Here is a 57,671-nt window from a genome sequence, read left to right on the forward strand (position 1 = left end):
TCGGCGAGCTTCTTCTGCTCCATCAGATAGCTGATGCCGTTGATCGCCTCGATCTCGTACGGCGATCCGACGAGCGGGGCGGTAGGGATCTTCAGACCCCGACACCCGGCAGGCCGGGGCCACCCCATCACCACCAGTCGAACCGGAGCAGACCACGCATGCGTACGCTCATCGCCCGCATCCTGATGTGGGCCCTGGAACGGGTGTTACCCGCCCACGGACGGCACAGCGACACAGACGGCCCCTGCCCGGCAGGGCCATGGAGCCGGGCCTGGACCACCCCAACCCCAGACCATGTCATCGAACGCCGCACCCCACTGCGCGGCGAGGACTCCCGGCCGGTCCGGCCCTACGCACCCCTCGACGACACCCTCCGGCTCCGGGCAGTGCGACAAGTCCGGCCCACAAGACGCCGAGTCCTCCTCTACACAGCCGAAGGGCTGAACCTTCCGAGGCTGACGCCCACCGGGGCAGGCCGATGACCGTCGACGGACTCACCGCCCCCGTACCCGAACCCCTCACCGCCGACTGCACCCACTGCCACCGCCCCACCCACGCACCCATCCCCATCCGCTGGACAGAACACTCACTCCACTACGCGTGCCCCCAGTGCGCACCCCACCTCACCCCAGGCCCCACCCCCGACGAACAGCCCCTCCTCAAGGCAGGACCGGTCAGGGCGCTCCGCACTGGGTGAGCATCGTCTTCTTGTCGGGGGCGGTGACGGGCAGGTCGTACTCCGTGGCGACCTGCGCGAACCGCACGGCGTACGCGCACCGCACCTTCTTGTCGGGCGGGAGCCAGGACGCGGGGCCCGAGTCGCTCTTCCGGCCGTTCGTCGGGCCGTCCACGGGCAGCAGGTTGAGAGGGTCGTTCGCGATCCGGCGGCGCTTCTCCTCGCTCCAGCGGGCCGCGCCCATCTGCCAGCTGTAGGAGAGCGGTACGACGTGGTCTATCTGGACGGCCGACGCCTTCTGCTTCCGCCATTCGATGACGGTGCCGGTGTACGGGTCGTTCAGGGTCATGGCGACGACGACGCAGTCCGAGCCCTTGCGGTACGTCAGCTCCTTGCCGTCGCGGGCGAGCAAGTCGTTCCGCGTGTCGCAGCCGTTCCGCGCCAGCGGAACCCCGTCCGCCGTGTCCAGCCACGCGCTCCCGAAACGTTCCCTCTCGTAACCCGTCCTGGGGCCCCGGCCCTTGGTCTCCAGCTTCTCGATGAGCCGCCGGGCGTCCGCCCTCGCCGCGTCGCCGGAGATCACGCCGAGGCCGGGTTTGGTGCCGTCCGGGTTGGCGAGGGGGCTGACCGCGTTCGTGTCCGCGCCTCTGAGGTCCGTGCCTCTCGGGCCGCCGTCGCCGGAGCCGGAGGGCGATCCGCCGTCCTCGCATCCGGCGAGCAGCACGGTGACGGCGAGGAGAGCGGCGCACGAGGTGGGGACCCTGAGTCTGTTCACCCACGCAGGTTACTGATCAAAGGCTCAGGACCGGTGTGGAGACCCGTGGTTCCGGCGGAGTCCCGTGGTTCCGGCGGTCGTGGTCCGGCCGCCGACCCCTCGATGTCAGTGGCGGGTGCCACGATTCAGTGGACCCGAAGAAGGAGATCACCATGGGCACCTGGGACATCGGCCCCTTTGACAACGACACCGCCGCGGACTTCTCCGGCCACGTGGACGACGCTCCGCCGGGCGAGCGGGCGGATGTTCTGCGCGGTGCGCTGGTCAGCGTCATCGAGGCCGGGGAGTACGTGGAGAGTTATGAGGGGGCGCGAGCGATCGCCGCGGCGGCGCTGATCGCCTCGCAGGCCCCCGGCGGCGAGCCGGTCGTCACCAGTTACGGGCCCAAGCTGCCGCTGCCGGACCTCCCCGTCGAGTTGCGCGGGCTCGCCGTGGACGCGCTCAGACGCGTACTCGGGAAGGAGTCCGAACTGGTCGAGTTGTGGGAGGAGACCGCCGACAAGGGGCCGTGGGGTCAGGGCGTCGACCGGCTGCTGAAGATACTCTCCGCGGCGGCCGGGCCGGTGTCCGAGCCCGCGTCGCCGTCCACGGGCTGAGGGCCACCGCTCAGGGCCGTACGGAGCCGAAGCGCCGAGCCGGAGCACCGGACCCAGCCGAAATGCCGGGCCGGAGGAGCAGGCCGGGCCCGCCCACCGGCCAGGCCCGGCGGCCCCTGTGGGTCTCACCCGAGGATCGTCGTCAGGAACTCGCCCGTCCACGCCAGCAGTTCCCGTCCCACCACCGGCTTCCCGCCGATCTTGCCGGAGGTCGGACGGGGCACGAGGATCTGGTGGACGGCGGGCTTGACGACCGTACGCGGGTAGAGGCGCTTCAGCCGCAGTTCCTGGGACTCCCGCAACTCCACGGGAGCGAAGCGGATATTGCTCCCCTGGAGGACGATCTCGGCGACGCCGCAGGCGCGGGCCAGCATCCGCAGGCCCGCGACCAGGAGGAGGTTCTCGACCGGCTCGGGGAGCTTGCCGTAGCGGTCGGTCAGCTCCTCGCGTACCGCCTTGATGTCGTCCTCCGAGTTGACGGAGGCGATCGCGCGGTACGCCTGGAGGCGCAGGCGCTCGCCCGGCGCGTAGTCGTGGGGGACGTGCGCGTCGACGGGCAGCTCGATCTTGACCTCCAGCGGGGGCTCCTCCTGCACACCGCCCTCCAGGGAGGCCCGGTAGTCGGCCACGGCCTCGCCGACCATGCGGACGTACAGATCGAAGCCCACACCGGCGATATGGCCGGACTGCTCGCCGCCGAGGAGGTTGCCCGCGCCGCGGATCTCCAGGTCCTTCATGGCCACGTACATGCCCGCGCCCATCTCGGTGTGCTGGGCGATGGTGGCCAGGCGCTCGTGCGCGGTCTCGGTGAGGGGCTTCTCCGGCGGGTAGAGGAAGTAGGCGTAACCGCGCTCGCGGCCACGGCCCACCCGGCCGCGCAGCTGGTGCAGCTGCGAGAGGCCGAAGTTGTCGCCGCGCTCCACGATGAGGGTGTTGGCGTTGGAGATGTCGATGCCCGATTCCACGATCGTCGTGGAGACGAGGACGTCGAACTTCTTCTCCCAGAAGTCGACCACGACCTGTTCGAGGGTGCTCTCGGCCATCTGCCCGTGGGCGGTGGCGATCCGGGCCTCGGGGACGATGTTCCGCAGCCGGGCCGCCGCGCGGTCGATCGACTCGACCCGGTTGTGGATGTAGAAGACCTGGCCCTCGCGGAGCAGTTCACGGCGGATCGCCGCGCCGATCTGCCGCTCCTCGTAAGGGCCGACGAAGGTCAGGACCGGGTGCCGTTCCTCGGGCGGGGTGGTGATCGTGGACATCTCCCGGATGCCGGTGACCGCCATCTCCAGGGTCCGCGGGATGGGTGTCGCGGACATGGTCAGTACGTCGACGTTGGCGCGGAGCTTCTTCAGCTGCTCCTTGTGCTCGACGCCGAAGCGCTGCTCCTCGTCGACGACGACGAGTCCCAGGTCCTTGAACTTGGTCTCGCTGGAGAAGAGCCGGTGGGTGCCGATGACGATGTCGACCGCGCCGTCCTTCAGGCCCTCCAGCGTCGCCTTCGCCTCGATGTCGGACTGGAAGCGGGACAGCGCGCGGACGTTGACGGGGAACTGGGAGTAGCGCTCGGAGAAGGTCCCGAAGTGCTGCTGCACCAGCAGCGTGGTCGGTACGAGGACGGCGACCTGCTTGCCGTCCTGGACCGCTTTGAAGGCCGCGCGCACGGCGATCTCGGTCTTGCCGTAACCGACGTCGCCGCAGATCAGCCGGTCCATGGGGACCGTCTTCTCCATGTCCTCCTTGACCTCGGCGATGGTGGAGAGCTGGTCGGGGGTCTCGGCGTACGGGAACGCGTCCTCCAGCTCGCGCTGCCAGGGCGTGTCCGGACCGAAGGCATGGCCGGGCGCGGCCATGCGGGCCGAGTAGAGCCTGATGAGGTCCGCGGCGATCTCCTTGACGGCCTTCTTCGCGCGTGCCTTCGTCTTCGTCCAGTCCGCGCCGCCGAGGCGGTGGAGGGTCGGGGCCTCGCCGCCCACGTACTTGGTGATCTGCTCCAGCTGGTCGGTGGGGATGTAGAGCCGGTCGCCGGGCTGGCCGCGTTTGGCGGGGGCGTACTCCACGACGAGGTACTCGCGGGTCGCGGCCTGCACGGTCCGCTGGACCATCTCGATGTAGCGGCCGACGCCGTGCTGTTCGTGGACGATGTAGTCGCCGGTCTCCAGGGTGAGCGGGTCGATCGTCTTACGGCGGCGGGTGGGCATCCGCTGGCCGTCCTTGCCGGCCGCCTTCTGCCCGGAGAGGTCGGTCTCGGTGAGGACCGCGAGCCGCAGGGCCGGGTCGATGAAGCCGTAGTCGATGGAGCCGCACGCCACATGCACCAGGGCGGGCGGGATGTCGGCGAGGTCGGTGGCCAGCCGGGCGGGGATGCCTTCGCCGCCGAGGACCTCGACCGTACGGGCCGCGGGGCCGTGGGCCTCGGTCACATAGACCGTCTGCCAGCCGTCGGCGAGCCAGCTCTTGGTGTCGGCGAGGGCCCGGGCGGTGTCGCCCCTGTAGGACTCCGGGGCGTGCATGCCCAGCTTGAGGGTGTCATCGGACAGTTCGTCGCCGTCCACGCCGAATCCCGGACCGCCGAGCGCCCGGTCGGAGGGGCCGCCGAGCGCCCTGTCCGAGGGCCCGCCGACCTCCGTCGCGCCGGAGGCGAACGGGGAGATGGACCACCACATCATGCCGAGTTCGCGCGCCCGGTTCCGCACATCCGCGATGCCCCAGAGCGAGGCCGCGCCGACGTCGATGGGCGCCTCGCCGCCGCCCGCCGTGGCCGCCCAGGAGGCGTGCAGGAACTCCTGGCTGGTCGCCACCAGGTCCGCCGCCCTCGTACGGACGCGCTCGGGGTCGCAGACCACCGCCATCGAGCCCTCGGGGAGCACGTCGATGAGGAGTTCCATGTCGTCCACGAGGACCGGCGCGAGGGATTCCATGCCTTCGACGGCGATGCCCTCGGCGATCTTGCCGAGGAGTTCGCCCAGTTCGGGGTGGGCCTCGGCGAGGACGGCGGCCCGCTCCCGCACCTGCGGGGTCAGCAGCAGCTCGCGGCAGGGCGGGGCCCACAGCCCGTGCTCGGCGACTTCCAGGGACCGCTGGTCCGCGATCTTGAAGTAGCGGATCTCCTCGATGTCGTCGCCCCAGAACTCCACCCGCAAGGGGTGCTCCTCGGTCGGCGGGAAGACGTCGAGGATGCCGCCGCGCACCGCGAACTCGCCGCGCTTCTCCACCAGCTCTACGCGTGCGTACGCGGCGGCGGCGAGGGCGTCCACGACCTCGTTCAGATCGGCCTGCCGGCCGGTGCGCAGGGAGACGGGCTCCAGTGAGCCGAGCCCCTTGACCTGGGGCTGGAGTACGGAACGGATCGGCGCGACCACCACGGAGACGGGGCCCGCGGCGGGGTCGTCCGGGGAGGGGTGGGTCAGTCGGCGCAGTACAGCGAGCCTGCGGCCCACGGTGTCGGAGCGCGGCGAGAGCCGCTCGTGCGGCAGGGTCTCCCAGGAGGGGTACTCGACGATGCCCTCCTCGGGCAGCAGCGAGCGCAGGGCCGCCGCCAGGTCCTCCGCCTCCCGGCCGGTCGCCGTGACGGCGAGCACCGGACGCCCCGCGTCACGTGCCAGAGCGGCCACCGCGAAGGGGCGGGCCGCGGGTGGTCCGACCAGATCCACATGCATACGGCCCGCGCCACGGGCGGCTTCGACCGCTTCGGCGAGCGCCGGGTCACGTACGACGGCATCGAGCAGACCGTGCAGGCTCATGAAAACGGTTCCATCCCAGGGAGGCGAGGCAGCGGGGCAACGCGAAGGGCCCGACACGTTCAACGGGCCGGGGGTCTCCAGCGTACGCCCGCCCCCGCACGGGCCGCGCGCGGAGCCCCCCGGCCTCGCGCACCCTCCCGACGGCCGCCGACGCCGACTGCCGAGGCCCCTGCCGGACGCGCTGACCGGCGCTCGGACGGGCGCGGAGGGCGGCCTCGGGCACCGGGGGCCTCCCTGTCCGTGCCGTGGGCACACACCACACGAAAGAGAACGCCGGAGCGGGAGCTGTGCCCCGGCGGCCGGACGGTGCGCGGGGCCGGGCGGGGCTGGGCGGCCGAGGGGGTGCCGTATCCATTCCGGCTGAAGCAACCTTCGCGAGCACCAGGCAGTCCTGCCGGTTACCGAGGCCGACGCGGCACCCTTACCGAAGCGTCGGACGATGGACAGAAGACGACCTGCCGTATGCCTGGGTGAGGGCGGAGATGAAGCATCTGAACAGCGTGGTGACGTGGGTTGACGCACGGGAACGGCTGCCTCGCAGCGGTTTTCCGGTGGCAGCGGCGATCACGGGCCGGTATCCGGCTGACGGCGCCACTGAGCCCGATACCGCGTTGGGTGAGGAATTCTGGCTGGTGAGGCCGATGTACTTCACGAATCTGCACTTAAGTGAGGACGGAACAGAGCACAGAGACTGCTTCGTCGACTCCGACGGGGTCGTCCGTCTGCCCTACGGCGGTACCAGTGCCGAAACCGTGACTCACTGGGCCGAGCTGCCCACCCTGCCGGGCGGGACGACGCACATCGTTCTCGGGGAAGACGTGCAGCCGGCTCTCCGGAACGCCTGGGGCGCTCGTCCCGTCACCTGACCCGGGTAGGCGGTTCGGATCCGGACGGTGCGCGCGTACGGACGGTCCGTACGCGCGCAACGGACCGCGCGGGCCTCGGACGGACGGTCCGGGCGCGCGCGGCGGGCGTCAGGCGAGCTTCGTGCCGTACACGTGGTCGACGGTGATCGTCACCAGCACTCTCCGGTCGGACACCATGGCCGACCGGTACTCGTCCCAGTCCGGGTGCTCGCCCGCGGCGGCGCGGTAGTAGTCCACCAGCGCCTGGACCTCGGGACCGTCCGGATCGGTGCCCGGCCCGGTGAGTGTGGCCGTGCCCTCGGCGGTCGCCCATGCCCGGCCGTCCGGGCTGGTCACCTCCAGCGCGGTCCGCGGGTCCCGGCGGAGATTGGCGACCTTGGCGGTCCCCTCGGTGGTCGAGACCCGGATGACGCCGGCGGCCCGGTCGTAGGACGGCATCACAGGCGAGAGCTGGGGGCGGCCGTCGGATTTGATCGTCGCGAGCACACCGAGCCGGCTCTGCGCGAGTAGCCCGTGCGTATCGAAGAGCGTGTCTGCCATACACGGGCGAACCCGCGACCGCGTCCCACGTATTCCGGCGCGATGAGGCCGGTTCGGCGGGGGATGTATGCGGAACGGGAGCAATCGGGCCTCGCGCACTTGTAATGTGGCGGTTGTGTCAGAGCGGACGCCAGCGTTACCGGAAGCACCGTCGCCACCTCCCCCGCCGTTACCATCGCGCCGCCACAGGATCGCTCTGTGGTGGGCCCGCAGACATGGGTTGGGGCAGTTTCCGTACTGGCTGATCACCCGAGCCGCGGTCGTGTTCGTTCTGTGCGCCGTGCTCTACCTGCTGAGTGGTTTCCTGACGGGCTGGGGCGACGCCTACGAGGTGCTGGCGGGCATAGATTCGCCGGCCGACGCGGACCATCAATGGGTCGCGTGGCCGCTGGCGTTGATGGGCTGGGCGGCGATTCCCGCGCTCATCGGCGGTCTGGCCGGATACCTCATCACGGTGCAGATCCAGAACCATCAGTCCAGGGAACTGGCTGAGGTCTTGGACGAGCTTCGAGGGCGGATGCGGCCCCCCAGCGATCCGGAGAGCGGCACTTGATCACCCTTCACGAACTCCATGGACGCGGTGAAGATGTCACTGCCGCAGTCCTGGCCTTCGGTGTTCTGCACTCGGAAGGAAGTACCGAACCGGATTGGAAGGTCGCGGAGGAGTGCTTCCTGGAACTGCAGGCGCACATTCTCCGTCATTCCTTCGCAGTCAGCGGTACCCGGGCCCGGGAACGTGAACGAAGGGCAGAGAACGCGGCCACCGACCTCCTTCTCGCACTGAAGCAGGCCGGCCCCGGGGTCCGTTGCCCGGTTCCCTCGACTCGCTGCCCCGAACGAAGTGTCGAGCCGCCCTACTCTGGAGGTCGTGGTGTCCGACGCTGAGATCGAAAGCCAGGCAAATGTTCTCCGCGGCCTGCTGTACGTCGCCTGTCCTGACGCTCCGAACAGCGCGATCGATCGGACCGCTCAGGCGATCGCACGCCGTTCCCGAGCCCAAGGCCCGCCTGTGCACGCCGTGCCCGGAGCCCACCGACTCGCGCTGACACGTGCTGACGACGAACCTCGTGCACTGACTCGTGCGAACGTCAGTGGCGCGAAGTTGAACAGGGCGAAGCTGAAGTGGGCGGACCTGACCGGCGCGGACCTCACCGCCGCGGACTTGACCGCCGCGGACCTGACCGGCGCGAACTTGGCCGGCGCGGACCTGACGGGCGCGGACCTGACCGGCGCACACATGGGCTTCGCGGATCTGAGGGAAGCCACTCTCAGGGAAACCGATCTGAAGGAAGCGGACCTGACCGGCGCGGATCTGCACGGTGCGCATCTGACCAACGCGCATGTGATGCGCGGGAAGCTCATCGCAGCGGACTTGGACGGCGCGGACCTGACCGCCGCGTACTTGGGCTTCGCGGATCTGAGGGAAGCCACTCTCAGGGAAACCGATCTGAGGGAAGCGGACCTGACCGCCGCGCACTTGGGCGGCGCGGACTTGACGGGCGCGAACCTGGATGGCGCGAACTTGGACGGCGCGGACCTGACCGGCGCGAAGCTGACCCGTGCGAACCTGACGATCGCGCTCCTGATGCGCGGAAAGCTGACTGACGCGCACCTGATGCACGGGAAGCTGATCGGCGCGGACCTGACCGGCGCGAACCTGGACGGCGCGGACCTCACCTCCGCGGACCTGACCGGCGCGAATCTGGACGGCGCGGACCTCACCTCCGCGAAGCTGACGGGCGCGATGCTGACCGGGGCGAAGCTGACAGGCGCGAACCTGACGGAAGCGGACCTGACCGGTGCCGACCTGTCCGGCACGGACCTCAGCAGTGCCTGGCTGGACCAGGAATCGGTACTCGTGCAGGGGCTTTCCTGGAGCTTGAAGACGCTTTGGCCGGGTGAGGGTTTCCGTGAGGCTGTGGAGGCCGCATCGGAGAGAGTCGCTCCGGGCATCTACAGGATCCGCGCTCGCGAAATCCGGGATCGAAGCGGTGCGTCGCTGTGACATGGTTACCGCGCGAGCGGGGTCCGGCGGTTGCGCGACGGGTACGAGTGCGTACCCGTCTTCCGAGAGTGTGGGAAGGAACACGAAGATGACCGACGCCAACGTTCGCATCCCCCAGGAAGTCCATGACCGGCTCGCCGCCGTGGCCGCTGCGGAGGGGCTGTCGCTGCGGGCATATCTGGCGCGTCTCTCGCAGACCTTGCTGACGCCGGCCGAGCGGGCGGAGAAGGCCCGGACCGCGCTGAAAGAGTGGAACGGCTACGCCCCCACCGGTGCCGAGGAGCAGGATCTCGACGGCGAACTGGACCGGCGCCTGGCCCGGGTGACCGCCCGGTGAGCGATGCCGTGCACATCGTCCTGGACGGCACCGCGATGGCCGCGCCCGACCAGGGCAACGTTCTTGCCTCCCGCCTCATCCACCGCGCCATGCCGAGGCCGACTGGTTCGATGGGCGACAGCGGGCGTCCGCGCTCAGAGTGAGGAATCCCGTCGATCAACTCCCGGCGATCCCACCGCGAGCCACAACGTCCGTTGCTGACCGGTGGGAACGGCCCCAGCCGAGCCCACTCGGCATCCGTGAGATCACCCCGCCCATGCTCCGAACAACGAGCAGCCCGGATAGGGAACACCGGCGTCTACGCTCCGGTGATGGATCGTGACGAGAAAGAAGCGCATCCGGAGTGGTGGGCCAACCAATCAACCTGCCTGGTTCGAATCCCGGTCAGAGTGACGGACACCGCCAATACAGGTGAGTGGGAGGCCGTGATCTCGCCCCCTCTCAACCACGACGCTCGCGAAGACCTGAAACTGCTCCTCGACGCGGATCCGTGCCTCACCCTTCGCTTCGACGCCTCAGCCGTCGAAGTGCAGGTAGAGGGCTTCGAGGATCTCGATCACCTTCGGCTGGTCGTCATCCCTGGGCAGTAACCGCCGAGCAGCCCGACACAATCGGCCGAACGAACCGTAGCAGCGGAACGACGGCGTGCGACGAGGCTCATGCGGGGGGCACTCGACGTACTGCCCGGCCCGGTCGGATCACCACCGGCATCGGCCGCACCCGCTGCGGCCCCGCCGGTGCCACGCTTACCGCCCTCGCGCACGTCCTCGGCGTGGCGGACGGAGTGATCGAGATGCCCGCGCCCTGGCACGGGGCGGCGTACCTGGGAATCCCGTTGCACTACACCGCCGGGCGGCGCGGCGGCGCGTACCGCAGCCAACGGTCCACCGCGTCCTCGATCAGGACGACAGGGCGCGGTCGACGATGCGCTGGAGCCCGGCGTCGAACGTCTCCTGCCCGTCGGGGTCGAGCGTCGCCAGAGCGACGAGCGCCGTGACGGCGACGTCCACCAGTTCCTTCCGTACGTCCTCCCAGGTATGCGACCGGCCCTTCCTCGGGTTGGTGCCCAGCACGCCGTGCAGGGCCTCGGAGACCTCGCCGAACTCCTCGCCGATCTTGAGGACGCGCAGAAGCCCACGCTCCTGCTCCGTCTGCTCACCGGTGTTGTCGTCCAGCCACTCTCGCAGCTGGTTGATTTGGTCCCAGGTCTTCGCGTCCATCAGGGTTCTCCCACAGGTCGTACGGTGCGTCGGAACAGGGCGGGCGCGGGGTCCTCTGCCCGCGTGGGATCGGTCACCGGCAGCGGTGCTGCGGCGGTGAGGGCAAGCCGCACGGCCAGCGCGGAGTGGTCGGTCAGCCGGGCCGCGCGGGTGCGCGGCTCGTTCACGTACAGGCAGTCGCGCAGCGCGCTGCCCAGGCCGGCCGAGACGTGTGCGTGGTCGTACCGGTAGCCGTCGCCGGTCTTGCCGACCCAGGAGTATTCGAGCGCGGTCGGGTGCAGGGCACGGAACGCGTCCACGTACCCCGCCTCGCCGAACGCCTCGTAGAAGCCGTACTCGAAGGCCGCGAAGAACCGGTAGCGCGGTGTGTGGCCGGGTTCCAGGACGTTGAAGTCACCCAGCACGATCCGGGCACCAGTCCGGCCGTCGGGGAGCGCCGCGGCGCACTCCTTCAACCAGCGCCGCTTCCGCTCCTTCTTCTCGGGCGACGCGTCGCGGGAGGGCACGTACAGGCCGATCACGTCGAGCGGTCCTTCGTCGGTGTCGATCGTGACGGCGGCCGCACGGTGCGGCAAGTACCCGATCGCGAATGGTGCAGGGCGCGTGGCGAGGCGGCTGACGATCATCACGCCGCGCTCGCCGCGCTGCTCGGGCCTGGGGAACGCCACCGCGTACCCGGCCGCGGTGAAGCGCTCTGCGAGGAATGTGCACCCGGCGCTGTCCGCGGTCTCCGTCAGGACGAGGACCGACTCCGGCCGCGCCACGAGGTAGGCGAGCTGACGCTCGGCCCGCTGGCGGCTCGGGTTGTTGAGATTGAACGTCAGCACGTCGCACGTGCCCGGCCTGCTCATGAACTGCCTTTCGACCACGATTCCTTGACGGCCGCCACGACAGCACGGGCGACCTCTTCCGGGCCTTCGGTGCTCGCGTCGAGCTGAAGGACGCGGACGCCGGCGGCCATGAGGAACCTAGCGGCCTCACGGAAGGCCGCGCATTCCCGCTCGGTGCTACCGGGCTGGCGCTCGTACCGGCTGTGCGCTCCACGGCCGGCGAGCCGCTTTTCGATCACGTCCGCGCGGGCGTTGAGAATGACCGCGAGATCGGGCATGTCGGCGTGCCGGTTCAGCTCCCAGACCACGTCCCGACCGACGCCATCGAGGACCTGGAGCACGAGCGAGGAGGCGACGTACCGATCGCAGACGACCATCGCGCCCCGGGCGAGCGCTGGCCGGATCTCGTGTTCCAGGTGTGCGTACCGGTCGGCGGCTATCAGACACGCCATCGACATCCCGAGATAGTCGTCGGTGCCGTTGCGGGCGAGCCGCCCGAGCGCGGTGTCGCTCGGCTCCCGGGTCCGGCACACAGGTGGGCAGTCGTCCTGGAGCAACCCGGCGACCGCAGCCGTGACCGTCGACTTCCCCACGCCGCCGGGACCGTCGATCGTGATGAACCTCCCGGTCATACGACACTCACCACGGGCAGCACACGTGTCTGCTTCGGTACCACCGGGCACTGCTCGGTGTCGACGGCGCCGATCCGCTCACCGGCAGCGACCACGGCGGCCGGGCAGCCCTTCCCGCACGAGTCCGACATCGAGCAGCCGCCGCAGGTCGGGTTCGCGCCCAGGGCCCACCGGTCGCTGAACCGACCGTAGTCATCGAGCCGTTCCGCGATGTCGCTGTGCTCCCAGACGTTGCCGACGAGGAAGTCCGTGTCGGGGTGCAGGGAGATCTTCGTCCGCGCGGCGAACACGAGGTACGGGCAGATCGCCACGCCACCATCGGTGAACACGTAGATGATGGTCCCGGCCTCACAGCCCGCGAGTGGCTTGGAGTCGTTCGGGAACCGAATGAGGGTGAGGTCCAGGTCGTCGTCGGCGAACGGCATCGCCAGGTCCCGGAGGTGTCGCATATGGTCGTCGGTCCGACGGAGCTTCTGAGAGCCGTGGGACGCTCCGCGCCCCATCGGGCCCAGCGGGTTCATCAGTACGTACTTGGCACCCTGCTCCTTGGCGAACGCGCAGAGCTGCCCGTACTCCTCGTCTTGGGCGAGGTTGTTCGGCGTGCACAGCAGTCCTTGGAGGATGCCCGCCTTCGCGAACTCCTTGACGTTGTCCACGGTCTCCTGGAACCCCTCGCGGCGGCCCCGGAACACTCCGTGCGACTCCGCCGAGAAGCCGTCGAGCGAGACGTTCATGTGGGCGTCGAGTTCGGCCAGGCGCTCGATCTGGTGGGGTGTCACCATCGTCGCATTGGTGCAGACGCCGACGCGCATCCCGGCCGCCTGGAACTCGCCGGTGATCTGGATGAGGTCGGCGTGCATGAACGGCTCACCGCCGGTGAGCGTAACCCGGTTCACGCAGGCGGCCGCGAGTTGCGGGATGAGCTGGTCCCGGACCGAGTTCAACGGCATGTACCGGCCGCGCTTCGTCGCCGAGACGAAGCAGTGCTTGCAGGTCTCGTTGCACGGCTCACAGATCTGGATCAGGGCCTTGCGGTGCGGGTGGTCGACCGTCGTGCGGAAATAGCAGGACGTGGCCTGTTCTCCGGTGGTGATCGGGCGTGCGGTCACGTGGACCTCCACGGGTAGTGGGTGTGATTGGTCCGCCCCCGGCCTGTATGCACGAGGCAGCACGGTCCGGGGCGGGGGTTCGTCAGGCCGAGGCGACGCCACGGCGGTTGTGTGTTTCACCGGCGCTTCGAGACGCCGGTTGCAGGGCTCGCGGCGCCTGCGTCGATGGCCGTCATGTCCCGGCCTCCTCGCCCGCCGCATCCTGGATCGCTGCCAGGGCTCGCGCCACCGGTCTGGGCAGCATCACCAGGTCGGGCCAGTCCGATGGCACCGGGCAGCGCCGCAGGGGCAACCGTCCAGGCTCGACCCCTCGCCGGTCCGGCGGGAAGTCGGCGGGGACAGCGGACGCGGAGAGAGTGATCACTTGCCGCTCCGATCGATCCCGAGCGCGCACCAGGCACGTGTACGGGAGCCGTCCGCCGCAATCCCCCAGGAATCCGCGTATGCGGCGACCAGCAGCAGCCCACGGCCACTCTCCTCGGTCGGATCGGCCGATCCCGGGCACGGCTGGGCACAGGCACCGTCACTGATCACCTCGATGTGGAGCTGGCTGCTCGTACGCCACATGCGCACGCCGATGTCGCCCTGCCCGTGCTCGACGGCGTTCGCGACCAGCTCGGAAAGGCACAGGTCGACGGCGTCCCCGCAGGCCGCAAGCCCCCACCGGACGAGGTGAGCCCGGCCGGAACGGCGTACCTGCCCCGGCCTCAGCCTGTCCTCGGCGGTCATCGGCTCGCCGGGCCTGGTGACACGGCGCAGACTTATGTCAAGGCCGGGCCCGGTTGGCGGTCGGGAGGCAGCATCAGGGCGCTGCGTATTCTGGCTGGCCGTCAAGGGTGACATGAGGGTGTCTCCATCGGGTTCGGCGACGGTGCCGCCGAGGCTTGGGACGACTGGCTGCCCATCCGTCCGCTTGTGTGATGCACTGCTCACCCTCAGTTGACCGTCCACGCGAAGCTCACGGTCGGCGAGCGACCGGACGTTTAGGCGGACTTTTCTTCACGACGTCCCGGCCAGGTCACTACGGTTGAGAAAACGGTGGCGAGTGCGAGGGAATGGGCATGACGGGGGAAGACCGTGACGGACTGTCGCAACTACGCAAGGCGGCTGGATACACGCAGGGATCCTTCGTCACCGCGTTCACCAAGGAGGCCGCCCGCTTGGGAATCTCGGCCTCGGTCGGTGTCCGGCAGTTACGTCGGTGGGAGAGTGAGAATCCGCCTCCGTTGCCACACCCGAACCAACAGGTAGTCCTGGAAGCCATCTTCGGCATCCCGCTCAACGAGATGGGATTCACAGTCCCGTCACACCGGGGAGTTCTTTCCGAGCGAATCGAGGACGATGGAGAGGTGAAGCGTCGAACCTTTGTCCACCATTCGGGAGTGATCGCAGGAGCGTCGATCCTCCCTGACAAGCGTGGGCCCCGTATTGGTGTGAGTGAGGCCGCAGCGCTCCGTGCGCGCCTGGACAATCTCTACAAGGTTGACCACTCCTCTGGCGGAATTCCCGCCAGAGCGCGTGCCGAACAGATGGAACAGCAGATCATGCAGATCCTGACCGACAGCGTCTATACGGGCAGAGTCGGCCGTGACCTTCAGACGATCCTCTGCGAGATCCGCTGCCATCGCGCCTGGTTCGGCTACGACGGCGGTCCTCCCGCCGATGCGCGTGCCGCGTGCATGGAGGCCATGACTGCCGCGCAGCTCGTCGACAACCCGCTGCTGCAAGTACGTGCCCTGAACACGCTCTCCCTCCTCTCCGTCGACGCGGGCCGCACCTGGGAAGCCGCCTCGGCGGTGGAGAACGCACACAGCCTGGCGAAACGGGCAGGTGCCGGCCCGACTGTTCACCTGGTCGTCGCCCTGCGCGAGGCGAACGCCGCGACAAGCGCCGGCGACCTGGCCGGCGCCCGCCGCGCACTGAGCCGAGCCATGTTCCACCAAGGGCGCACAGACACAGGCACGGACGTGCCTCAGTGGGCTCGGTTCGCCGGCCCCGTCGAAGTGGACTACGCGACGGCTGCGTACTACACGCGGGCAAGGCTGCCCGCGCGGGCCGTGTCCTTCCTGCGCGCCGCGGTAGCCGGTCTTGGCGGCGGCTACACCCGCAACACCGCCTGGTACCGCGCTCGCCTGGCTCAGACCCTGCTCGACATGAACGAGGTCGAGGAAGCGTGCCACGAACTGACAGGCGTACTCAGCGGATGCCGCAACGTGTCCTCGGCACGCCTCGATCGGCGCCTGCGCGCCTTCGAGCACGCCGTCGGAACCTTCGACAATCCCACCGCGCGAGAAATGGCCGACCTCATCCGGGAGACAAGGGCGAGCTCAGCGTGAACGCACAGGAGAGCATCCTCGTTCAGAGCATGGCCGGTGCGGAAGCGGCGTCGGCCGAGACCGCATTCACGCTGGTCTATGCCGAGGCATTCGCCGAACGCCCCTACAGCAAAACGCGAGCAGACGTTGACGCGAACTTTCTCCGGTTTCGCTCACAGATCCGCAAGGCAACGTTCCGCGGTGCCCTCGCCCGCACCGCGGACGGCGAACCGGTCGGCATCGCCTACGGATACGCGCTGAGCCCCCACACCGGTTGGTGGAACCGGCTCACCACACCGGTGACCGACGAAATGCGCCGAGAGGACGGATACCGGACCTTCGGGCTGATCGAGCTGGCCGTACGGACATCATGGCGGCGTCTCGGTGTGGCCCGGAGACTGCATCAGGCGGTCCTCGCCGGGGCTACCGAGCGACGTGTCCTGCTCAACGCGCGACCGGATGTCGAGGCCGCGCAGGCCGCGTACCGATCGTGGGGGTACCGCAAGGTGGGTGAAGCCCACCCATGGGACGGAGCCGCCCTGCACGACGTGATGATTCTCGATCTGCGACGTACAGCCGAGTAGCGAAGCCGAGGCCCGCCTTCGTCTTCCGGGCGGTGCGCGGATCGCGGTCAACCGGCGCGGTCAAGTCGCGGGCGACGGGCGGCGAGGCCAGCGGTGCCCGGCGCGGTCCGGCCGTGGGCGGGTGAGCGGCGCGCGGCCCCCGGGGTGCGGTTCCTCCGCGCACCCCGGGGGCCGGTTCCCCCGTCACCCCGTCGGTGGGGTCACTCCGTGGCGATGGCGTTCAGGACGTTCATCCTGCCCGCGCGGAACGCGGGCACCAGCGCGGCGAGGAGGCCGACGAAGGCGGAGGCGATGAAGACCGTCACGATCGTGGGCCAGGGGATCTCCAGGACCTTCAGGCCCTCCAGTTCCAGCAGCTTCTGGGCCGCGGTGCCCCAGGCCATGCCCAGGCCGAGGCCGAGGAGGGCGCCGAAGAGGGCGATGACGACCGATTCGAGGCGGATCATGCGGCGGAGCTGGCGGCGGGAGAGGCCGATGGCGCGCATCAGGCCGATCTCGCGGGTGCGCTCGACCACCGAGAGGGCGAGGGTGTTCACCACTCCGAGGACGGCCACGATGATGGCGAGCGCCAGCAGGCCGTAGACGATGTTCAGGAGCTGGCCGATCTGGTTCTGGAGGTCCTTCTTGTAGTCGGCCTGGTTCTTCACCTGGTACTGGGGGTAGGGCTCCATGGCCTTCTTGAGCGCCTCGTACGTCTGCTTCTCCTGGCCGTCCTTCGCGGAGGCGAGGATCATGGTGTTGCCGGGCAGGCGGTCGGCCGGGAGGTACCGCGCGGCGGTGGCGGTGGCGATGTACTTCGCGCCCTGGTCGAGGCTGGCGTCGTCGGAGGTGATCGCCCGGACCGTCAGCTGGGCCGCCTCACCGCCGGTGAACGCGACGGTGAGCTTGTCGCCGACCTTCACTCCGTGCTTGTCCGCGTAGGTCTCCCCGACGGAGATGGAGTCCTTGCCGTACGCGGCGGACAGGTCGCCGGCGACCGTCTCGCGGCGCAGGTCCTGAGCGTAGGTCGGGTCGGCGGCGACGACGGATTCCTTGGCGACGTAGCCGTCCGCGGTGGTGATCTTGGCGCGGACGTTCCTGTACTGGGTGAGGTGGTCGACGCCGGGCACCTTCGCCATGGCCTGCTGTGCCTGCGGCACGATCGGCTGGAAGGTGGAGGGCACGACGATGAAGTCCGCGCCGACCGACTTGTCGAGTTCGTCGTTGGCGGAGGCGACCATGGAGGAGCCGACCACCGACAGTCCGGCGACCAGGGCGAGACCGATCATCAGGGCGGCGGCGGTCGCTCCCGTGCGCCGCGGGTTGCGCAGTGCGTTGCGCTCGGCCATGCGGCCGACGGGGCCGAACATCCGCAGGGTCGGCGCGCTGATGATCCGTACCATCGCGCCCGACAGCAGCGGGCCGATGACGATGAAGCCGATCAGGCTGAGGAAGACCCCGAGGCCGAGGAGCATCGCTCCGTCGCCCGCCTTGTCGGCGCGGGTGGCCGCCACGAGGGCGGCCGCGCCGCCGCCGGTGAGGAGCAGCCCGAGCAGGGCGCGGATCCGGCCGGACTTGGCGTCGCCGGGGGTGCCGGCGTCGCGGAGGGCGGCCATCGGGGAGACCTTGCCCGCGCGGCGGGCGGGGACGTACGCGGCGACGATGGTGACGACGATGCCGAGGGTGAGCCCGACGACGGGGGTGGTCACCTTGACCGTCAGATCGCCCGTGGACAGGTTCATGCCCATGGCGCCCATCAGCTTCATCAGACCGACGGCGAGCCCGACTCCGGCCCCGACGCCCGCGATGGATCCGACGATGCCGAGCAGCAGCGCCTCGATCAGCACCGAACGGTTGACCTGTTTGCGGCTGGAGCCGATGGCCCGCATCAGCCCGATCTCGCGGGTGCGCTGGGCGACCAGCATGGAGAAGGTGTTGACGATGAGGAAGATGCCGACGAGGAAGGCGATTCCGGCGAAGCCGAGCATGGCGTACTTGATGACGTCCAGGAACTCGCCGACGTCCTCGCGGCTCGCGTCGGCGCTCTCGGCGGCGGTGCGCAGTTCGTAGCCGCCGCCGAGGGCCGCGGCGACGTTCGCCTTGACCTGCTTGTCGCTCACACCGTCCTTCGCGGTCACCAGGATCTGGGTGTACGCGTCCGGCTTGCCGAGGAGTTCACGCTGGGCGGTGGCGGTGTCGAAGTGGACGACGGCGGCACCGGGGTTGGTGACCTTGAAGGTGGCGATACCGGAGACCCTGGCCGTGAAGTCGCCGGTGGCGGAGATGGTGCGCAGTTCGTCGCCGAGCTTCAGGTCGTGCTTGTCGGCGGTGTCGGCGTCGACCATCACATCGGTGGGCCCCCTGGGCGCGTGCCCGGAGGTGATCTCGAACATCTTGAGGTCGTTCCGGCCCCAGTTGGACGCGATGGTGGGCGCGCCGGTGGTGGCTCCCACGTTCTTGTTCTTCGCGTTGACGACCGTCACGGCACTGCTGATGGCGGTGCCCTCCACCGACTCGACGCCCTCGACCGCCTCGACCTTCTTCGCCAGGGAGGCGGGCAGCGTCTCGGGCCGGCCGGACGTCTGGTTCTCGTCCCCGTCCACCTCCTTGGGCATGACGGAGACGTCGGCCGCGGTGACGGCGAAGAGTTTGTCGAAGGTCGTGTTCATCGTGTCGGTGAACACCAGGGTGCCCGAGACGAACGCGACGGACAGCAGCACCGCCACGGCCGAGAGCGCCATGCGCCCCTTGTGCGCGAGGAAGTTGCGCAGGGAGGTCTTGAACACGGTCACGACGTACGCCCCCGGGCGTCGAAGTCCTTCATGCGGTCGAGTACGGCGTCGGCGGTGGGCCGGAACATCTCGTCGACGATCCGGCCGTCGGCGAGGTAGAGGACGCGGTCGGAGTAGGCGGCGGCCACCGGGTCATGGGTGACGATCACGATGGTCTGGGCCAGCTCGTCCACGGATCGGCGGAGGAAGTCCAGCACCTCGGCGCCCGCGCGGGAGTCGAGGTTCCCGGTCGGCTCGTCGCCGAAGATGATCTCGGGCTGGGCGGCGAGGGCGCGGGCCACGGCGACGCGCTGCTGCTGGCCGCCGGAGAGCTGGGTGGGCCGGTGCTTGAGCCGGTCGGAGAGGCCGACCGTCTCGACGATCCGGTTGAGCCAGGCGGCGTCGGGCTTGCGGCCGGCGATGTCCATGGGGAGCGTGATGTTCTCCAGGGCGTTGAGCGTCGGCAGCAGATTGAACGCCTGGAAGATAAAGCCGATCCGGTCCCTGCGGAGCTGGGTGAGCTTCTTGTCCTTGAGGCCGGTGATCTCGGTGTCGTCGAGATAGATGTTCCCCGAGGTGACGGTGTCGAGTCCGGCGAGGCAGTGCATCAGCGTGGACTTGCCGGAGCCCGACGGGCCCATGATCGCGGTGAACTGTCCGCGGGCGATGTCCACGTCGACGTGGTCGAGCGCGACGACGCGGGTCTCCCCGGAGCCGTACGCCTTGACGACCTGCCGTCCGCGTGCGGCGACGGCTGTGGGGCCCCCAGTGGCCCCGTAGGGCGGAATGGTCATGGCCGTGGTCACGGTGGTGTCTCCTCGATCGGTTCAAGTGATGCGGTGTAGCCGGTCTCGCCGCGTGCTCTTCGAGTCTGTCCACGGAGGTGGGCCCACGCGCTGGTGCGGGTCACCGTCTTGGTGCGGGGGTTTACCCCACCCCCCGGTGGTGCTGCCCCCAGTGCCCCGCGCGGGACGCCTGGTCACGCCCCGCGCGGGCCCGTACCGCCCCCGAGTCCCCTGAGTCCGTACGCCCCCGAGGTCGTACGCCCCCGAGGCCCCGGCCGCCAGGCAGGCGGGCCCGTACTCCTTCGAGCGCCGTGCCGCCCCGAGTGCGTAAGAACAAGCTAAGGAAAACGGCCCGCCGTCTCGTCGTCCCCCGGAACGAACGTCCCCCTGCCGTAAGTAGGGAGACGCCCCTAGGGGTCTCCACCCACAGGCGGAGGCCCCGCCGCAGAGCCTGCCCCCTCCCGCAGCGTCAACCTCAAGTGGGATGCTGTCGGGGAAAAAATTAGATGCATGAGGAAAGGACTTACGGTGTCGCCGAGACGCGAACTGTCCGCGCCCGGATACGGGGCCCTGCCCTCCGAAGCCCCCCGAGGGCGCGGCGCGGTCGTCGCCGCGCTGATGATGGGGGTGTCCCTCGCCGCACTCGACGTCACCGTCATCTCCACGGCCGTCCCGCAGATCGTCGGCGACCTCGGCGGGTTCTCCGCCTTCTCCTGGATCTTCTCCGGCTATCTGCTCGCCGTCACGGTCACCCTCCCCGTCTACGGCAAGCTCTCCGACACCTTCGGCCGCAAACCGGTCCTGATCACGGGCATCCTCCTCTTCCTCCTCGGCTCACTGCTCTCCGCGAGCGCCTGGAACATGGCCTCGCTGATCGCCTTCCGCGTGGTCCAGGGGCTCGGCGGCGGCGCGCTCCAGGGCACGGTCCAGACGATCGCCGCCGATCTCTTCCCGCTGAAGGAACGCCCCAGGATCCAGGCCCGTCTGTCGACGGTATGGGCCGCGTCAGCGGTGGCCGGACCCGCGATCGGCGGCCTTCTCGCCACATACGCCCACTGGCGCTGGATCTTTCTGATCAACCTCCCCGTGGGGGCGGTCGCGCTCTGGCTGATCATCCGACATCTGCGGGAACCGCCCAGGGAAGTACGGCAGAAGGCCGCCGCCCGCGCCCGTGTCGACTGGCCGGGCGCGCTCACCGTCTTCGGCGCGGGCGCGCTGCTGCTCACCGCGCTCGTCCAGGGCGGCGTCGCCTGGCCCTGGCTCTCCGCTCCCTCGCTGGCGTTGCTCGGCGGCGGCGCGGCCCTCGTGGCCGCGACGGTCGTCGTCGAACGACGAGCCGCGGAACCGATGATTCCGGGCTGGGTGTGGCGGCGGCGCACCATCGCGGCGGTCAATCTGGCCATGGGCGCGCTCGGGCTCCTGATGATCGCGCCGCATGTCTTCATCCCGATGTACGCGCAGTCCGTCCTCGGGCTCGGCCCGACCCAGGCGGGCTTCGTGCTCACGGTGATGATCGTCAGCTGGCCCATCAGCTCGGCCCTGTCCAGCAGGCTCTACACTCGTATCGGCTTCCGTCTGACGGCCGTCATCGGCATCTCGCTGACCTGTCTGATCCTGCTCGCCTTCCCCTTCCTCCCCTATCCCGGCGAGCCCTGGCACCCGGCCCTGATGATGGTCCTGCTCGGCGGGGCGCTCGGCCTGTTCCAACTCCCCCTGATCATCGGTGTGCAGGCCACCGTCGAGCGTTCCGAGCGCGGCACGGCGACGGCCTCGGTCCTCTTCCACCGCCAGATAGGCCAGACCCTGGGCGCGGCCCTCTTCGGCGCGGTGGCCAACGGCGTCCTCGCGTCCCGCCTCGGCGGCGAGGGCACCGCGGACTCGGTCACCCACGCGCTCACCGACCCCGGAGCCCTCACGGCCGAGGCCGCCGACCGGGCCCGCCGCGCGGTGGACGCGGCGGTCGAACACGTCTTCCTCGGCGCGGCAGCGGCGGCGGGGGTGGCGTTGCTGGTGCTGCTTTTTGTGGCCCCGAGGCGCTTCCCGGTGCTCGACGAGGAGAGCGAACGGCCGGAGGCCGGGTCAGAGACGGGCGCGGGTACGGACTCGGGTACGGACACGGGTGCGAGTGCAGGTACGGGTGCGAGTGCGGACGCGAGTACGGACGCGAGTACGGGTGCAGGTACGGGTGCGAGTGCGGACGCGGGTACGGGTGCCGGAGCCACCGTCGGTCCGGGCGTCGGGGCAGAGCCTGCCGTACCGACGGAACCGGACACCGGACAGGGACCGGACACCGCGCGGGCACCGCGCTTCCGTAAGGAACCGGAGATCAGGTAGAGACCGGGCCAAGGTGCTCAGCACTGTGACCGGAGACGTTCACCGGCCCGCGACGCCCCGCACAGCCCTAACCGTCCGCGGGCGCGCGGCCCGTCAGCGCCGACAGGCTGTCACGTACATGGTCCATATGCGCCTGCATCTCATCGCGGGACTTCTCCAGCTCCCGCTGCAGCCGCTCCGTCTCGCGGACGGTCCGGTCCTCGGCGGTACGGGCCTGGGCGAGCAGTTCCTCGGCGCGGGCCTCCGCGTCCTCCTGGGCGTGCCGCGCGTCCTCCTCCGCCTCGGCCAGGATGCGCTTGGCCTCGGCGAGCACCGATTCGGCGCGGGCGTCGAGTTCGGCGTGCCCGGCCTCCGCCACCGCGACCCGGTCGGCGATCTCACGCTCCACCGACTCCCAGCGCTCGGCCTGCTCGGACTCCAGCCCGGAGAGCATGTCCTCGGCGCGGTCGCGCATGTCCTGCCAGCCGGCCATCGCCTCGGCCTGGCGCTCCTCAGCCTCCTGACGGGCCGCCCCCAGGGTCTCGTCCGCGTCGGCACGGGCCTGAGAGAGCACGGCCTGCGCCCGCTCCTCCACCACGGCGAGCATCGCGTCGGCCTCCTTGCGCGCCGTGCCGACGGTCGCCCGGCGCGCCTCCTCCGCGGCGTCCACCATGGCCTGAGCGTCGTCGCGGGCGTTGACGCGTACCGCCTCGCCCTCCTCCTCGGTCAGCGTCAGCAACTCCTGGGCCCGGCCGCCCAGCGACTCGTACGTCGGCGGGGCGATCGCCACGACGGCCTCGCGCAGACGGACCGCCTCCGCCTCCATCTCCTTGGCGAGGACGGTGAGACGCGCCGCGCGCTCCCAGGCCGCGTCCCGCTCCTCGGAGAGGGAGGTGGCGTAGGCGTCCGCCTCCTCCGGGTGGTAGCCACGGCGTACGACGTCGAAGCCGTGAGGCGACACCGATGCGTTACTCATCCTTCGAGCCCCTTCCGATACGACGACGTACGACGACACACAACACACATAGAGGCACGTCATGTCGCGATAGTGCGCATATCATCCAGGATGGAAGCTAAACGTTCAAAACACGACACCCTGTGATCTGGGATGACGCTCGAAAAAAGGGCGCCCGGACCGAGGTTCGGTCCGGGCGCCCTGGTGCGCTGACGCGGCTTCAGCGGGCCGTCACAGCAAGCCGTCCCACATCTGCTCGAGCAGGACCGACCACCAGCTCTCGGGTGACGCGAGAGCCGCCGGGTCGAGGGCCGCCAGATACGTCTGGAAGTCGACCGTCCAGCGGCCCGCCTGCTCCGGGTTGAGGCTGTAGCGCAGCCGCCACATCTGGCCGAGCAGCGCCATGGAGCGGACGAACTCGGGCAGCCCGGTGTTGACGAACTGCGGTGCCGTCGGCTGACCGCCGGGACCGGCCTCGACCGGGACCGCCACGATGTTCGCCGTGCCGTACTGGACGCAGATCGCCCGGCCGAAGTCATTGCCGACGACCAGGTACGAGGCCGCGTCCGGGGCGGCCGCCACCTGGCGCTGCGCCGCCAGTTCGGCGAGGGTCGGAATGACCGGCTGGGCGGGCTGCGCCCAGAAGAACGGGTTGAAGTCGCCCGGCAGTCCGGCGAAGACCAGGGTCGCCGCCACGACGTCGGGCACCCCCTGCCGCGACACAGCCCGCTGGTCGAACCGGCAGATGCCCTGCGGCCCGAAGGCGTTGAGCAGCTCCTGGGCGACCCCTTGCGGCGGGACAGGCGGAGCGGGCTGCACCTGCGACAGCGGCGCCCGTACCGGCGCGGGCCGCGCCGGGCCGTCCGCGACCTGGTGCAACTCGCCCTGGTGGGTGATCAGCTGGCGCATGCCCTGCTGCCGGCTGGCGTGGTCCCTGCCGTACGGGGCGATGCTGGTGATCCTCGCCTGCGGCCAGGTCTCCCGGATCATCCGGGCGCAGTAGCCGCCGGGCAGCTCACACGACTCCAGCTCCGTGTGCAGTTCGAGCACCTGCTGCGGCGGCACGTTCATGGCGCGCAGCTCGTGCAGGATCTGCCACTCGGGGTGCGGGGTGCCGGGGGCCGAGCGCCGGATGATCTGGGCCTCGGATCCGTCGGGCGCGCGGTATCGCAGGACGGCCTGATAGCCGGGGCCGACGGTCGGGGTTCCGGTGGGCTGCTGGGGATAGCCGTACGCCGCCGGGCCGCCGCCCTGCGAGGGCTGGGACACGCCCGGAGGCGGACCGGGAGGTCCGGGCCGGCCGGGCGTGCCCGGCGTGCCCGGCGGGGCAGGAGGTCCGGGAGGAGGCGCGCCGGGGCCGACCGGGTTGGGGCCGGCCAGCATCGTCGCCGCGTGGTGCACATCGCCGCGGGGCGGCTGGGGCGGGCCGGGGGTGCCCGGAGCGCCGGGAGCGGGGGGAGGGGCACCGGGGCCGACCGGGTTGGGGCCGGCCAGCATCGTCGCCGCGTGGTGCACGGGGTCGCCGGGCGGTGGCGTCGATCCGGGAGGGCCGGGGGGACCGGGGGGTCCCGGCGGGCCGGGAGGGCCTGGGGGAACGGACTGGCCGGAAGGACCGGACTGGCTGGACTGACCCGGGGTTCCGGGAGGGCCGGGAGGCCCAGGCGGTCCGGGGCGGGGCGGCGTGGAGCCGGACTGCTTGCCCTGCCCACCGGGAGCACCGGGAGCACCAGGAGGGCCGGGCGGTCCCGGAGGGCCGGGCGGTCCCGGAGGTCCGGGCGGCTGTGAGCCGTCGGCCCCGAGCTGCGAACTCAGCTGGGTCGGCAGATAGCCCGCCGCGGGCGCGCCGGGAGCCCCCGGCCCCGAGGGCGGCGGGGTCTGCGCGGGCCGTGCTCCCGGCGTACCGGGCGTACCGGGCGGCGGCGGGGTCGCCGAACCGCCGCCGCGCGGGCCCTGGGCTCCACGCGACAACGACGGCGCCCTGCTCGTCGCCGCGTCCGCGATGTCGGCGGCTCCGGGGGCCGCCGACGACGGCGCGGGACCGCCGGAAGCGGATCCGCCCGAGGCGGGGCTGCCGGAGACAGGACTGCCGGATCCGGGGCCACCGGCCGCCGGCCCCTGTCCGGGGCGGTGCCCGAGCGAGGGGGAGATGGCCGTCGGCGGCAGCCCGCTGCCGCCCGACATCAGCGCCGTCGGGGCGTCCGCGCCCACCGTGGGCGGTGTGTCCTCCCGGTCCGAACCGGAGATCGGCGGCGCGAACACCGTGTCGGGCAGCGGTACGGACGCGTCGTCCGGCGTCGCCGCGCTGGTGTCGTTCCAGGGCGTACGGTCCGCGGGTGTACGGCCTGCGGGCGTACGGTCCGCGGGAGCCGAGGCGGACGACCCGGCGTCGGGCCACGCCGAACCGCCGGAGGAGGAGCCTCCCAAGGACGAGTCATCCGAAGACGGGCTGACCGAGGACGAACCGCCCGACAGTGAACCGCCCAGCGACGAACCGCCCAAGGACGGACTGCCCGAGGAGGGGCCGCCCGACGAACCGGCCCCTGCCTGCGAGGCGTCGGCCACCGGAACTCCCCCGACGGGAACACCCCCGACAGGCGCACCCCCGGCCTGGACGCCGTCGGCCGGAACCCTGTCGGCCGGAACAGCGTCGGCCGGGGCGCCCGCCGGGCCGGGGGGTGTGTCCGGTCCGGAGTCCGAGGACGGCGGCCGGTCCGCGGTGCCCGCCCGGTCCGCCGCCTCTTGAAGCCACTCGGGCGGCGTGATGAGGAATGACGTCTGGTTGAGATCGATCCGCTTGGGCGGCTCGGGCGCGGCGGGGGCGGGGGCGTCCACGGTGCCGTACTCCTCCTCGTACCTCCGGATCACCTCCCCCACGGGCAGTCCGGGCCAGAGCGTCGCCTCGCCGCTGTCGCGGGCGATCACCAGCCGCTGCGCGCCGCCGTCCGAGCGGGAGCCGCCCTCGCGGTCCTCCGCCCAGACGACGAAGCCGAGGTCGAACTCCCGCACCCGCACCTCGCGGTGCTGATAGCCGGGCACATCGCCGTTGACCCACTCTTCCGCGCGCTCCTGCGCCTGTGCGAAGGTCACCATCGGAACGTCACCCCTCGTCCGAAACAGGGACGGAGCGGGCGAAGCCGCCGTCCACCATCAGCCTCGCCACCGTCTCCAGCTCGGGCGGATTGCCCGCGAGCCGCTGGAGGAAGGCGTCGAAGTCGTCGCCGCACGGCAGCAACAGCCGTTCCACGCGGTCCTGTACCGGCCACCCGTCCCGGTCGCGCGCGTCGTCGTACGCGCAGAACCAGACCGAGCCGGGCCGCTGCCCTCTGACCTGGACGGCGAGGATGCCGCCCTGAACGAACGCGATGCCCAGATAGTCCTTGGTCAGATGGTCCCGCAGGCACTTGTTGACGTACACGAGGTCGTTGACCCCCGCCTCGTCCCTGACGGTGAAGAACGGCTGGTCCACCAGGAGCCCCAGCTCCGCGTCGAGGGCCACCCCGACCGGGGCGCAGCCACCCGCGGCCTTGAGGAAGGTGCGGTACGCGCCGGGGAGCCGGTACCCCAGGTCCTCCTCCACGCCGAGGAGTTGCTGCTCGCTGACGGAGACGGCGCTCTTGGGCAGCCCGAAGTGGGCGGGCCGGGTCTCCTGGAGGGGGCGGGTGCCTCGTTTGGACTGGTCGACGGCGGTGGTCGCGAGTCCGCCGTGGTGTCTGAGCAGCGCCTTCACCTCGACCGGGACCAGTTCGACGCGGCGGGTGCCGCGGACGTGGTGCCAGGTCCAGCCGTGCGGAGTGGCGACGGCGGGGATGGTGTCCCACAGTTCGTGGCCCACGGCGTGCAGCGCCGCGTTCGCGGACACATAGTCCGTGAGGCGGAGTTCGTCGATGCCGAAGCCCGCCGGAGGGTCGGCGATCTCCGCCACGGCGCGCGCGTACGGCGAGAAATCCGGGTAGCCGTCGGCGTCCACCCGCACCCCTCTGGGGTGGCGGGAGGACCGTACGGGGTCCGGGAAGTTCACGACCTGACCGGCGTAGGCCGCGTTCGGCGGCGCGGCCTGTCCCCGGGGGCCGGGTGGTGCCCCCAGCCCTTGCCGACCTGACGTCATGGCTATCTGCCCCCTGCTGGCTTCTGGCTGTTCGGGACAGCCTAAGCGGTGCGGCAAGAGCGGGAGTCCGCCCTTCCGCGGCCCCTTCCGGCCCCGAACGCGCCCCTGCCCCGCACCCCGCCGCCTCCGCCGTCCCATGCCCCCTTTCCGTCCCCTTCCCACCCCCCTTTTCCGCCCTCTGTCCCTTCCTTGCCGGTCCCTGGCGGTCCCTGCCGATCCCTGCCGGTCCTTGCCGTTCCCCGGCGGTCCCTGCCGGTTTCCGCTCCCCTGCCCCCTCCGAAACCGTCCCGGCCGTCACGAACCGTCACAGCCGAGTGACCGAACGCCGACGGACGGGCACGTTTCAGCGCCCCAGCTTCCACACCCTGCACAGCATTTGGCAGGCTGTTCGCAACTCGGGGGGAGTGCACTGGAGGGGACGACAGCACCATGCACACAGCGCAACCAAGCACACAGAGCGACACGGGTGATCCTCGTCTCAGCTGGAGTGGCGACGATGAGACGCCTCCGCCCGCGCTGAACCACCGGCGGGACGGCATCCTGCCCGCCGTCGCGGCGGCCCTCTCCGTCCGCGGTGAGACGCTCACGTCCACCGCCGGGAAGGGCGACCAGCCGCCCGCGCTGCACCCGCTCGTTCAGGACTTCCTCGACACGCTCACCAGCGGCCAGCGTGAGCGTTTCACCGGCCGCTGCCCGGAGGCGATCCTGCTGTCGCGCCATCTCACGGCGGCGGACGGCAAGCGCTCGAAGCGGGCGCGGCGGAAGCCGCTGACGTACAGCGAGGCGAAACGCGCGCTGAAGCAGGCCAAGCTGACGGCGCGCAGAATCCGCGAGGACGGCGACCCGCTGCACGGCAGTTACGCCCCGCCCTGCCGTTCCTGTACGGCGATGCTCGACCACTTCGGGGTACGAGCCGTGGACCCCACCGCCTCCGAGAACGGCTGAACCTTCCTTGTCAGAGAACCTGAGTACGACCCGTTTCCCGGTCACCGTCGACGCCGCGCTGCGCGAGGCGGGCTGGCAGCCGGGCCGCTGGGACATCAAGCTGGCCGAGCAGTGGGCCGACGCGCTGCGTGCGTACGAGTCCCCGGCGGGGCACCGGCATACGGTCTTCCCCGCGGCGGTGGAGGCATGGGCGGAGTTCGGCGGTCTCCGGATCGCCTCCCTCGGCCCCGGCCGGCAGACGGCTCCGCCGCTCGTCCGCGTCGATCCGCTCGCGGGCCTCCATCTGGCACGCACCCTCGCGGACCTCGGGCGGGCTCTGGAGACGGAGGTCTCGCCCCTCGGGATGGAGGGCGAGGACCAGGCGGTCCTCGCGATCGACCTCGACGGCCGGGTCTACAGCGTGGACCACACGGGTGACTGGTACCTGGGCGCGGACATCGACCAGGCCCTGACGCTGCTCCTCCTCGGCCTCCAGCCGAAGCGACTGAGCCTGAGCTGACCCACCCACGAAGGGCCGCCGGGGTCTCGCGTTCGGTTCAGGGAGCGGGGCCGCGGTGGAGCCACCTAAGAAAGCGGCCTCGCGGGCAGGACCGCCGAGACGCGGAAGCCGCCCGTGTCCGTGGGGCCCGAGACGAAGACGCCCCCGAGCGCCAGGACGCGTTCCCGCATGCCCAGCAGCCCGTTGCCCCCGCTCGGCAGATCCGCGCCCCGCGCGTCCCCGGCGGCGTCCGGCGCACCGTTCTCGACCTGCATGGCGATCTCGGCGGCGCGATGCGCGAGGCGGATCATGACTTTGGCCCCGGCGGCATGCTTGTGGACGTTGGTGAGGGCCTCCTGGACCACGCGGTAGGCGGTCTGCTCGACCTCGGGCGCGTACGCCCGCGCCTCGCCCTGGACGGCCATTTCCACGACCGTTCCGGCCTGCCGGGACTGGTCGACGAGGTCGCCGACGTCGGCGATGGACGGCCCGTCGTCCGCTGCCGCCGCGGCGGCTGCCGCGGCCGCCGCGCCCACCGCGGCGAGGGGCACCGGCGCGGCCCGTTTCGCTTCGCTCTCACCCTCGCGCAGGACGCCGAGCATCTCGCGCAGTTCGGTGAGCGCCTGCCGGCCCATGTCCCCCACCAGCGCCGCGTTCTTCACCGCTTTCTGCGGGTCCTTCAGCGCGACCGCCTGGAGCGCGGCCGCGTGAACGACCATCAGGCTCACCCGGTGGGCCACGACGTCGTGCATCTCGCGGGCGATCCGGGTCCGTTCCTCCGTACGCGCCCACTGGGCCCGCTCTTCGGCCCGGTCGGCGAGGAGGGAGAGTTCCTGTTCCAGGCTGTCGGCACGCTCCCGCAGGCTCTCCATCAGCCGGCGCCTGGCGCCTATGTAGAGGCCGAAGAGAACCGGCGGCAGGGCCATGCCGATGGCGACGAAGCTGGCCAGCAGGGGTACGTACCAGTCGCCGGGCTCCTGGAAACCGGAGTTCCGTACGTCCTGGCGGACCTGGACGCCGACGGCGATGAACACGGCCACCAGCGACATGCCCGTCAGCGTCCCGATGATGCGGCGCGGCACCTCGGACGCTGCCAGCGTGTACAGCCCGACGAACCCCATCAGATAGCCCATCTCCGCGGGCGCGACCGCGATCGAGACGAGGACCACGGCTATCGGCCACCGCCGCCGCAGAACGAGGACGGATCCGGCGATCAGCCCCAACAGCACCCCGAGCGGTCCGGGAAACCCCGCCCCGTCCGCGAATCTCGCGCCCTCCAGGGCGCACTCGAAGGCGGAGACGAGGCCGAGCCCCACATCCAGCGCGGCGCTCCGCCGCCGTCCCCACCACAGCCAGGCACGGGTGGGTGTGCCCGTGGCGTCCTGCTGTGCCCCCGTTGTGGTCATGTACTCCACCCTACGGGCGGGTGCCACCGAATATCCCGTCGGTTTTTCTCGGAGTGGGGTGAGAGCGGGAGCGCGCCGGGGGCGGCCGGAGCCGGCACCGCCCCCCGATGGAAGACTCGCGGAAGACTCGTGGAAGGCGCATCGAAACGCATCGAGACGCACCGTCGAGTAACGGCAAGTACGGGCAGGCACCGGCAAGTACCGGAAAGCACCGTCGCGGCAGAGGCGCGTGGTACGGCATAGTAGGGGCTGCCCCGGTGATGCCGACCACGGAAAACTGGACATAATCACCTATAAGCGGGCGTGCCTTCCCAGGTCGTCTAATGGCAGGACAAATGGTTTTGGTCCATTGAATGAGGGTTCGATTCCTTCCCTGGGAGCGTTCAAGGGCGGGTCCTGACCGGTGACGGTCGGGACCCGTCCTCATTTCGTCGGCGAAACCCACCGGTATCCTTCGGGTGTCCACCACCTGAAGCCGAAGGGCATACCCGTGAGCGCCAATCGCCCGGCCGCCGTCGTCGTCCTCGCAGCGGGTGAGGGCACCCGCATGAAGTCGAAGACTCCCAAGGTCCTGCATGAAATCTGCGGGCGATCACTCGTCGGACATGTCGTCAGCGCCGCTCGCGAACTGGACCCCGAGCAGCTCGTCGTCGTCGTCGGCCACGCGAGCGAGCGGGTCAAGGCACATCTGGCCGAGCAGTACGCGGGAACCCGCACCGCCCACCAGGCCGAGCAGAACGGCACCGGACACGCCGTCCGCATGGGCCTCGAAGAACTGACGCAGGACGGCATGCTCACCGGCACGGTCGTCGTCGTCTGCGGCGACACACCGCTGCTCTCGGGCGAGACCCTGACCGCCCTGGCGGCCACCCACGCCGGCGACGGCAACGCGGTCACCGTGCTGACCGCCGAGGTGCCCGACTCGACGGGGTACGGCCGGATCGTGCGGGACGCGGCCACGGGCGCGGTCACCGCGATCGTGGAGCACAAGGACGCCGACGACGAGCAGCGGGCGATCCGGGAGATCAACTCCGGGGTCTTCGCCTTCGACGGGGAGCTTCTCGCGGACGCGCTCGGCAAGGTGCGCACGGACAACAGCCAGGGCGAGGAGTACCTCACCGACGTGCTCGGCATCCTGCGCGCGGCCGGTCACCGGGTCGGCGCGGCCGTCGCGGCCGACCACCGCGAGATCGTGGGCATCAACAACCGCGTCCAGCTCGCCGAGGCGCGCAGGCTCCTCAACGAGCGGCTGCTGGAGCGGGCGATGCTGGCCGGGGTCACCGTGGTCGATCCGGCGTCGGTTTTCGTCGATGTCACCGTCACTTTCGAGCCAGACTCGATCATTCACCCGGGCACCCAGCTGCTCGGAGTCACCCATCTCGGCGAAGGCGCCGAGGTCGGTCCCAACACCCGGCTGCAGGACACCGTCGTCGGAGCCGGGGCGCGGGTGGACAACGCGGTCGCCGAGTCCGCCGAGGTCGGCGAGGGAGCGTCCGTGGGCCCGTTCGCCTATCTCCGCCCCGGTACCCGGCTCGGGGTGAAGTCCAAGGCCGGCACGTATGTGGAGATGAAGAACGCGACGATCGGCGAGGGCACCAAGGTCCCTCATCTGTCGTACGTCGGGGACGCGACGATCGGCGAGTACTCGAACATCGGCGCCGCCAGCGTCTTCGTGAACTACGACGGCGAGGCCAAGCACCACACGACGATCGGCTCACACTGCAAGACGGGTTCGGACAACATGTTTGTGGCACCCGTCACGGTGGGGGACGGCGCCTACACCGCCGCCGGGTCCGTCATCACCAAGGACGTACCGGCCGGTTCATTGGCCGTCGCACGTGGCCAGCAGCGGAATATCGAGGGTTGGGTGGCCCGGAAGCGGCCCGGAAGCGCGGCCGCGCAAGCAGCTGCCGCGGCCACTGACAAGGCCATCGACGAGAACTGACCGGAAACAGGTGCGCCGAACTCGGCGTACCGTGATACGTGCACACAAATTCGGCTGGCTCGCGTCCGCACGCCCTGTGCTGCCCCGCGCGGCCAGAGATCACCTCTGAGGAGACAATCCTGTGACCGGGTTCAAGACGACCGGCGAGAAGAAACTGATGCTCTTCTCCGGCCGCGCACACCCCGAGCTGGCCGAGGAAGTCGCACATCAACTCGGTGTCGGTCTGGTGCCGACCAAGGCGTTCGACTTCGCCAACGGTGAGATCTACGTCCGCTTCCAGGAGTCCGCCCGCGGGGCGGACTGTTTTCTGATGCAGAGCCACACGGCTCCGATCAATAAGTGGATCATGGAGCAGTTGATCATGATCGACGCTCTGAAGCGGGCTTCCGCCCGGAGCATCACCGTGATCGTGCCCTTCTACGGCTACGCCCGTCAGGACAAGAAGCACCGCGGCCGTGAGCCGATCTCCGCCCGGCTGGTCGCCGATCTGATGAAGACGGCCGGAGCGGACCGGATCCTCACGGTGGATCTGCACACCGACCAGATCCAGGGCTTCTTCGACGGCCCGGTCGACCACCTCTTCGCGCTGCCGATCCTCGCGGACTACGTGGCGGCGAAGGTGGACCGCAGCAAGCTCACGGTCGTCTCCCCGGACGCCGGCCGTGTCCGGGTCGCCGACCGCTGGTGCGACCGGCTGGGCGCACCGCTGGCGATCGTCCACAAGCGCCGCGACAAGGACGTCGCCAACCAGGTGACCGTCCACGAGGTCGTCGGCAATGTCTCGGGCCGGATCTGCGTCCTGGTCGACGACATGATCGACACCGGTGGCACGATCTGCGCCGCCGCCGACGCGCTCTTCGCCAATGGCGCGGAGGACGTCATCGTGACGGCCACGCACGGCGTGCTCTCCGGGCCTGCCGCCGACCGCCTGAAGAACTCCAAGGTCAGCGAGTTCGTCTTCACCAACACGCTGCCCGACCCGAGCGATCTGGAGCTGGACAAGATCACGGTCCTGTCGATGGCCCCGACGATCGCCCGCGCGGTGCGCGAGGTCTTCGAGGACGGTTCGGTGACGAGCCTCTTCGAGGAAGAGGCGTGACGGCACGGGCCTGACAGGCCAGGCGGGCCAGGCGTTACGGGCCGGACTTGGACGACACCGCCCGCCGGTGAGCAGCACCGGCGGGCGGTGTCGTCTGTCCGGGGAGTGTCGGTACGGCTCCCGGATCCGGGCACGGAGCGCTGCCTTCCGGCCCGCCCGTGATCGATTGGGCCGACCGGGGCGGCCATGCGTAGACTGTCCGGGTTGCTCGGCGAGGGAGGCCGCACACAGGTGCGGCGGTCCGTTATCGACGCGCTCTTCGCAGCAGGCGTAGCAGGCCATTCATGGCCGGGTGACCATCCGATTCCGTCTGTTGTACGAGGAGTGCACATGTCCGAGGTGAAGCTTGCCGCCGACATCCGGAGCGAGTTCGGCAAGGGAGCGTCCCGCCGCGTCCGCCGTGCCAACCGGGTTCCCGCCGTTCTGTACGGCCACGGCACCGACCCGGTCCACATCACCCTGCCGGGCCACGAGCTGCTGCTCGCGCTCCGTACCCCGAACGTCCTGATCTCGCTGGACATCGAAGGCCGCAGCGAGCTGGCCATCCCGAAGGCCGTGCAGCGCGACCCGCTGAAGGGCTTCCTGGAGCACGTCGACCTGCTCCTGGTGAAGCGCGGCGAGAAGGTCACCGTCGAGATCCCGGTCCAGGCCGAGGGCGACCTGGCCCCGGGCAACTTCCTGCTGGAGCACGTGCTCAACACGCTGACGGTCGAGGCCGAGGCCACCCGCATCCCCGAGTCGGTCACGGTCTCCGTCGCCGGTCTCGAGGCCGGTGCGTCCGTGCTCGCCAAGGACATCCCGCTGCCGTCCGGTGCGACGCTGGCCGTCGACGGGGAGACCGTCGTCCTCCAGGTCCTGGCCGCGCAGGCCGAGGAGCCGGCCGCCGAGGGCGAAGCGGCCGAGGGCGAGACCGCCGAGGCGTGATCCCTCCGGGGAGGTCGGCGGTTCTCGTAGCGAACCGGCCCTCGCGGGCCGAGACGTCACCCCGCCGGGGGTCGGCGGCCCTCGGAACGAACCGGCCCTCGCGGGCCGAGACGTAACCCGGCCGGGAAGACCGACCGTCACAGTCCTCCCGGACGACCGGCGAACCCGTCCTCGGGAGCCGAGGTGCTGCGGGCCCGGCCCACGGAGACCCGGCCCGCGGATGTCCCGGCCCGCGGAGTCCTGATCCTTTCGGAGGGCGGGACCTCGGGGTCGGCCCCGACGGAGGTCCGTGGATCCGACCGGGGCCTCCCCCGGCCCGGACTTCCGGGCTCGGGAGCCGGGCCCGAGGGTCAGCCCCCGGGAACCCGGCCGGGCCGGGTTCTCCGGGCCGGGCCCGCGAGCCGGCTGACCCGCGTTCCCGGCCGCGGTGCAGCATGTTCCTCCCGCCGGGTCCGCGAGCCCGCGCCCGCGGGCGCACGGCCCGCTTTCCGGATTCCCGATGGAGACGCGCAGATGACGACCGACGCGAACGCCCCCTGGCTGATCGTGGGCCTCGGCAACCCCGGACCCGGCTATGCCGCGAACCGGCACAATGTGGGCTTCATGGTCGCCGACCTGCTCGCCGAGCGCATCGGTGGCAATTTCAAGCGGGCGCAGAAGGCGCAGGCGCAGGTCGTCGAGGGGCGCATCGGTCCGCCCGGCCCGGCGAACCGGCGGGTGGTGCTCGCCAAGCCGATGTCGTACATGAACCTCTCCGGCGGGCCGGTGACCGGACTCCGCGACTTCTACAAGGTCCCGACCGCGAACATCGTGGCGATCCACGACGAGCTGGACATCGACTACGGCACGCTTCGGCTGAAGCTCGGCGGCGGTGACAACGGTCACAACGGTCTGAAGTCGATGACCAAGGCGATGGGCCCGGACTACCACCGGGTACGGTTCGGCATCGGCCGCCCACCCGGTCGGATGCAGGTCGCCGACTTCGTGCTCAAGGATTTCTCGGCCACCGAGCGCAAGGAACTGGACTACTTCGTCGACCGTGCCGCGGACGCCGTGGAGTCTCTGGTGACGGAGGGCCTGGAGCGCGCCCAGAGTACGTACAACTCCTGACAAGTCCCCCCTTGCCCTTGGTTGACTGACCGCGGTCATATACCCAAGGATCGCGCTCCATGACGCGCCCCAAGAAGCGGAACCGCTCACACCGCGCCCTGGCCCATGGTCGCCATGCCGTGGTGGGCGCTCTCACCGTACTGCTGCTGGCGGCCGGTTTCCGGGCGTCGTGGGGCACGGCGCAGCATGTGATGCTCGCCAAGGGACGGGAGCACGGCACACTCACCGTCTCCGGCTGCGGGGAGACGACCTGTACGGGCCCGTACGACCCCGAGGGCACACCGTTGCCGCTCTCCGGCATGACGATCGAGAAGTCGGTCGCGGTGAAGAAGGGGGCGGTGCTCCCGGTCGTCGTGAAGCCCGGCACCCGTGAAGTGGTCCGCGACGACAGGGGCGGCGCGTTCCATGCCTGGATGCCCCTCGGCGGGGCCATGCTGCTGGCATCCCTGCTCATCGGCGGCGGCCTCCGCCTCACGCGGTTCGCCTGGGCGACGGCGGCGCTGGGCGGCGCGCTCCTGGTGGCCGCGTTCGTCACGCTCTGAACGTCCTCCGAGACGCCCCCGGTCGGTCGGCAGCGGTGTCCCCTGACGGGGACGGAGTATCCGGACACGGCGCTGCCCGGCACGCAGGAGCGTGCCGGGCAGCGCCGCGTCGGTACAGGCCCGAGGCGGGGGCGCGCTGGGGCGCGGGGGCCCCGGGAGGCGCGAGGGCCCGCAGGCCCAAGGGCCCGGGGGCGCAGGCCCTGCGGCCCAAGGGCCGGGGCCCGTTCGCCGTGGCGTGCCGCACGCCCGGCCTCCCCTGTGCCTCGGAGTCCGGGCGGCGCGAGCGCCCACCCCGGAGAGCCCGACTCCAGAAAGCCCCGGCCCGCAAGGCCCAGCCCCGCAAGCCCCGGCCCGCAAGGCCCGGCCCCGCAAAGCCCAGCTCCAGAAGCCCCGGCCCGGAGGGCCCCGCCCCCGCTCAGCCCGTGTTGCGCAGGCCCGCCGCGACGCCGTTCACCGTCAGCAGCAGCGCCCGCGACAGCAGGGGGTCCGCTTCCTCTCCGCGCTCGGCCGCACCGCGCTGGCGGGCCAGCAGCGAGACCTGGAGGTAGGAGATCGGGTCGAGATAGGCGTCCCGGATCGCGAAGGTCTGCTGGAGCACCGGGTTGGAGTCGAGGAGCCGCTCACCGCCGGTGACCTTCAGGACCTCGCTGACCGTCAGCGCGTGTTCGGCCTCGATCGTGGCGAAGACGTGCTTCAGCTCCTCCGGGACCAGGGTGTCCACATAGTGCCGCGCGATCCTCAGATCCGTCTTGGCGAGGGTCATCTCGACATTGGCCAGGAAGTTCCGGAAGAAGTGCCAGTGCTCGTGCATCTCGTCCAGCACCGTGTCCAGACCGGCTTCCCGCAGCGCCTTGAGGCCGGAGCCGACCCCGAACCACCCCGGCACGATCTGCCGGGACTGCGTCCAGCCGAAGACCCACGGGATCGCCCGCAGCCCGTCGAGCCCGGCCCCGGAGTCCGGGCGGCGCGAGGGCCGGGAGCCCAGGTGGAGTTCGGCGAGCTGGTCCACCGGCGTGGAGGCGAAGAAGTACGCGGGCAGATCCGGGTCCTCCACCAGGCGGCGGTAGGCGCCGTGGGCCGCGTCGGAGACCGTGTCCATCGCCGCGTCCCAGCGCGCCAGCGCCTCGTCCGACTGGCGGGGCGCGGTGTGCAGGGCGGACGCCTGGAGCGTGGCCGCGACGGTCAGCTCCAGGTTCTCCCTGGCCAGCGACGGGATCAGATACTTGTCGGAGATGACCTCGCCCTGCTCGGTCACCTTGATCTCGCCCTCCAGCGTGCCCCACGGCTGCGCGAGGATCGCGTCCGCCGACGGGCCGCCGCCACGGCCGACGGTGCCGCCGCGGCCGTGGAAGAGCCGCAGCCGTACGCCGTGGCGGTGCGCGACGTCGCGCAGCCGCCGCTGCGCCCGGTGGATCTCCCACTGCGAGGTGGTGATGCCGCCGAACTTGGAGGAGTCCGAGTAGCCGAGCATGACCTCCTGCACATCGCCGCGGAGCGAGACGAGCCGGCGGTAGGACGGATCGGAGAGCATCTCGTCGAGGATGACGTCCGCCGCGCGCAGCTCGTCCGTGGTCTCCAGCAGCGGCACGATGCCGATCTTCGCCCAGCCCCCGTGAAGGTCGAGCAGTCCGGCCTCGCGCGCCAGCACGGCCGCCGCGAAGACGTCGTCGGCGCCCTGGCACATGGAGATGATGTACGACTCGATGACCTCGGGCCCGAAGCGTTCGAACGCCTCCTTGACCGTGTGGAAGACGCCGAGGGTCTTCTCCCCGGCCGCGTCCAGCGGGGCCGGGGTCGGCGCGAGCGGCCTGCGGGAGCGCAGCTCCTTCGCGAGCAGCTTCTGCCGGTACTCGCGCGGCATGTCCGCGTACCGCCAGGACTCCTCGCCCAGCCGGTCGAAGAGCTGGCCGAGCGCGTGGTGGTGGGCGTCCGCGTGCTCGCGTACGTCCATGGTGGCGAGCTGGAGCCCGAAGGCCGCGAGCGTACGGATCGTCCGGTCCATGCGGCCGTCGGCGAAGAGCCCGCCCCGGTAGGCGCGCAGCGAGGTCTGGATCAGGGTGAGGTCGGCGATCAGCTCGGTGGTGCCGAGGTAGTCGCGGCCCGGCTCATGGGGGGTGCCCTTGGCGAGGCGCTCGCGGGTGTGGACGAGCTTCTGCTGAATGCAGGTGGCCTTGAGCCGGTAGGGCTCCTCCGCGTTGAGCCGCTTGTAGCGGGGGCTGATCTCCGGCAGCAGCTCCAGGTCGGTCTGGAGGGATTCGAGGAGTTCCTCGGTCGCCCCGGCGTAGCGGATGGAGTTGGAGAGCAGCCCGCGCAGGGAGTCGACGAGTTCGAGCGCGTCGGTGATGCCGTGCTCGTGCTGGAGGATCAGCACCTCCCAGGTCACGGCGGGCGTGACGTTGGGGTTGCCGTCGCGGTCGCCGCCGATCCAGGTGCCGAAGGTCAGGGGGCGAGTGCCGGCGGGCAGTTCGACGCCGATGCGCTCCAGCTCGGCGGCGAGGTCCTCCAGGACGTCGCCGACGGCGCCCACGTGCAGCTCGTCGAGGTAGTAGATGGCGTTCCGCGCCTCGTCGGCGGGCTCGGGGCGCGCGACCCGGAGCTCGTCGGTCTGCCAGATCAGGTCGATGTTCTCGGCCAGCCGGAGATCGAGGCGGCGGCGGTCGGCCGGGCCCGCGTCCGTCTCCAGCAGCTCGGCGATACGGCGCAGCTTGTTCAGCACCGACCTGCGGGCCGCCTCGGTGGGGTGGGCGGTGAACACCGGCCGTACGTTCAGATTGCCGACCGTCTCACGCAGATGCTCGGGATCGGCGTCCTTGAGCAGATCCGCGGTACGGGCCAGCAGCCCGCCCTCGGCGGCACGCCGTTCGCGCATCTCATGGCCGCGGTGCACCTGCTCGGTGACATTGGCCAGATGGAAGTACGTGGAGAACGCGCGGACGAGCTTGGCCGCGGTCTCCAGGTCGGTGTCGCCCAGTAGCTGTGCTGCTGCCTCGCCGTCGCTGCGGGTCAGGGCCCGTACCCGCTCGACGAGGTCGAGCAGGTCATGGCCTTCCTGGCGCACGATCGTCTCGCCGAGGAGGTCGCCCAGTCGGCGGATGTCGGCCCTGAGTTCGGCGCTGGCGGTAGGGGTCTGGTCGGCACTGCTCACAGGTGCGGCTCCTTGCAGTGTTTGAGCACGTCTGGAGGGGTACTGGAGGCTGCGGACCGCGCTGTCCGACACGACCAGGATAGGTGTCCGTCGCCTGACGTCGTCCCCAGGGGCTCTTGCCGCCACGCCGCGCACTGCCATACTTACGTTGCCGTAGGTTACGGAACCGTAGCCAGGCCCGAATGCGCGTCTATCGCCTCATTCTCCCGGCCCATCCCTCACCCGACAAGGGACCTCCATGACGACAAGCCCCGATCTGCTCGACGACGTCTCCGGGACACCCGTCGATTCCGAGAAGGCCGCCGCCCTCCCTTCCGCGACCCTCGGAGGCGACAACAAGCGGTCGATCGAGCAGATCACCCTGCTGCTGTTCATCACGGTTCCCTTCCTCGCCGTGGTCGCGGCCGTGCCGCTGGCCTGGGGCTGGGGGGTGAGCTGGCTCGACCTGGGTCTGATGACCGCGATGTACTTCATCGGCTGCCACGGCATCACGATCGGCTTCCACCGCTACTTCACCCATGGCTCCTTCAAAGCGAAGCGCCCACTGCGGATCGCGCTGGCGATCGCGGGCTCGCTCGCGGTCGAGGGGCCGCTGGTGCGCTGGGTCGCCGACCACCGCAAGCACCACAAGTTCTCGGACGCCGAGGGCGATCCGCACTCCCCGTGGCGGTTCGGCGAGACCGTGCCCGCGCTGATGAAGGGCTTGTGGTGGGCGCACATTGGCTGGATGTTCGACGAGGAACAGACCCCGCAGCACAAGTACGCACCGGATCTGATCAAGGATCCGGCCATCCGCCGCATCTCGCGCCACTTCGTCCTCTACACGCTCGTCTCGCTGGCGATCCCGCCGCTCGTCGGCGGGCTGGTGACGATGTCGTGGTGGGGCGCGTTCACCGCGTTCTTCTGGGGTTCGCTGATCCGTGTCGCGCTGCTCCACCATGTGACCTGGTCGATCAATTCGATCTGCCACGCGGTCGGGAAGCGGCCCTTCAAGTCCCGTGACCGCTCCGGCAATGTGTGGTGGCTCGCGGTGCTGTCCTGCGGGGAGTCCTGGCACAACCTCCACCACGCGGACCCGACCTCCGCCCGCCATGGCGTCCTGCGGGGCCAGGTGGACTCCAGCGCGCGGCTGATCCGCTGGTTCGAAAAGGCGGGGTGGGCGTACGACGTCCGCTGGCCCAGCGCCTCCCGTATCGACTCCCGAAGGCACGCCGAGGCGTCCGACACGGCATGATGGACGACGTGGCGACCGACGGCAGCAGTGGTACGGACAGGAACCGGTCATCGGGACGGCGCGCGCGCCGGGTCCGGATGACCGGTGCGGAACGCCGGGAACAGCTGCTGGACATCGGCCGCGCCCTCTTCGCCGACAAGGGGTTCGAGGGCACCTCGGTCGAGGAGATCGCCGCGAAGGCGGGCGTCTCCAAGCCGGTGGTGTACGAGCACTTCGGCGGCAAGGAGGGGCTGTACGCGGTGGTGGTCGACCGCGAGACGCGCCGGCTGCTGGACATGGTCACGGGCGCGCTGACGGCCGGGCACCCGCGTGAGCTGCTGGAACAGGCCGCGTTCGCGCTGCTCGACTACATCGAGACGTACACGGACGGCTTCCGGATCCTGGTGCGGGACTCTCCCGTGGCGCAGTCGACGGGCACCTTCGCCTCGCTGATCAGCGATATCGCGACCCAGGTCGAGGACATCCTCGGCATGGAGTTCAAGAACCGCGGCTTCGATCCCAAGCTCGCGCCGGTGTACGCCCAGGCCCTGGTGGGGATGGTCGCGCTGACCGGTCAGTGGTGGGTGGACGCGCGCCGTCCGAAGAAGGCGGAGGTCGCGGCGCATCTGGTGAATCTGGCGTGGCACGGTCTGGACGGGCTGGAGCCGAAACCGCGTCTGATAGGCCACCGGAAGAACTGATCCGCACGCCCGGAGCGGATCCGCACGCCCGGAACTGACTCGTACGCCCGGAGTAGATCCGCACGCCCGGAACTGACTCGTACGCCCGGAGCTGATCGCCCCTGGCGCCTGATAGGGCACGGGAGCGGATCCGTACGTCATGGATGCCCGCCCCGGCCGTCGGCCGGGGCGGGCATCTCTGTGAGCGCCGTGGCGCACTCCGGCGATCCGGGCGCCAGCCCGTCGCGGGGACCGACGGCTGCCTCGGGGGCGGTCACCCAGGGGCGGTCACAACGGCTTCCTCGCGACGGCGAACAGCCGACGGAAGGGGAAGACCGTGCCGTGCGGCCCCGGCGGATACGCCTCCCGCAGCAGGTCGCTGTACTCGCGGAGAAACTCCTCCCGTGCGCGCTCGTCGTCGGCCAGCTCGGTGAGGATCGGCCGCAGAGTCGTGCCCTTGATCCAGTCGAGGACCGGATCGTCGCCGTGGAGAAGCTGGAGATAGGTCGTCTCCCAGACGTCCGTCTCACAGCCGAGACCGGTCAGGCGCGCGAGATAGTCGGCCGGCTCCAGAACGGAGGCGGCGGGCTCCCCCGGCTCCCCGAGGCGCTCGCGCCACCGCGGCCGGGCGCGCAGCTCGGCGAGGAGAACATGGCTGGGCGAGGTGAAGTTGCCGGGCACCTGGAACGCGAAGACGCCGCCGGGGGTGAGGCCGTCGATCCAGCGGGCGAAGGACTCGGCGTGGTCGGGCACCCAGTGCAGCGCCGCGTTGGAGACGATCAGTTCGTACGGGTCCTCGGGCGTCCAGTGCGCCGCGTCCGCGAGCCGAAAGTCGAGCCGGCCGCCGCCGGGCGTGTCGCCCGCGTGCTCCTTCTCGGCGCGGGCGAGCATCTCCGGCGAGTTGTCGAAGCCGGTGATGTACGCCTCGGGCCACCGCAGCGCGAGCAGCGAGGTGACATTGCCCGCACCGCAGCCGATGTCGGCGATCCGGACGGGCCCGCCCGGATCGCCGGTGCGGGCCGGCGGGTCCGGGATCCGGGCGAGGAGATCCAGGAACGGGCGGGTGCGGTGTTCCGCGTGGCGGAGGTACTGCGCTGGATCCCAGATGGGTGCGGAATGCATGGTCGAGCCCCTCGCTGGAACGGATGGCCGGAAGGGAACGGGGCCACGGCCCCGCGCGGGCTCCACCGTCCAACAGGATGTATCTTGATGTCAAGAGACTTCATGTCGACAGACCCTTTACACTGATCGTCATGGAGGACGAGGTCGATCGACTGGTCGCAGCGTGGCGTCGCGAGCGCCCCGACCTCGACGTGGAACCACTTGAGGTGCTGAGCCGCGTCTCGCGGCTGGCGCGCCATCTCGACCGGGCGCGGCGGCTCGCGTTCTCCGAGCACAGCCTCGAACCGTGGGAGTTCGACGTCCTGACGTCGCTGCGGCGCGCGGGCGCTCCGTATCAGCTCTCCCCCGGCCAGCTGCTCACCCAGACGCTGGTGACCTCCGGCACGATGACCAACCGCATCGACCGGCTGGCCAAAAGGAATCTGGTGGAGCGGCTTCCCGACCCCAGCGACCGGCGCGGTGTACTGGTGCGGCTGACGCCCGAGGGCCGGGACCGCGCGGACCAGGCGCTCGCCGGACTGCTCGCCCAGGAGCGCTCGATCCTCGCCGAGCTGTCGCGGGCCCAGCGGGCGGAGCTGGCGGCGCTGCTACGCCAGCTGACCGCCCCGTTCGACAACATCCCCGGCTAGCTCCGCCGGGCCCACGCCCGCCCGGCGCGCGAGGGCGACCGCGGCGAGGGTGGAGTGGACTCCGAGCTTCCCCAGGACGTTCTGCATATGCGTACGGACCGTGTGGGGCGACAGGAAGAGGCGCTCGGCGACGGCCTTCCGCCCGAGCCCCGCGACCATGCACCGCAGCACTTCCCGCTCGCGCGGAGTGAGCGACTCGACCAGCCGCTCGCTCTCGGTGCGGTGCTTGCGGGCGGCGGTCAGTTCGCGCAGTACGCCCGTGAGCAGCGCGGGCGGCAGATGCGTCTCGTCCCGCAGCACGCCCCGGATCACGGCGAGCAGCCGCTGGAGCGAGCAGTCCTTGGCGACCCAGCCGGAGGCCCCGGCCTGGAGCGCGAGGGCGGCGCGACGGGGGTCGTCCTTCTCCGCGAGCACGACCGTCCTGACGGCGGGGTGGCCCGAACGCACCCCCGCGACCAGGGAAATCCCGTCAACGACTCCGCCGAGACCGCCCAGGCCGTCGTCTCCGTCGTCGGAGACGGCGCGGGCGACCGGAGCGCGGCCGACCGGGGCGCGCGCCCCCTGAGCCTGGTTCAAGCCCGCAGCGCCGGGCCCCAGGCCCTGGCCCGCGTGCACGGCCGCGTTCGTGCCCGTGCTCGTGCCCATGCTCGTGCTCGCACTCGCGCTCGCGCCGAGATCGGCGTCGACGAGCATGACGTCGAAGCCACGGCCCTCCGCCAGCGCCCGCTCCAGACACCGCAGCGCGGCCGGACCACTGCCGGCCGCCAGAACGTCGACGTCGGGCTCGGCCGCGAGAGCGGCAGCGAGCGACTCGGCGAAGATTCGGTGGTCGTCCACCACCAGGACCCGGATACGGACCACAGACACCCCCTGTGTCGGAGGACGGCTCGGCGTGGATACGCCGCCCGGAGAGGTGCTTCAGCGGTCGCCCGGCCGCCGCCGTGCTCTGACTGATACCCCAACCTGGGCTTCATACCCGGCTGTCTCGCCCCCTGATCAACACCGGCCCCCACCGGCGCTGAGCATCAGAGTACGGCCGGGCGGCGGCAGCGGAAGGCTCTTTGCAGAACTGTTGCCGCCGCCGCGTTCCCGCTGTGCCGGGTGGGACACCTGGTGAAACACGGACTTCAGGGCCCATGCGGTGGTCCCTGCGGGCGGGTCCGGTGATCTCTCCGGGCCGGTTCGGTGGGTTCTCCGGGGCCTGTGCCGTGGCCCCTCCGGTCCCGGTGCGTCCCGGTTCGGGGTCGGCGGTTCGGCGGGCGGCGGGCGGCGGGCGGCGGGCGGCGGCGACTCCGCCACGGGCACGGGTGGGTGTGCGCCCGGACCGCCCGTCGCACGACGCTCGCGCCCGTCGGCTCCCGCGCTCATGACGCCCGCGCCCGCGCGAACTCCCAGGCGTCCGAGATGATCTCCGGCAGTCCGGCCCGCCGGGGCTCCCAGCCGAGCCGTTCCCGCGCGGTCGCGGCGGAGGCGACGAGCACGGCCGGATCGCCGGGACGCCGGGGCGCGGTGATCTCCGGAACCGGGTGGCCCGTCACCGTGCGCACGGTCTCGATGACCTCGCGCACGGAGAAGCCGCTGCCGTTGCCGAGGTTGCAGATCAGATGGCCGCCCGCCCGTGCCGCGTCCAGTGCGAGCAGATGCGCGTCCGCGAGATCGGCGACATGGATGTAGTCGCGTACGCAGGTGCCGTCCGGGGTGGGGTAGTCGTCCCCGTACACGGAGATCGAGGCGCGGCGGCCCAGCGCGACATCGAGGACCAGCGGGATCAGATGCGATTCGGGGTCATGGCGCTCGCCGCAACCCCCGTACGCCCCCGCCACGTTGAAGTACCGCAGCGAGACCGCCGCCAGGCCGTGCGCCGCCGCCTCCCCGGCGATCATATGGTCGACGGCGAGCTTGGACGCCCCGTAGGGGCTGGTCGGCGCGGTCGGGTCGGACTCGGTGATGGGGGTGCGGACGGGTTCGCCGTACGCCGCCGCCGTGGAGGAGAAGACGAGCGTACGGATCCGGGCCGAGCGCATCGCCGCGAGCAGCGCCATCGTGCCGCCGACGTTGTTGTCCCAGTACTTCTCGGGCCGGGCGACGGACTCGCCGACCTGGGAGTACGCGGCGAAGTGCAGCACTCCGTCGAACGAGCCGTCCAGCCATTTCACGGCGTCCCGGACATCGCCCTCGATGAACTCCGCGCCCTCGGGAACGCTCTCGCGGAACCCGGTGGACAGATTGTCGAGTACGACGGCCTGGTGGCCCGCCTCCAGCAGATGGCGTGTCACCACGCTGCCGATGTAGCCCGCCCCGCCCGTCACCAGGTATCGGTTCATGTCCTCGCCGCCTCTCGCAGCCGCCGGGCCGCGGTCTCCGGCGGCACATCGTTGATGAACACGCCCATCCCGGACTCCGAACCGGCGAGGGACTTCGGCTTGGGCGGCGACGGCGTCGAGCGGGCGGTGGTCCACGGCTCGCGCACGGCGTCGTCTCGGGAGTCGCCGTAGAGCGGTTCACGACCGTCGGCGAGCCGGGTCGACGTCTTCTTCACCGCGAGACTCCCTCAGCCTCCCAACACAATCGCACGCGACGAATCACCAGCGAACAGGGGTCGTCCGTGATCCTGCCGTACGCGCTCAATCAGAAGATATACATGTGCATCCGCTGATTTCCGGGTAAAGCATGCGAGCCGAGCGTGGTGTTGTCCGATGTGACGCGCCCGGACTCGGCGATCGGCGCCGACGGCGAGGCAGATGCTCGGCCCGCCCCTGTGCGAGGCAGGTGCTCGTGCTCGGCCCGCCCCTGTGCGAGGCAGGCGTTGCGCGAGGTCAGCGGGCTGGGCGGGGTGGGCGAGTCAGCGGTCCTGGAGCGGCATGGCCGCGACCGCCGCCCGGTCCAGCAGTCCGGTGCGTGCCGCGAGCGCGGCGGCCTCCAGCCGGGAGCCGACGCCCAGTTTCATCAGCACCCGTTGCACATGCGTACGGGCCGTGCTCGGCGCGATCCCCATACCGGCGGCGATCAGCCGGGTGTCCTCGCCCTCCGCGACCCTGACCAGCACCTCGACCTCGCGCGGGGTGAGCAGTTGGAGCAGCCGCTGGCCCTCGTCGTCCGGCTGCGCGACGGGGTTGAGCAGCTCGGCGAACGCGCCCTGGAGCAGTTGCGGAGCCACCACCGCCTCGCCCGCCCGTGCCTTGACCATGGCGCGCTCGACGCCTTCGATGCGTTCGTCGTGGCGCACATAACCGGACGCGCCCGCCGCGAAGGCCGCGGCGATCCCGCGTGGACTCGGCACCGGCCCGAGGACCACGACCGCCACCTGGGGGCGCTCACGTTTGATCCTGACGATCGGGTCGAAGGCTCCCGGTTCGGCGGGGGAGGCCGTGCCCATGAGGCAGACCTCGGGAGCTCGGGAGACCACCAGCTCGGCCGCGCCCGCGGCGGGCGCGGCCGCGGCGAGCACCCGGTGCCCCCGCAGTTTCAAGGCCGAGGCGAGCGCCTCCGCGTGCAGCCGGTGATCGTCGACCACCATGAGCCGAACGCCCATCGAGCAACTCCCCTCCCCCGTCGCCGCCTGCCCCGGCAAGGTACACGCTTGTTCGACTCTGCGCGCCCTTATCTCGGCAGAAGTCCCCCAGAGTGCCGAATTCTTCGCCAAACAGGGCTGCTTATGACCCCGGCATGACCACTTCATGACCAATAGGAAGTGGCCCCGCACATCGGATTATCCGATGTATGGGGCCACTACTGATCGATGGATCAGCCCGCTACCGTATGCGGACCGCCCGATTCCGGGATCAGTCGGCCGTCGTGAAGGCCACGGTCAGATAGCGCTTCCCGAGCAGCGAGGTGGTGGACGACGGCTTGCTCATGAGCACCTGGCTGATGTACAGGCGGCCGTTCGCGTAGACGTACTCGGCATAGTCGGTGCTGAAACTGGTCTCCGCGGCACGCAGCGTCTTGTCGGCCGAGTTCTCCATCAGCACGGTCGGCTTGAGGGTGCCGCCGTGGATGCTGACGATCTGGCCGCCCTTGTCGTACGGGGGCACCTTGTACGCGATGACATCGCCGCCGTCCATGCGGATCGGGAACATCGTGTACTTCTCCCCCGCGTCCGCACGGCCGGGCAGCGGCTTTCCGGAGGCGAGGTCGTAGGAGACGATCTCGTTCGTCCGGCCGTACTCCGCGGCGCCCTGGTGCTCGGAGGTCGGCAGATAGATCCGGCCATTGCCGACCACGACCTTCTGGCACGACTCCACCTCGGTGGTGCGGCAGCGCGCGGCGAACTTGTCGCCCGTGGCCGAGATCTTGGTCAGCAGCTTGCCCTGCTCGTCGATCGAGAAGAAGTCCGAGATGCCGAACTTGCCGGTGTCGCCGACGTCCGCGGCGACGACCAGCGGCTTGCTGCTGATGACGCTCGCGTACTTCACGCCCACGGGCATCTTGTACGAGAACCGGGGGGTGCCGTTGGCGGGGTCGACCGCCTGGATGGTGAGTTCCTCGTTGCCGTACGAACCGCATGAGCGGACCGCGACGAGTGCGGCCCCGCCGCCGTAGCCCTGGTCGGTGCAGTTCTGCGCGCCGGAGGGCTTCCAGCGGATGGCGCCGCTGTCGAGGTCGAAGGCCGCGCCGCCGTCGAGACCGCCCGCGGCGACGGTGGTGCCGCTCTGGGTGACCTCCGAGAAGCGGACCTTGCGGTCACCGGAGGACGCGGTGGTGATCGACTTGCTCCACAGGAGCTTTCCGCTCGCCATGTCGATCGCGCCGACCTCGGTGCACTGCTGGTAGCTCTTGGTGCCCGACCCGACCCGCTTGGCGGCCTCGAAGAGGATCGCCGTCTTGTGGTCGTCGGACTTGTGCCGGGACGCGGCGCACACCTGGCCGGGCAGCGGGATCTTCCACAGTTCGGTGCCCTTGGCGAGGTCGTAGCCGACGACGGAGTCGATGCCCGGCTTGACGTACGCCTTGTCGGTGACCCAGGAGCCCTTGACGGCGGTGATGTCGTTGATCTCGGGCTGAGGATGCTGGAAAGCCACCTTGGAAGCGGTGTTGGCGGGGGCCTTCTCCTTGCCGGCGCCGTCCACAGGGGGCTTGCCGTCGTCGCCGCCTCCCCCTCCGTCTCCGCCTCCGGTTGAGTTCCCGGACGAGGCGCCCGAACTGGTCCTGGCCTCGTCCTCCTTGCCGCCGTCCCCCTTGGTGGAGGCGAACCAGACGCCTGTGCCGATGATCAGCACGACGGCGACCGCCGCCGCGATGATGATCCGGGCCTGGGTGCTGAGCTTCTTGCCGCCGGGGCCGCCGGGGCCTCCCGGCAGGGGTGTCCCGTACTGCGGCTGCGTGGGGTATCCGTAACCGGGCGCGCCCGGCTGTCCGGGCTGCTGCGGGTAGCCGAAGCCCGGCTGCCCGCCCGGTGTCTGGGGGTAGCCGTAAACCGGCTGACCCGGCTGACCCGGCTGCTGCGGGTAGCCGTAGCCGGGCTGCCCGCCGGGTGCCTGGGGGTAGCCGTAGCCCGGCTGACCCGGCTGTCCCTGCGGCGGCTGTCCCTGCGGCGGTTGCAGGGGATAGCCGTAGCCGGGCTGTCCCTCGGGCGGCGTCGGAGGCTGCCCCGGCCCGGAAGGGGTCGGCGCCGGAGGCCCGAACCCGCCGGGCGGCGGGTCCTGCGGAGCGCCGAACCCTCCCTCCTGCGGCGGCTGCTGGGGCGGCTGAGGCGGCTGCGTCATGACGTGGATACCTCGGGAAGGACGGGACGGGCGGGGGAAGCCGGGGAGGGGGCGTCGGACCGAGCGTGGGTGTGGGACCCGACGCCGACAGCGCTACCGACGCCGACGCCGGGACGGACGCGCCTCTGCGACGGGGTCATTTACCGAAGGCCATCATCGTCACGGTCTCCAACTCCGCCGCGTCGTTACTGGCGCTGACCCGGCCCGCAGCGATGAAGAAGCGGTCGCCGGCATAGACGAGCCGGGCCGAGTAGAAGCCGTTCTCGACCTTCGCGGCGCCCTGCGGATGCTGGAGGACGACCTTCGGCGCACCGCCGGTCGGGGCGATCGTCGCGACCGCGCCGCCGGAGTCGTACGACGCCTTGCGGTAGACGACGAGGTCGCCGCCCTCCATCCGCAGCGGGACCACGCCCCGGTCTCCGCCGGAGGCCGAACGCCACTTGGGCTTGCCGGTGTCGAGGTTGAAGGCGACGACCTCGTTCGCGCCGCCGGCCCGGGTGGGGTCGGTGGCCATGTAGAGGGTGTTCGCGTCCGCCGCGACCCCGGTGCAGCCTTCCAGGTTCTGCCCGAAGATCACGAACGCGCCGCCGCAGCTCAGCTGGAACTTGTCCTTGCCGCCGTCGATCTGCGAGCGGACCGTCCCGTTGGACGTGAGCGCGAGAACGGACCACTTCTTCGGCTCACGCTGGATGAGGGAGACCACGAGCGGCTCGGCGGAGTAGACCTTGTCGATCTCCCAGCCCTGGGGAGCGGTGTAGGTCCACTTGGCCCTGCCGGTGGCCGGATCGACTTCCTGGAGCTGGTGCTTGGGCTTCTTGTAGTCGTTCGTGGGGCAGCTGACCGCCGCGAGGAGCTTGGGCCCGCCCGCGTACGCGAACGGCTTGCAGCCGCTCTTCGGCCCCTCGAACAGCTGGCGGCCGTCGGTCATCGAGAAGCCGAAGGAGCTGCCGGTGCCGCCCGCCGCGAGGGTGTTGCCGCTGATGGCCAGCGTGAAGTCGGAGAAGGACAGGAATCCGGTCCCCTTGGGTATGGGCTTCTTCCACCCCGCCTTGCCCGTCTTGACGTCGATCATCTGGAGATTGAGGCACTTGGCCTTCTCCGTGAGGCCGTCCTTGACCCCGATGACGATCTTGCCGTCGGCGGACGGCTGGGTGGTCGCCATGCACACCTCGGCGTCCAGCGGCAGGGTCCACTTCTTCGCGCCGTCGGTCACCGAGTAGCCGACGACCTGCTTGTACATGGCCTTGACGACGGTGTCGCCGACGACCCACGGGCCGAAGACGTCGGCGCCGTTGCGCGGGAGGTCGACATCGTTCTTCGTCACGAAGAGGGCTTTGGCGTCGCCGTCCTTGCGCCCGGCGTTGAGATCGGGGGCTCCGTCGCCTCCGCCGTTGCCGCTGCCGTCGCCCTTGTCGACGGACTCGGAGGCCGACGGCGTGGGATCGTCGCTCTTGCTGACGTTCTTCCCCTGGTCGTCCGTCTTCTCGTCCCCGCTGAGCGCGAGGTAGGTGCCGCCGCCGATGACCAGCAGGCCCGCGACGGCCGCCGCGACGATGATCGCCGCCTTGCTCTTGAAGAAGCCGCCACCGCTGCCGCCGGGCGGCGCGGGCGGGGTCGGCGCACCGGGGTACTGCGGCTGGTTCGGGTAGCCGCCGTAGGGGCCGGGGGTCTGGCCGTAGGGGCCGGGCTGCTGACCGTACGGGCCCTGCTGCTGACCGTACGGACCCGGCTGCTGGTACGGGCCCGGCTGCTGACCGTACGGCCCCGGCTGCTGGTACGGGCCCTGCTGGCCGGGATAGCCGTAACCAGGCTGTTCCGGCTGTCCCTGCGGCGGCGTGCCCTGGGGCGCGGGCGGCGTGTACGGCGGCTGGGCCGGCGGTTGCGGCACCCCCTGCGGAGGCTGCGGCGCACCGTACGGCGGCTGGGGAACCCCCTGCGGCGGCTGCGGCACGCCCTGCGGAGGGTTCTGCCGGGGATCCTGGGGCGCTCCGAAGCCCCCCGGCGGTTGCTGGCTGGGCGGCTGAGACATCAGCGCTTCCCCCTTCATACGGTCCGCTGTCCGACAGCCTCCCCCGCTGTTCCGGTGCGCATCGCCGGCGCGTGTGCCGTATCCCGGAAAGGAGCGTTTTCGGACATGGATCCGCGTTCTCACGGCAGTCGAGCGGAACTTCTTTCTATCACCCGTGCCATGACAAACCGGCGGCCGGTCCGCCCTGTACCCAAGGGCGGACCGGCCCGTGACGACGTTGTTATGAGACCTGCACACGGCCGCCACGACCGCGTATGACGCGTATCGGCGGCCCTTGGAGCAGGTTCCGGCCAGACGTACAACTAGGCGTCTTCGGCCAACTCCAGCCAGCGGAGTTCCAAGTCATCGCGCTCGGCGGCGAGTTCCCTCAGCTCCGTGTCGAGCTTCGCCACCTTGCCGAAGTCCGTGGCGTTGTCCGCGATCTGGTCGTGGAGCGCCTTCTCCTTGCCGGAGATCTTGTCGAGCTGCCGCTCGATCCGCTGGAGCTCCTTCTGCGCGGCCCGCTGCTCACCCGCCGACTTCACCTTGACGGCGGGCTGACCGGCGGACGATCCCGCGCCCGCGGCGGCTCCGGCGCCCGAACCCGTGCCCGCCGCCGTCCGGGCCGGCGGGGCGGCCGTCTCGATCATCGCCCGGCGGCGCTCCAGGTACTCGTCGATGCCGCGCGGCAGCATCCGCAGGGTGGCGTCGCCGAGCAGGGCGAACGTACGGTCCGTCGTACGCTCCAGGAAGAACCGGTCGTGCGAGATGACGACCATCGAGCCGGGCCAGCCGTCGAGCAGGTCCTCCAGCTGGGTCAGCGTCTCGATGTCGAGGTCGTTGGTCGGCTCGTCGAGGAAGAGGACGTTCGGCTCGTCCATCAGCAGCCGCAGCAGTTGCAGCCGTCGGCGCTCACCGCCGGACAGATCGCCGACGGGCGTCCACTGCTTCTCCTTGCCGAAGCCGAACCGCTCGCACAGCTGCCCCGCGGTCATCTCCCGGCCCTTGCCGAGGTCGACGCGGTCCCGGATCTGCTGGACGGCCTCCAGCACGCGCAGCGCCGGGGGCAGTTCCGTCACGTCCTGCGACAGATACGCCAGCCGTACGGTCCGGCCGACGGCGATCCGCCCGGCCTCGGGCTGCTCCTCGCCGTCGCTGGTGGCCGCGTCCGCGAGGGCCCGCAGCAGGGAGGTCTTGCCCGCGCCGTTCACGCCGACGAGCCCGATCCGGTCGCCGGGGCCGAGCTGCCAGGTCAGCTGCTTCAGCAGCACCTTCGGCCCGGCCTGCACGGTCACGCCCTCCAGATCGAAGACCGTCTTCCCCAGCCGCGCGCTCGCGAACTTCATCAGCTCACTGGTGTCGCGCGGAGGCGGCACATCGGCGATCAGCTCGTTGGCGGCCTCGATGCGGTACCGGGGCTTGGAGGTACGGGCGGGTGCGCCGCGCCGCAGCCACGCCAGCTCCTTGCGCACCAGGTTCTGCCGCTTGCTCTCCTCGGTGGCCGCGATGCGCTCGCGCTCGGCCCGCGCGAAGACGTAGTCGCTGTAGCCGCCCTCGTACTCGTACACCGAACCGCGCTGGACGTCCCACATACGGGTGCAGACCTGGTCGAGGAACCAGCGGTCGTGGGTGACGCAGACGAGCGCCGAGCGACGGGTCTGGAGGTGCTTGGCCAGCCAGGCGATGCCCTCGACGTCGAGGTGGTTCGTCGGCTCGTCGAGGACGAGCAGGTCCTGGTCGGCGATGAGCAGCTTCGCGAGCGCGATACGGCGGCGCTCGCCGCCGGAGAGCGGGGCGATGACGGTGTCCAGGCCCTGCGGGAAGCCGGGCAGGCCGAGCCCGCCGAAGAGCCCGGTGAGCACATCCCGGATCTTGGCGTTCCCCGCCCATTCGTGATCGGCGAGGTCGCCGATGACCTCGTGGCGTACGGTCGCCTCCGGGTCGAGCGAGTCGTGCTGGGTGAGTACGCCGAGCCGCAGCCCGCCGCTCTGGGTGACCCGGCCGGTGTCGGGCTCCTCCAGCTTGGCGAGCATGCGGATGAGGGTGGTCTTGCCGTCGCCGTTGCGGCCGACGACGCCGATGCGGTCCCCTTCGGAGACGCCGAGGGACACGGTGTCGAGCAGGGCACGGGTTCCGTACACCTTGCTGACGGCCTCGACATTGACCAGATTGACGGCCATTTCTCTCCTGTGCGGGGGTGGGGTGGGTCGACCTACCAGGGTAGTCGCCACGGGGGCGCGCGGGAGCGGCGGTCCGGGCGGGGGCTCGGGCGGGGGCTCGGGCCCCTGCCGGGGGCGGGGGCGCGCCCGGCAGGGGCCCGAGGGCGCGGGCCGCCGTCGACCGGGAGCGCGGGCGCGGCCGGCCGCTCCGCCCGCGCCGCTCGGCTCAGACGTGATCCATCCCCAGTGCGGAGAGCACGAGCGCCGGCAGCTCCCGGTGGATGGCGTTCTCGGTTCCCGACAGCCGGGTACCGAGGCCGCCGTGGCGGAGGAGGAGGATCTCGGAGGCTATGGACAGCGCCGTCTCCGCCGGGTCGGCACCGCCCAGGTCGAGCCCCGCCGGGGAACTGAGCCGCGTCAGCCGGTCGTGCCGCACTCCCGTGGCCCGCAGCGACGCCTTGCGCCGCTCCACGCTGCGGCGGGAGCCCAAGGCACCGACATAGGCCAGGTCCATCCGCAACGCGGCCTCCAGCAAGGGCACTTCGAACTTCGGGTCGTGCGTGAGCGAGACCACCGCCGTTCTGCCGTCGATCCGCCCCGCCGCCGCCTCCGCCTCAAGGTGGCGGTGGGGCCAGTCCACGATGACCTCATCGGCGTCCGGGAAGCGCTCGGGGGTGGTGAACACCGGCCGTGCGTCGCACACCGTCACCCGGAAGCCGAGCAGCGTGCCCTGGCGGACGAGGGCAGCGGCGAACTCTCCGGCACCGTAGATCAGCATGCGGGGCGGGGGCGTCAAGCTGTGGACGAACACGCGCGCGCCTCTCCCGGAGTCCGCTTCGGCGGACCCTGTGCCCGGGTCGGCCGACCTTGTGTGCGGGTCGGCGGACTCGGCGCCCGCTTCGGCGGACTCGCTGCCCGCTTCGGCGGACTCGGTGCGGAACGTGCCGGAGCGCCCCTGCGTCAGCAGTCGCCGGGCCCCTTCGGTGGTGTCCCCGTCGAAGGCGGAGTCGCCTGTGCTCCCGCTGGTGCCGTCCGCCCAGCACACCAGGTGCGCGCCGGTCCGTACGGATCCGTCGGCCTCGACGACCGTGGCGAGGGCGACCGGGGCCCCGGCCCGTATACGTGCGAGGAGGGCGCCCAGTTCGGGGAAGGACCGCCGGTCGACGCTCTCGACGAAGACCTCGATGGTTCCGCCGCACGTCAGGCCGACCGCTCCGGCGTCGTCATCGCTCACCGCGTAGCGTTCGAGTACGGGAACGCCGTCCCGCACGGCCTGCTGAGCCAGGTCGTACACGGCCCCTTCCACGCAGCCGCCCGAGACGCTGCCGGTGACCTTCCCGTCCGGGGCACAGATCATCATCGCTCCCGGCCGGCGTGGGGCCGAGCCGAATGTCGACACCACCGTGGCGAGCCCGCACGGTGTGCCGGCCTCCCAGAATCGGTGGAGGCGCTCCCACATGTCGTTCATCGCGCTTCCGCATCTCCGATGATCTTGTCCTGGGTGATGGGCAGGTCGCGGATCCGGCGGCCGGTCGCGTGGTGGACGGCGTTGCCGATGGCCGCCGTCATCCCCGTCGTCGGAGTCTCCCCGAACCCACGCGCGCCGAGGGCCTCGCTGGTCGGGTCCGGCTTGTCCACGAAGATGGTTTCGATCTCGGGGATATCGGCGTTGACGGGCACCAGGTAGCCCGACAGGTTGGGGTTGACGATCCGTCCCAACTGGTGGTCGACCATGGTGTGCTCGGACAGGGTGAAGCCCACGGCGGCGACCGCGCCGCCGATCGCCTGGCTGCGCAGCGTCCTGCGGTTGAGGACCCGGCCGGCGTCGAAGGCACCGACCATACGGGTCACCCGGACCTGTCCGATCCTGGGGTCGACGCGTACCTCGGCGAAGACCGCTCCGGTGGAGTAACCGAGAGGGATGGGGACGGGGGTGGTGGTGGCTTCCACGGGCTTGCCGTGCCGGGTGACGACCGAGCGGACGCGGTCTCGGCGCTCGCGCCGACTGGTGTCGCGGAGGATTCCGCTTTCGACGGTGATCCGCTCGGCCGGGATGCCGTACAGCGGGGAGCGCGGGTCCGCGACGGCGAGGTCGATCACGGCTCGGCGGGCCGTGGTGCAGGCCCGGTTGACGGCGGCGCCGACACCGGGGACGGTGGCGGACGCGGCGGCGACGAAGGCGAACGGGAAGTCGGTGTCCCCGAGTTCAAAACGTACGTCGTCCAGTTCCAGCCCCAGGCACTGCGCGGCCACTTGGGCCATCACCGTGTACGTACCGGTCCCGATGTCGTGGGTGGACACCTGGACCACCGCCTCTCCGCTGGTGGAGATCACGACCCGGGCGCCGGCTCCCGGCCTTCCGCCGGCGGTGTGCGCGGCGGTCGCCATGCCCCAGCCGATCAGGGTGTCGCCGTCGCGCATCGACCCGGGGCGCGGATCACGCCTGCTCCAGCCGAACGCGGCCGCGCCGCGGCGGTAGCACTCCAGGAGATGCTTGCTGCCGAAGGGTTGGCCGGTGTCGGGGTTGTCCGAGGTGTGATTGCGCCGCCGGAGCTCGATCGGGTCCATGTCCAGGGCGTAGCTCAGCTCGTCGAGAGCCGTTTCCAGGCCGTGGCAGGCGACGGCCTCGGGTGAGCGCATATTGCTCGGCGCGGCCAGATTGAGCCTCACCGCCCGCTGGGCGACATGGAGGTTGGGGCAGGCGTACAGCATCCGGGTGGGCTCACTGGTGTTGAACAGCAACTCCTCGGTACGGCTGACCTGGGACGTGGTGATGTGATCGATGGCGGTGAGCCTGCCGTCCCGTTTGGCTCCGATCCTGAACCGCTGGTGGGCCTCGGGCCGGTGGCCGTTGGAGGTGTAGGTCTGGGCACGGGAGAGCACCAGTTTGACGGGACGTTTCAACTGGCGGGCCACCGCGGCGGTGAGGAGGGTGTGCGGCCACACCGGGCCCTTGGCTCCGAAGCCTCCGCCCAGGAACGGGGAGAGCACCCGGATGCTGGAGGCGGGCAGGCCCAGTGCCTCGGCGAGGCTGATCCTGGTGGCGTTGGCGCCCTGGGCGGTTTCATGCACCGTCAGCCGTTGGCCGTCCCAGATGGCGGTCGTCGCGGACGGCTCGATGGGGTTGTGGTGGTGCATGGGCGTGGTGTAGCTGACGTCGATGCGGACGTCGGCCTGCGCCAGCCCCGCCTCGGGGTCGCCGCGGGTGATCTCGTTGGGACCCTCCAGGCCCGGCGCGGGCACATACGCCTCGTCCATGGCCTCGGCCAGACCGGCCCGAGGCGGGCGGACGTCGTAGGAGACGTCGACGAGTGACGCGGCTTCCTGGGCCTGCTCCAGGGTTTCGGCCACCACGTAGGCCACGGGCTGGCCGCTGTGGTGGATCTCCGCGTTCTGTAGCGGGACGACCCGCTTCCAGTAGGCCGCGCCGGGGGACGTGGGCACGGCCAGACGGGGCATGGTCTCGTGTGTGAAGACGGCGACCACACCGGGCGCGCGTTCGGCGGCCCCGGTGTCGATGCCGGTGACGCGCCCGTTGGCGATGGTGCTCAGCACGAGGAAGCCGTACAGGGCTCCGCGGACCTGAACGTCCGCGGTATAGGTGGCCGCGCCGGTGACCTTGGCGCGCCCGTCGACCCGGGCGACGGGGCTGCCCACGATCGGGCTCACTTTCGACCTCCGAGGTCCTCGAGGATGTCGGCGAGGGCGCGCTGCACCAACTCGGCCTTGAACGCGTTGTGCTCGCGCGGCTGCGCGCCTTCGACCAGGGCCCGGCCCGCTTCCGCGATGGTGGCTCGGGTCAGAGGGCGACCGCGCAGGGCGTCCTCGGCCCGGGGCGAGCGCCATGGCCGGGTCGCGATGCCTCCGAAAGCGAGCCGGACATCGGTGACCACCCCTTTCGCCCGGGTCAGGGCGGCGGCCACGGAGACGACGGCGAACTCGAACGTGGCCCGGTCGCGCAGCTTGAGGTAGCGCGAGCCGGCCGCCGACCGGCTTTCGGGAATCTCGACACCGGTGATGAGCTCGCCGTGCCGCAGCGCGTTCTCCTGGTGCGGGGTGGAGCCGGGCAGACGGTAGAAGTCTCCGATGGGGACGGACCGGCGGCCGTCCGGTCCGAGGGTGAGCACTCGGGCGTCCAGGGCGCTCAGCGCGACGGCCAGATCGGAAGGATGGACCGCGATGCAGTGATCGCTGCCGCCATGGATCGCATGCCAGCGGTTCTGTCCGCCGATGGCGGGGCAGCCGCTGCCGGGCTCACGCTTGTTGCAGGGACTGCCGGCGTCCCGGTAGTACCAGCAGCGGGTCCGTTGCATGAGATTCCCGCCGATGGTGGCCCGGTTGCGTACCTGCGGGGACGCGGAAGCCAGCAGGGCCTCGGAGACGACGGGGAAGCGCTCGGAGATCAACGGGTGAGCGGCGACGTCCCCCATACGGGCCGTGGCGCCGATGTGCAGTCGGCCCTTGCTCAAGCCGATGCCCGAGAGGGGGAGCCCGTTGATGTCCACGACGAGGTCGGGGGCGAGGACCCGGTCCTTCATTAGATTCGTCAGTTCGGTCCCGCCCGCGATGAACGCGCCACCGGAGTGGCCCGCGACCAGGTCGACGGCCTCGGACGCACGCGACGTACGCGCGTAGTCGAAGAGCTTCACTGCCCGGTTCCCTTCGCGGCGTCCCGTACCGCTTCGACGATGTTCGGATAGCAGCCGCACCGGCACAGATTGCCGCTCATCCAGTCGCGGATCTCGGTGTCGGAGCCGGCGTGGCCCTCTCGGATACAGGCGACGGCCGACATGATCTGCCCGGATGTGCAGAACCCGCACTGGAAGGCGTCACGTCGGATGAACGCCGCCTGCACGGGGTGCAGTGCGTTCCCACGGGCCAGACCCTCGACCGTGGTGATCTGCCGACCGTCCTCCATGACGGCGAGGGTCATGCACGACTTGACCCTCCGGCCCTCGATGAGGACGGTGCAGGCACCGCACTCACCGCGGTCGCAGCCCTTCTTCGTCCCCGTCAGGCCCAGCCGCTCACGCAGCGCGTCCAGCAGGGTGACGCGGGATTCGACCGTGACCCGGTGCTCCGTGCCGTTGACCTGAAGGGTCACTTCGGCCGTCGGGGCCGGGGACGGAAGCGTGGTCCGCGCGCCGACGGGACTGCCGACCGCGACCGCCGTCGCACCGCCCGACGCGGCCAAGGCGGTGGCGCCGACCGCGCCGGCGACGAGCACGCTGCGGCGGCTGTGCCCGTCGGTTGAGCGATCGTCAATTGAATATTCGTCAGCTGGGTGATCGGCTGGGTTGTCGTCATGCTCGGACATGCGTGTATGTCTCCTCACGGGTACGTGACGGGAGGGTCCGCGCCCCTCGGCGCGGGGCGGCACCGGCGATCACCGTGGCCGCCGACATGGCCGGCCCTCGCCCGAGGCCGA

At 70.7% G+C, this 57,671-nt stretch carries 46 protein-coding genes, 1 tRNA gene and 1 pseudogene; 21 read left to right on the forward strand and 27 right to left on the reverse strand.

All coding sequences use genetic code 11. The features are described 5' to 3' along the window. Positions 1–674: 674 nt before the first annotated feature. Entirely contained in the window at positions 675–1,451 is a 777-nt protein-coding gene (locus tag ACWEFL_RS29135) for an HNH endonuclease family protein (protein WP_451718021.1), read from the reverse strand. A 152-nt stretch (positions 1,452–1,603) separates the two neighbouring features. On the opposite strand from ACWEFL_RS29135, the gene ACWEFL_RS29140 reads away from it, so the two are divergent. Next, positions 1,604–2,047 carry a DUF4259 domain-containing protein gene (locus ACWEFL_RS29140; RefSeq protein WP_451718024.1) on the forward strand — a complete coding sequence of 148 codons (444 nt, stop codon included), beginning with the start codon at positions 1,604–1,606 and terminating at the stop codon, positions 2,045–2,047. A gap of 125 nt (positions 2,048–2,172) precedes the next feature. Here ACWEFL_RS29140 and mfd read toward each other — a convergent pair whose 3' ends face one another. Beyond that, a complete protein-coding gene (gene mfd, locus ACWEFL_RS29145; protein ID WP_451718027.1) occupies positions 2,173–5,787 on the reverse strand; it encodes a transcription-repair coupling factor in 3,615 nt (1,204 codons plus the stop codon). Positions 5,788–6,269: 482 nt separating this feature from the next. Here mfd and ACWEFL_RS29150 point away from each other — a divergent pair, with 482 nt between their 5' ends. After that, positions 6,270–6,653 carry an AQJ64_40280 family protein gene (locus ACWEFL_RS29150; RefSeq protein WP_451718029.1) on the forward strand — a complete coding sequence of 128 codons (384 nt, stop codon included), beginning with the start codon at positions 6,270–6,272 and terminating at the stop codon, positions 6,651–6,653. 108 nt (positions 6,654–6,761) lie between these two features. Here ACWEFL_RS29150 and ACWEFL_RS29155 read toward each other — a convergent pair whose 3' ends face one another. Continuing rightward, positions 6,762–7,193, reverse strand: a complete 432-nt coding sequence (locus ACWEFL_RS29155; protein WP_451718032.1) for a PPOX class F420-dependent oxidoreductase — start codon at positions 7,191–7,193, stop codon at positions 6,762–6,764. Positions 7,194–7,413: 220 nt separating this feature from the next. Here ACWEFL_RS29155 and ACWEFL_RS29160 point away from each other — a divergent pair, with 220 nt between their 5' ends. The 5 genes from ACWEFL_RS29160 (at position 7,414) to ACWEFL_RS29180 (ending at position 10,125) form a co-directional block, all read left to right on the forward strand. Further along, positions 7,414–7,746, forward strand: coding sequence for a DUF6313 family protein (locus tag ACWEFL_RS29160; protein ID WP_451718035.1), 333 nt, complete (start codon positions 7,414–7,416; stop codon positions 7,744–7,746). Positions 7,747–8,211: 465 nt separating this feature from the next. Further along, complete coding sequence (locus ACWEFL_RS29165; RefSeq protein ID WP_451718257.1) at positions 8,212–9,198, forward strand: pentapeptide repeat-containing protein; 987 nt, start codon at positions 8,212–8,214, stop codon at positions 9,196–9,198. Positions 9,199–9,286: 88 nt separating this feature from the next. Further along, positions 9,287–9,535, forward strand: a complete 249-nt coding sequence (locus ACWEFL_RS29170; RefSeq protein ID WP_451718037.1) for a toxin-antitoxin system HicB family antitoxin — start codon at positions 9,287–9,289, stop codon at positions 9,533–9,535. After that, positions 9,532–9,678, forward strand: coding sequence for a hypothetical protein (locus tag ACWEFL_RS29175; protein ID WP_451718039.1), 147 nt, complete (start codon positions 9,532–9,534; stop codon positions 9,676–9,678). The genes ACWEFL_RS29170 and ACWEFL_RS29175 overlap by 4 nt, the downstream gene beginning before the upstream one ends. 168 nt (positions 9,679–9,846) lie before the next feature. Beyond that, positions 9,847–10,125: a hypothetical protein gene (locus ACWEFL_RS29180; protein ID WP_451718042.1), complete on the forward strand. Its 279-nt coding sequence runs from the start codon at positions 9,847–9,849 to the stop codon at positions 10,123–10,125. A gap of 309 nt (positions 10,126–10,434) precedes the next feature. On the opposite strand, the gene ACWEFL_RS29185 is transcribed toward ACWEFL_RS29180, so the two are convergent. The 5 genes from ACWEFL_RS29185 to ACWEFL_RS29205 all read right to left on the reverse strand — a co-directional run bounded on the left by ACWEFL_RS29185 (position 10,435) and on the right by ACWEFL_RS29205 (position 14,055). Further along, positions 10,435–10,755 carry a MazG-like family protein gene (locus ACWEFL_RS29185; RefSeq protein WP_451718044.1) on the reverse strand — a complete coding sequence of 107 codons (321 nt, stop codon included), beginning with the start codon at positions 10,753–10,755 and terminating at the stop codon, positions 10,435–10,437. Further along, the gene (locus ACWEFL_RS29190; RefSeq protein WP_451718046.1) at positions 10,755–11,624 is read right to left on the reverse strand and encodes an endonuclease/exonuclease/phosphatase family protein; all 870 of its coding nucleotides are present in this window, start codon (positions 11,622–11,624) and stop codon (positions 10,755–10,757) included. Before ACWEFL_RS29190 ends, ACWEFL_RS29185 begins: the two co-directional genes overlap by 1 nt. After that, positions 11,603–12,217 (reverse strand): dTMP kinase, encoded by a 615-nt coding sequence (tmk, locus tag ACWEFL_RS29195; protein WP_451718049.1) that lies wholly within the window; start codon positions 12,215–12,217, stop codon positions 11,603–11,605. The genes ACWEFL_RS29190 and tmk overlap by 22 nt, the downstream gene beginning before the upstream one ends. After that, positions 12,214–13,326: a radical SAM/SPASM domain-containing protein gene (locus tag ACWEFL_RS29200; protein WP_451718051.1), complete on the reverse strand. Its 1,113-nt coding sequence runs from the start codon at positions 13,324–13,326 to the stop codon at positions 12,214–12,216. The genes tmk and ACWEFL_RS29200 overlap by 4 nt, the downstream gene beginning before the upstream one ends. A gap of 360 nt (positions 13,327–13,686) precedes the next feature. Then, on the reverse strand, positions 13,687–14,055 hold the full coding sequence (locus ACWEFL_RS29205) for an ATP-binding protein (RefSeq protein WP_451718054.1): 369 nt from the start codon (positions 14,053–14,055) through the stop codon (positions 13,687–13,689). Positions 14,056–14,387: 332 nt separating this feature from the next. Here ACWEFL_RS29205 and ACWEFL_RS29210 point away from each other — a divergent pair, with 332 nt between their 5' ends. Together ACWEFL_RS29210 and ACWEFL_RS29215 are read left to right on the forward strand one after the other, a co-directional pair. Next, positions 14,388–15,662, forward strand: a complete 1,275-nt coding sequence (locus ACWEFL_RS29210; RefSeq protein WP_451718057.1) for a hypothetical protein — start codon at positions 14,388–14,390, stop codon at positions 15,660–15,662. Positions 15,663–15,691: 29 nt separating this feature from the next. Beyond that, positions 15,692–16,225: a GNAT family N-acetyltransferase gene (locus tag ACWEFL_RS29215; protein ID WP_451718259.1), complete on the forward strand. Its 534-nt coding sequence runs from the start codon at positions 15,692–15,694 to the stop codon at positions 16,223–16,225. Between the two features lie 200 nt (positions 16,226–16,425). On the opposite strand, the gene ACWEFL_RS29220 is transcribed toward ACWEFL_RS29215, so the two are convergent. Both ACWEFL_RS29220 and ACWEFL_RS29225 read right to left on the reverse strand, forming a co-directional pair. Beyond that, positions 16,426–18,996 carry an ABC transporter permease gene (locus ACWEFL_RS29220; RefSeq protein ID WP_451718060.1) on the reverse strand — a complete coding sequence of 857 codons (2,571 nt, stop codon included), beginning with the start codon at positions 18,994–18,996 and terminating at the stop codon, positions 16,426–16,428. Continuing rightward, on the reverse strand, positions 18,993–19,781 hold the full coding sequence (locus ACWEFL_RS29225; protein ID WP_451718063.1) for an ABC transporter ATP-binding protein: 789 nt from the start codon (positions 19,779–19,781) through the stop codon (positions 18,993–18,995). Before ACWEFL_RS29225 ends, ACWEFL_RS29220 begins: the two co-directional genes overlap by 4 nt. Positions 19,782–20,270: 489 nt before the next feature. Here ACWEFL_RS29225 and ACWEFL_RS29230 point away from each other — a divergent pair, with 489 nt between their 5' ends. Then, positions 20,271–22,094, forward strand: a complete 1,824-nt coding sequence (locus ACWEFL_RS29230) for an MFS transporter (protein ID WP_451718066.1) — start codon at positions 20,271–20,273, stop codon at positions 22,092–22,094. A gap of 67 nt (positions 22,095–22,161) precedes the next feature. Here ACWEFL_RS29230 and ACWEFL_RS29235 read toward each other — a convergent pair whose 3' ends face one another. From ACWEFL_RS29235 to ACWEFL_RS29245, 3 genes are all read right to left on the reverse strand, one after another. Then, entirely contained in the window at positions 22,162–23,049 is an 888-nt protein-coding gene (locus ACWEFL_RS29235) for a cellulose-binding protein (RefSeq protein WP_451718069.1), read from the reverse strand. 210 nt (positions 23,050–23,259) lie between these two features. Continuing rightward, positions 23,260–26,118: an SUKH-4 family immunity protein gene (locus ACWEFL_RS29240; RefSeq protein WP_451718071.1), complete on the reverse strand. Its 2,859-nt coding sequence runs from the start codon at positions 26,116–26,118 to the stop codon at positions 23,260–23,262. Between the two features lie 7 nt (positions 26,119–26,125). Next, entirely contained in the window at positions 26,126–27,133 is a 1,008-nt protein-coding gene (locus tag ACWEFL_RS29245) for an SMI1/KNR4 family protein (protein ID WP_451718074.1), read from the reverse strand. Positions 27,134–27,562: 429 nt separating this feature from the next. Here ACWEFL_RS29245 and ACWEFL_RS29250 point away from each other — a divergent pair, with 429 nt between their 5' ends. Both ACWEFL_RS29250 and ACWEFL_RS29255 read left to right on the forward strand, forming a co-directional pair. Next, complete coding sequence (locus tag ACWEFL_RS29250; RefSeq protein WP_451718077.1) at positions 27,563–28,078, forward strand: YwqJ-related putative deaminase; 516 nt, start codon at positions 27,563–27,565, stop codon at positions 28,076–28,078. 7 nt (positions 28,079–28,085) lie between these two features. Continuing rightward, entirely contained in the window at positions 28,086–28,577 is a 492-nt protein-coding gene (locus ACWEFL_RS29255) for an SUKH-3 domain-containing protein (protein ID WP_451718080.1), read from the forward strand. A 65-nt stretch (positions 28,578–28,642) separates the two neighbouring features. Here ACWEFL_RS29255 and ACWEFL_RS29260 read toward each other — a convergent pair whose 3' ends face one another. After that, positions 28,643–29,962 (reverse strand): sensor histidine kinase, encoded by a 1,320-nt coding sequence (locus ACWEFL_RS29260; protein WP_451718083.1) that lies wholly within the window; start codon positions 29,960–29,962, stop codon positions 28,643–28,645. Positions 29,963–30,271: 309 nt separating this feature from the next. On the opposite strand from ACWEFL_RS29260, the gene ACWEFL_RS29265 reads away from it, so the two are divergent. The 6 genes from ACWEFL_RS29265 to ACWEFL_RS29290 all read left to right on the forward strand — a co-directional run bounded on the left by ACWEFL_RS29265 (position 30,272) and on the right by ACWEFL_RS29290 (position 35,582). Then, positions 30,272–30,342, forward strand: a tRNA-Gln gene (locus ACWEFL_RS29265). Positions 30,343–30,452: 110 nt separating this feature from the next. After that, positions 30,453–31,907 (forward strand): bifunctional UDP-N-acetylglucosamine diphosphorylase/glucosamine-1-phosphate N-acetyltransferase GlmU, encoded by a 1,455-nt coding sequence (gene glmU / locus ACWEFL_RS29270; protein WP_451718085.1) that lies wholly within the window; start codon positions 30,453–30,455, stop codon positions 31,905–31,907. A 121-nt stretch (positions 31,908–32,028) separates the two neighbouring features. After that, positions 32,029–33,006 (forward strand): ribose-phosphate diphosphokinase, encoded by a 978-nt coding sequence (locus tag ACWEFL_RS29275; protein WP_451718088.1) that lies wholly within the window; start codon positions 32,029–32,031, stop codon positions 33,004–33,006. Between the two features lie 330 nt (positions 33,007–33,336). Continuing rightward, positions 33,337–33,930: a 50S ribosomal protein L25/general stress protein Ctc gene (locus tag ACWEFL_RS29280; RefSeq protein ID WP_451718091.1), complete on the forward strand. Its 594-nt coding sequence runs from the start codon at positions 33,337–33,339 to the stop codon at positions 33,928–33,930. A 513-nt stretch (positions 33,931–34,443) separates the two neighbouring features. Next, positions 34,444–35,040 (forward strand): aminoacyl-tRNA hydrolase, encoded by a 597-nt coding sequence (gene pth, locus ACWEFL_RS29285; protein ID WP_451718094.1) that lies wholly within the window; start codon positions 34,444–34,446, stop codon positions 35,038–35,040. Between the two features lie 59 nt (positions 35,041–35,099). After that, a complete protein-coding gene (locus ACWEFL_RS29290; protein ID WP_451718097.1) occupies positions 35,100–35,582 on the forward strand; it encodes a hypothetical protein in 483 nt (160 codons plus the stop codon). A gap of 415 nt (positions 35,583–35,997) precedes the next feature. On the opposite strand, the gene ppc is transcribed toward ACWEFL_RS29290, so the two are convergent. Then, positions 35,998–38,727 (reverse strand): phosphoenolpyruvate carboxylase, encoded by a 2,730-nt coding sequence (ppc, locus tag ACWEFL_RS29295; protein ID WP_451718100.1) that lies wholly within the window; start codon positions 38,725–38,727, stop codon positions 35,998–36,000. 238 nt (positions 38,728–38,965) lie between these two features. Here ppc and ACWEFL_RS29300 point away from each other — a divergent pair, with 238 nt between their 5' ends. Both ACWEFL_RS29300 and ACWEFL_RS29305 read left to right on the forward strand, forming a co-directional pair. Next, positions 38,966–39,961 (forward strand): acyl-CoA desaturase, encoded by a 996-nt coding sequence (locus ACWEFL_RS29300; protein ID WP_451718103.1) that lies wholly within the window; start codon positions 38,966–38,968, stop codon positions 39,959–39,961. After that, a complete protein-coding gene (locus tag ACWEFL_RS29305; RefSeq protein WP_451718105.1) occupies positions 39,958–40,641 on the forward strand; it encodes a TetR family transcriptional regulator in 684 nt (227 codons plus the stop codon). Before ACWEFL_RS29300 ends, ACWEFL_RS29305 begins: the two co-directional genes overlap by 4 nt. Before the next feature lie 267 nt (positions 40,642–40,908). On the opposite strand, the gene ACWEFL_RS29310 is transcribed toward ACWEFL_RS29305, so the two are convergent. Continuing rightward, positions 40,909–41,742, reverse strand: a complete 834-nt coding sequence (locus tag ACWEFL_RS29310) for a trans-aconitate 2-methyltransferase (RefSeq protein ID WP_451718108.1) — start codon at positions 41,740–41,742, stop codon at positions 40,909–40,911. A 131-nt stretch (positions 41,743–41,873) separates the two neighbouring features. On the opposite strand from ACWEFL_RS29310, the gene ACWEFL_RS29315 reads away from it, so the two are divergent. Continuing rightward, a complete protein-coding gene (locus ACWEFL_RS29315) occupies positions 41,874–42,371 on the forward strand; it encodes a MarR family winged helix-turn-helix transcriptional regulator (RefSeq protein WP_451718110.1) in 498 nt (165 codons plus the stop codon). On the opposite strand, the gene ACWEFL_RS29320 is transcribed toward ACWEFL_RS29315, so the two are convergent. From ACWEFL_RS29320 to ACWEFL_RS29370, 11 genes and pseudogenes are all read right to left on the reverse strand, one after another. Further along, a complete protein-coding gene (locus ACWEFL_RS29320; protein ID WP_451718113.1) occupies positions 42,330–43,232 on the reverse strand; it encodes a LuxR C-terminal-related transcriptional regulator in 903 nt (300 codons plus the stop codon). The two genes, ACWEFL_RS29315 and ACWEFL_RS29320, sit on opposite strands and share 42 nt — an antisense overlap. Positions 43,233–43,735: 503 nt before the next feature. Continuing rightward, entirely contained in the window at positions 43,736–44,695 is a 960-nt protein-coding gene (gene galE, locus ACWEFL_RS29325; RefSeq protein ID WP_451718115.1) for a UDP-glucose 4-epimerase GalE, read from the reverse strand. Next, positions 44,692–44,823 (reverse strand): annotated as a pseudogene (locus ACWEFL_RS29330) (galactose-1-phosphate uridylyltransferase); the annotation flags it as partial. The pseudogene ACWEFL_RS29330 and the gene galE, both read right to left, overlap by 4 nt. Positions 44,824–45,213: 390 nt before the next feature. Beyond that, positions 45,214–45,903 carry a LuxR C-terminal-related transcriptional regulator gene (locus tag ACWEFL_RS29335; protein ID WP_451718118.1) on the reverse strand — a complete coding sequence of 230 codons (690 nt, stop codon included), beginning with the start codon at positions 45,901–45,903 and terminating at the stop codon, positions 45,214–45,216. 250 nt (positions 45,904–46,153) lie between these two features. After that, entirely contained in the window at positions 46,154–48,076 is a 1,923-nt protein-coding gene (locus ACWEFL_RS29340; protein WP_451718121.1) for an outer membrane protein assembly factor BamB family protein, read from the reverse strand. A 136-nt stretch (positions 48,077–48,212) separates the two neighbouring features. Further along, a complete protein-coding gene (locus ACWEFL_RS29345) occupies positions 48,213–50,105 on the reverse strand; it encodes an outer membrane protein assembly factor BamB family protein (protein WP_451718124.1) in 1,893 nt (630 codons plus the stop codon). Positions 50,106–50,407: 302 nt separating this feature from the next. Beyond that, complete coding sequence (locus ACWEFL_RS29350; RefSeq protein ID WP_451718127.1) at positions 50,408–52,264, reverse strand: ABC-F family ATP-binding cassette domain-containing protein; 1,857 nt, start codon at positions 52,262–52,264, stop codon at positions 50,408–50,410. 205 nt (positions 52,265–52,469) lie between these two features. Then, a complete protein-coding gene (locus ACWEFL_RS29355) occupies positions 52,470–53,711 on the reverse strand; it encodes an XdhC family protein (protein ID WP_451718130.1) in 1,242 nt (413 codons plus the stop codon). Next, positions 53,708–55,912: a xanthine dehydrogenase family protein molybdopterin-binding subunit gene (locus ACWEFL_RS29360; RefSeq protein WP_451718133.1), complete on the reverse strand. Its 2,205-nt coding sequence runs from the start codon at positions 55,910–55,912 to the stop codon at positions 53,708–53,710. Before ACWEFL_RS29360 ends, ACWEFL_RS29355 begins: the two co-directional genes overlap by 4 nt. Beyond that, the gene (locus tag ACWEFL_RS29365) at positions 55,909–56,892 is read right to left on the reverse strand and encodes an FAD binding domain-containing protein (protein ID WP_451718135.1); all 984 of its coding nucleotides are present in this window, start codon (positions 56,890–56,892) and stop codon (positions 55,909–55,911) included. The genes ACWEFL_RS29360 and ACWEFL_RS29365 overlap by 4 nt, the downstream gene beginning before the upstream one ends. Further along, a complete protein-coding gene (locus tag ACWEFL_RS29370; RefSeq protein ID WP_451718137.1) occupies positions 56,889–57,560 on the reverse strand; it encodes a (2Fe-2S)-binding protein in 672 nt (223 codons plus the stop codon). Before ACWEFL_RS29370 ends, ACWEFL_RS29365 begins: the two co-directional genes overlap by 4 nt. Between the last annotated feature and the right edge of the window lie 111 nt (positions 57,561–57,671).

Source organism: Streptomyces sp. NPDC004838, assembly GCF_053600955.1.

Excerpts from the sequence above, each read along its gene's own strand:
- ACWEFL_RS29140 (WP_451718024.1), top strand. The coding sequence starts at position 1,604 with ATGGGCACCTGGGACATCGGCCCCTTTGACAACGACACCGCCGCGGAC.
- mfd (WP_451718027.1), bottom strand. The coding sequence starts at position 5,787 with ATGAGCCTGCACGGTCTGCTCGATGCCGTCGTACGTGACCCGGCGCTC.
- ACWEFL_RS29150 (WP_451718029.1), top strand. The coding sequence starts at position 6,270 with ATGAAGCATCTGAACAGCGTGGTGACGTGGGTTGACGCACGGGAACGG.
- ACWEFL_RS29155 (WP_451718032.1), bottom strand. The coding sequence starts at position 7,193 with ATGGCAGACACGCTCTTCGATACGCACGGGCTACTCGCGCAGAGCCGG.
- ACWEFL_RS29170 (WP_451718037.1), top strand. The coding sequence starts at position 9,287 with ATGACCGACGCCAACGTTCGCATCCCCCAGGAAGTCCATGACCGGCTC.
- ACWEFL_RS29180 (WP_451718042.1), top strand. The coding sequence starts at position 9,847 with ATGGATCGTGACGAGAAAGAAGCGCATCCGGAGTGGTGGGCCAACCAA.
- ACWEFL_RS29185 (WP_451718044.1), bottom strand. The coding sequence starts at position 10,755 with ATGGACGCGAAGACCTGGGACCAAATCAACCAGCTGCGAGAGTGGCTG.
- tmk (WP_451718049.1), bottom strand. The coding sequence starts at position 12,217 with ATGACCGGGAGGTTCATCACGATCGACGGTCCCGGCGGCGTGGGGAAG.
- ACWEFL_RS29205 (WP_451718054.1), bottom strand. The coding sequence starts at position 14,055 with ATGACCGCCGAGGACAGGCTGAGGCCGGGGCAGGTACGCCGTTCCGGC.
- ACWEFL_RS29210 (WP_451718057.1), top strand. The coding sequence starts at position 14,388 with ATGACGGGGGAAGACCGTGACGGACTGTCGCAACTACGCAAGGCGGCT.
- ACWEFL_RS29215 (WP_451718259.1), top strand. The coding sequence starts at position 15,692 with ATGGCCGGTGCGGAAGCGGCGTCGGCCGAGACCGCATTCACGCTGGTC.
- ACWEFL_RS29230 (WP_451718066.1), top strand. The coding sequence starts at position 20,271 with ATGAGGAAAGGACTTACGGTGTCGCCGAGACGCGAACTGTCCGCGCCC.
- ACWEFL_RS29235 (WP_451718069.1), bottom strand. The coding sequence starts at position 23,049 with ATGAGTAACGCATCGGTGTCGCCTCACGGCTTCGACGTCGTACGCCGT.
- ACWEFL_RS29240 (WP_451718071.1), bottom strand. The coding sequence starts at position 26,118 with ATGGTGACCTTCGCACAGGCGCAGGAGCGCGCGGAAGAGTGGGTCAAC.
- ACWEFL_RS29245 (WP_451718074.1), bottom strand. The coding sequence starts at position 27,133 with ATGACGTCAGGTCGGCAAGGGCTGGGGGCACCACCCGGCCCCCGGGGA.
- ACWEFL_RS29250 (WP_451718077.1), top strand. The coding sequence starts at position 27,563 with ATGCACACAGCGCAACCAAGCACACAGAGCGACACGGGTGATCCTCGT.
- ACWEFL_RS29260 (WP_451718083.1), bottom strand. The coding sequence starts at position 29,962 with ATGACCACAACGGGGGCACAGCAGGACGCCACGGGCACACCCACCCGT.
- ACWEFL_RS29280 (WP_451718091.1), top strand. The coding sequence starts at position 33,337 with ATGTCCGAGGTGAAGCTTGCCGCCGACATCCGGAGCGAGTTCGGCAAG.
- pth (WP_451718094.1), top strand. The coding sequence starts at position 34,444 with ATGACGACCGACGCGAACGCCCCCTGGCTGATCGTGGGCCTCGGCAAC.
- ACWEFL_RS29290 (WP_451718097.1), top strand. The coding sequence starts at position 35,100 with ATGACGCGCCCCAAGAAGCGGAACCGCTCACACCGCGCCCTGGCCCAT.
- ACWEFL_RS29300 (WP_451718103.1), top strand. The coding sequence starts at position 38,966 with ATGACGACAAGCCCCGATCTGCTCGACGACGTCTCCGGGACACCCGTC.
- ACWEFL_RS29305 (WP_451718105.1), top strand. The coding sequence starts at position 39,958 with ATGATGGACGACGTGGCGACCGACGGCAGCAGTGGTACGGACAGGAAC.
- ACWEFL_RS29310 (WP_451718108.1), bottom strand. The coding sequence starts at position 41,742 with ATGCATTCCGCACCCATCTGGGATCCAGCGCAGTACCTCCGCCACGCG.
- ACWEFL_RS29315 (WP_451718110.1), top strand. The coding sequence starts at position 41,874 with ATGGAGGACGAGGTCGATCGACTGGTCGCAGCGTGGCGTCGCGAGCGC.
- galE (WP_451718115.1), bottom strand. The coding sequence starts at position 44,695 with ATGAACCGATACCTGGTGACGGGCGGGGCGGGCTACATCGGCAGCGTG.
- ACWEFL_RS29335 (WP_451718118.1), bottom strand. The coding sequence starts at position 45,903 with ATGGGCGTTCGGCTCATGGTGGTCGACGATCACCGGCTGCACGCGGAG.
- ACWEFL_RS29340 (WP_451718121.1), bottom strand. The coding sequence starts at position 48,076 with ATGACGCAGCCGCCTCAGCCGCCCCAGCAGCCGCCGCAGGAGGGAGGG.
- ACWEFL_RS29345 (WP_451718124.1), bottom strand. The coding sequence starts at position 50,105 with ATGTCTCAGCCGCCCAGCCAGCAACCGCCGGGGGGCTTCGGAGCGCCC.
- ACWEFL_RS29350 (WP_451718127.1), bottom strand. The coding sequence starts at position 52,264 with ATGGCCGTCAATCTGGTCAATGTCGAGGCCGTCAGCAAGGTGTACGGA.
- ACWEFL_RS29355 (WP_451718130.1), bottom strand. The coding sequence starts at position 53,711 with ATGAACGACATGTGGGAGCGCCTCCACCGATTCTGGGAGGCCGGCACA.
- ACWEFL_RS29370 (WP_451718137.1), bottom strand. The coding sequence starts at position 57,560 with ATGTCCGAGCATGACGACAACCCAGCCGATCACCCAGCTGACGAATAT.